This window comes from Roseateles sp. NT4 (genome assembly GCF_051857475.1).
Lineage (GTDB): Bacteria > Pseudomonadota > Gammaproteobacteria > Burkholderiales > Burkholderiaceae_C > Pelomonas.
In genome coordinates, this window is the sequence record NZ_JBPZGZ010000001.1 from 1952223 (window position 1) to 2006608 (window position 54386).

The 54386-nt window shown below is 68.2% G+C and carries 54 protein-coding genes (1 of these 54 only partly in view); 23 read left to right on the plus strand and 31 right to left on the minus strand.

The features are described from left to right. Positions 1-98 precede the first annotated feature (98 nt). Positions 99-2462: a UvrD-helicase domain-containing protein gene (locus tag ACS5PN_RS09200; RefSeq protein WP_439463615.1), complete on the minus strand. Its 2364-nt coding sequence runs from the start codon at positions 2460-2462 to the stop codon at positions 99-101. A gap of 106 nt (positions 2463-2568) precedes the next feature. Here ACS5PN_RS09200 and ACS5PN_RS09205 point away from each other — a divergent pair, with 106 nt between their 5' ends. Then, positions 2569-3306 (plus strand): DUF481 domain-containing protein, encoded by a 738-nt coding sequence (locus ACS5PN_RS09205; RefSeq protein WP_439463616.1) that lies wholly within the window; start codon positions 2569-2571, stop codon positions 3304-3306. Positions 3307-3474: 168 nt separating this feature from the next. Further along, on the plus strand, positions 3475-4068 hold the full coding sequence (bamE, locus tag ACS5PN_RS09210) for an outer membrane protein assembly factor BamE domain-containing protein (protein ID WP_439463617.1): 594 nt from the start codon (positions 3475-3477) through the stop codon (positions 4066-4068). A gap of 63 nt (positions 4069-4131) precedes the next feature. On the opposite strand, the gene ACS5PN_RS09215 is transcribed toward bamE, so the two are convergent. Continuing rightward, positions 4132-4407, minus strand: coding sequence for a hypothetical protein (locus tag ACS5PN_RS09215; RefSeq protein ID WP_439463618.1), 276 nt, complete (start codon positions 4405-4407; stop codon positions 4132-4134). Positions 4408-4421: 14 nt separating this feature from the next. Then, positions 4422-6173: a DUF885 domain-containing protein gene (locus ACS5PN_RS09220; protein ID WP_439463619.1), complete on the minus strand. Its 1752-nt coding sequence runs from the start codon at positions 6171-6173 to the stop codon at positions 4422-4424. Positions 6174-6252: 79 nt separating this feature from the next. On the opposite strand from ACS5PN_RS09220, the gene ACS5PN_RS09225 reads away from it, so the two are divergent. From ACS5PN_RS09225 to ACS5PN_RS09235, 3 genes are read left to right on the plus strand one after another with little or no spacing between them, the layout of a single operon-like run. Next, the gene (locus ACS5PN_RS09225; RefSeq protein WP_439463620.1) at positions 6253-7191 is read left to right on the plus strand and encodes a bifunctional helix-turn-helix transcriptional regulator/GNAT family N-acetyltransferase; all 939 of its coding nucleotides are present in this window, start codon (positions 6253-6255) and stop codon (positions 7189-7191) included. Between the two features lie 41 nt (positions 7192-7232). Next, entirely contained in the window at positions 7233-7628 is a 396-nt protein-coding gene (locus ACS5PN_RS09230; RefSeq protein WP_439463621.1) for a YchJ family protein, read from the plus strand. Further along, positions 7625-8317, plus strand: a complete 693-nt coding sequence (locus tag ACS5PN_RS09235; protein ID WP_439463622.1) for a pseudouridine synthase — start codon at positions 7625-7627, stop codon at positions 8315-8317. The genes ACS5PN_RS09230 and ACS5PN_RS09235 overlap by 4 nt, the downstream gene beginning before the upstream one ends. Here the strand turns inward: ACS5PN_RS09235 and ACS5PN_RS09240 are convergent. Further along, the gene (locus ACS5PN_RS09240) at positions 8314-10251 is read right to left on the minus strand and encodes a hypothetical protein (RefSeq protein ID WP_439463623.1); all 1938 of its coding nucleotides are present in this window, start codon (positions 10249-10251) and stop codon (positions 8314-8316) included. The two genes, ACS5PN_RS09235 and ACS5PN_RS09240, sit on opposite strands and share 4 nt — an antisense overlap. 135 nt (positions 10252-10386) lie before the next feature. Between ACS5PN_RS09240 and ACS5PN_RS09245 the strand changes: the two genes are divergently transcribed. Together ACS5PN_RS09245 and ACS5PN_RS09250 are read left to right on the plus strand one after the other, a co-directional pair. Continuing rightward, on the plus strand, positions 10387-11388 hold the full coding sequence (locus tag ACS5PN_RS09245; protein WP_439463624.1) for a zinc-dependent alcohol dehydrogenase family protein: 1002 nt from the start codon (positions 10387-10389) through the stop codon (positions 11386-11388). Further along, the gene (locus ACS5PN_RS09250) at positions 11381-12172 is read left to right on the plus strand and encodes an SDR family NAD(P)-dependent oxidoreductase (protein WP_439463625.1); all 792 of its coding nucleotides are present in this window, start codon (positions 11381-11383) and stop codon (positions 12170-12172) included. The genes ACS5PN_RS09245 and ACS5PN_RS09250 overlap by 8 nt, the downstream gene beginning before the upstream one ends. Here the strand turns inward: ACS5PN_RS09250 and ACS5PN_RS09255 are convergent. Together ACS5PN_RS09255 and ACS5PN_RS09260 are read right to left on the minus strand one after the other, a co-directional pair. Continuing rightward, positions 12169-12918, minus strand: coding sequence for a substrate-binding periplasmic protein (locus tag ACS5PN_RS09255; protein ID WP_439463626.1), 750 nt, complete (start codon positions 12916-12918; stop codon positions 12169-12171). The two genes, ACS5PN_RS09250 and ACS5PN_RS09255, sit on opposite strands and share 4 nt — an antisense overlap. A 47-nt stretch (positions 12919-12965) precedes the next feature. After that, a complete protein-coding gene (locus ACS5PN_RS09260; protein ID WP_439463627.1) occupies positions 12966-14894 on the minus strand; it encodes a CocE/NonD family hydrolase in 1929 nt (642 codons plus the stop codon). Between the two features lie 98 nt (positions 14895-14992). On the opposite strand from ACS5PN_RS09260, the gene ACS5PN_RS09265 reads away from it, so the two are divergent. Further along, on the plus strand, positions 14993-15862 hold the full coding sequence (locus tag ACS5PN_RS09265) for an ADP-polyphosphate phosphotransferase (protein ID WP_439463628.1): 870 nt from the start codon (positions 14993-14995) through the stop codon (positions 15860-15862). Here ACS5PN_RS09265 and ACS5PN_RS09270 read toward each other — a convergent pair. Together ACS5PN_RS09270 and ACS5PN_RS09275 are read right to left on the minus strand one after the other, a co-directional pair. Next, positions 15849-16922: a WD40/YVTN/BNR-like repeat-containing protein gene (locus ACS5PN_RS09270; RefSeq protein WP_439463629.1), complete on the minus strand. Its 1074-nt coding sequence runs from the start codon at positions 16920-16922 to the stop codon at positions 15849-15851. The genes ACS5PN_RS09265 and ACS5PN_RS09270 overlap by 14 nt on opposite strands. Positions 16923-17084: 162 nt before the next feature. Next, on the minus strand, positions 17085-17354 hold the full coding sequence (locus ACS5PN_RS09275; protein WP_439463630.1) for a MoaD/ThiS family protein: 270 nt from the start codon (positions 17352-17354) through the stop codon (positions 17085-17087). A 168-nt stretch (positions 17355-17522) separates the two neighbouring features. Between ACS5PN_RS09275 and rarD the strand changes: the two genes are divergently transcribed. Continuing rightward, positions 17523-18389, plus strand: a complete 867-nt coding sequence (gene rarD, locus ACS5PN_RS09280; protein ID WP_439463631.1) for an EamA family transporter RarD — start codon at positions 17523-17525, stop codon at positions 18387-18389. Here rarD and ACS5PN_RS09285 read toward each other — a convergent pair. From ACS5PN_RS09285 to lysA, 8 genes are all read right to left on the minus strand, one after another. Beyond that, the gene (locus ACS5PN_RS09285) at positions 18375-19484 is read right to left on the minus strand and encodes a hypothetical protein (RefSeq protein ID WP_439463632.1); all 1110 of its coding nucleotides are present in this window, start codon (positions 19482-19484) and stop codon (positions 18375-18377) included. The two genes, rarD and ACS5PN_RS09285, sit on opposite strands and share 15 nt — an antisense overlap. 60 nt (positions 19485-19544) lie before the next feature. Beyond that, on the minus strand, positions 19545-21098 hold the full coding sequence (ahpF, locus tag ACS5PN_RS09290) for an alkyl hydroperoxide reductase subunit F (RefSeq protein ID WP_439463633.1): 1554 nt from the start codon (positions 21096-21098) through the stop codon (positions 19545-19547). Positions 21099-21297: 199 nt separating this feature from the next. Further along, positions 21298-21861 carry an alkyl hydroperoxide reductase subunit C gene (gene ahpC, locus ACS5PN_RS09295; RefSeq protein WP_439463634.1) on the minus strand — a complete coding sequence of 188 codons (564 nt, stop codon included), beginning with the start codon at positions 21859-21861 and terminating at the stop codon, positions 21298-21300. Between the two features lie 129 nt (positions 21862-21990). Next, complete coding sequence (locus ACS5PN_RS09300) at positions 21991-23121, minus strand: HD-GYP domain-containing protein (RefSeq protein WP_439463635.1); 1131 nt, start codon at positions 23119-23121, stop codon at positions 21991-21993. A 34-nt stretch (positions 23122-23155) separates the two neighbouring features. Continuing rightward, complete coding sequence (locus ACS5PN_RS09305; protein WP_439463636.1) at positions 23156-24253, minus strand: DegT/DnrJ/EryC1/StrS family aminotransferase; 1098 nt, start codon at positions 24251-24253, stop codon at positions 23156-23158. Further along, on the minus strand, positions 24253-24834 hold the full coding sequence (locus ACS5PN_RS09310; RefSeq protein WP_439463637.1) for an acyltransferase: 582 nt from the start codon (positions 24832-24834) through the stop codon (positions 24253-24255). The genes ACS5PN_RS09305 and ACS5PN_RS09310 overlap by 1 nt, the downstream gene beginning before the upstream one ends. Position 24835: 1 nt before the next feature. Further along, a complete protein-coding gene (locus tag ACS5PN_RS09315; protein ID WP_439463638.1) occupies positions 24836-25900 on the minus strand; it encodes a Gfo/Idh/MocA family protein in 1065 nt (354 codons plus the stop codon). Positions 25901-25936: 36 nt separating this feature from the next. Next, the gene (lysA, locus tag ACS5PN_RS09320; protein WP_439463639.1) at positions 25937-27178 is read right to left on the minus strand and encodes a diaminopimelate decarboxylase; all 1242 of its coding nucleotides are present in this window, start codon (positions 27176-27178) and stop codon (positions 25937-25939) included. A 70-nt stretch (positions 27179-27248) separates the two neighbouring features. Between lysA and ACS5PN_RS09325 the strand changes: the two genes are divergently transcribed. Next, a complete protein-coding gene (locus tag ACS5PN_RS09325) occupies positions 27249-28124 on the plus strand; it encodes a LysR family transcriptional regulator (RefSeq protein ID WP_439463640.1) in 876 nt (291 codons plus the stop codon). A gap of 77 nt (positions 28125-28201) precedes the next feature. Then, a complete protein-coding gene (locus ACS5PN_RS09330; RefSeq protein ID WP_439463641.1) occupies positions 28202-28657 on the plus strand; it encodes a DUF3592 domain-containing protein in 456 nt (151 codons plus the stop codon). Positions 28658-28715: 58 nt separating this feature from the next. On the opposite strand, the gene dxs is transcribed toward ACS5PN_RS09330, so the two are convergent. The 3 genes from dxs to xseB are packed head-to-tail and all read right to left on the minus strand — an operon-like array spanning position 28716 to position 31779. After that, on the minus strand, positions 28716-30623 hold the full coding sequence (dxs, locus tag ACS5PN_RS09335; protein ID WP_439463642.1) for a 1-deoxy-D-xylulose-5-phosphate synthase: 1908 nt from the start codon (positions 30621-30623) through the stop codon (positions 28716-28718). A gap of 11 nt (positions 30624-30634) precedes the next feature. After that, positions 30635-31522 (minus strand): polyprenyl synthetase family protein, encoded by an 888-nt coding sequence (locus tag ACS5PN_RS09340; RefSeq protein ID WP_439463643.1) that lies wholly within the window; start codon positions 31520-31522, stop codon positions 30635-30637. Then, positions 31519-31779: an exodeoxyribonuclease VII small subunit gene (gene xseB / locus ACS5PN_RS09345; protein ID WP_439463644.1), complete on the minus strand. Its 261-nt coding sequence runs from the start codon at positions 31777-31779 to the stop codon at positions 31519-31521. The genes ACS5PN_RS09340 and xseB overlap by 4 nt, the downstream gene beginning before the upstream one ends. Before the next feature lie 229 nt (positions 31780-32008). Between xseB and ACS5PN_RS09350 the strand changes: the two genes are divergently transcribed. From ACS5PN_RS09350 to ACS5PN_RS09365, 4 genes are all read left to right on the plus strand, one after another. Then, a complete protein-coding gene (locus ACS5PN_RS09350; RefSeq protein WP_439463645.1) occupies positions 32009-33121 on the plus strand; it encodes an aromatic ring-hydroxylating oxygenase subunit alpha in 1113 nt (370 codons plus the stop codon). After that, positions 33121-34023, plus strand: a complete 903-nt coding sequence (locus ACS5PN_RS09355; protein WP_439463646.1) for a DMT family transporter — start codon at positions 33121-33123, stop codon at positions 34021-34023. Before ACS5PN_RS09350 ends, ACS5PN_RS09355 begins: the two co-directional genes overlap by 1 nt. Before the next feature lie 163 nt (positions 34024-34186). After that, on the plus strand, positions 34187-35002 hold the full coding sequence (locus ACS5PN_RS09360; RefSeq protein WP_439463647.1) for a sulfurtransferase: 816 nt from the start codon (positions 34187-34189) through the stop codon (positions 35000-35002). 81 nt (positions 35003-35083) lie between these two features. Further along, the gene (locus ACS5PN_RS09365; protein ID WP_439463648.1) at positions 35084-35518 is read left to right on the plus strand and encodes a universal stress protein; all 435 of its coding nucleotides are present in this window, start codon (positions 35084-35086) and stop codon (positions 35516-35518) included. A 6-nt stretch (positions 35519-35524) separates the two neighbouring features. Here ACS5PN_RS09365 and ACS5PN_RS09370 read toward each other — a convergent pair whose 3' ends face one another. Together ACS5PN_RS09370 and ACS5PN_RS09375 are read right to left on the minus strand one after the other, a co-directional pair. After that, entirely contained in the window at positions 35525-36205 is a 681-nt protein-coding gene (locus ACS5PN_RS09370; RefSeq protein ID WP_439463649.1) for a hypothetical protein, read from the minus strand. Between the two features lie 104 nt (positions 36206-36309). Then, a complete protein-coding gene (locus ACS5PN_RS09375; protein WP_439463650.1) occupies positions 36310-36462 on the minus strand; it encodes a hypothetical protein in 153 nt (50 codons plus the stop codon). 251 nt (positions 36463-36713) lie between these two features. Here ACS5PN_RS09375 and ACS5PN_RS09380 point away from each other — a divergent pair, with 251 nt between their 5' ends. The 8 genes from ACS5PN_RS09380 (at position 36714) to ACS5PN_RS09415 (ending at position 44042) form a co-directional block, all read left to right on the plus strand. Further along, complete coding sequence (locus ACS5PN_RS09380; protein ID WP_439463651.1) at positions 36714-37505, plus strand: MipA/OmpV family protein; 792 nt, start codon at positions 36714-36716, stop codon at positions 37503-37505. Then, the gene (locus ACS5PN_RS09385; RefSeq protein ID WP_439463652.1) at positions 37505-38191 is read left to right on the plus strand and encodes a response regulator transcription factor; all 687 of its coding nucleotides are present in this window, start codon (positions 37505-37507) and stop codon (positions 38189-38191) included. Before ACS5PN_RS09380 ends, ACS5PN_RS09385 begins: the two co-directional genes overlap by 1 nt. Next, positions 38160-39524 (plus strand): sensor histidine kinase, encoded by a 1365-nt coding sequence (locus ACS5PN_RS09390; protein ID WP_439463653.1) that lies wholly within the window; start codon positions 38160-38162, stop codon positions 39522-39524. The genes ACS5PN_RS09385 and ACS5PN_RS09390 overlap by 32 nt, the downstream gene beginning before the upstream one ends. Positions 39525-39566: 42 nt before the next feature. After that, positions 39567-40223, plus strand: coding sequence for a response regulator (locus ACS5PN_RS09395; protein ID WP_439463654.1), 657 nt, complete (start codon positions 39567-39569; stop codon positions 40221-40223). Next, positions 40220-41560, plus strand: coding sequence for a HAMP domain-containing sensor histidine kinase (locus ACS5PN_RS09400; protein ID WP_439463655.1), 1341 nt, complete (start codon positions 40220-40222; stop codon positions 41558-41560). Before ACS5PN_RS09395 ends, ACS5PN_RS09400 begins: the two co-directional genes overlap by 4 nt. Before the next feature lie 62 nt (positions 41561-41622). After that, positions 41623-41838, plus strand: coding sequence for a hypothetical protein (locus ACS5PN_RS09405; RefSeq protein WP_439463656.1), 216 nt, complete (start codon positions 41623-41625; stop codon positions 41836-41838). A gap of 280 nt (positions 41839-42118) precedes the next feature. Beyond that, complete coding sequence (gene rsgA, locus ACS5PN_RS09410) at positions 42119-43183, plus strand: ribosome small subunit-dependent GTPase A (protein ID WP_439463657.1); 1065 nt, start codon at positions 42119-42121, stop codon at positions 43181-43183. A gap of 127 nt (positions 43184-43310) precedes the next feature. After that, positions 43311-44042, plus strand: coding sequence for a hypothetical protein (locus ACS5PN_RS09415; protein WP_439463658.1), 732 nt, complete (start codon positions 43311-43313; stop codon positions 44040-44042). A 134-nt stretch (positions 44043-44176) separates the two neighbouring features. Here ACS5PN_RS09415 and ACS5PN_RS09420 read toward each other — a convergent pair whose 3' ends face one another. The 10 genes from ACS5PN_RS09420 to ACS5PN_RS09465 form a co-directional block, all read right to left on the minus strand. Next, positions 44177-44692, minus strand: a complete 516-nt coding sequence (locus tag ACS5PN_RS09420; RefSeq protein WP_439463659.1) for a response regulator — start codon at positions 44690-44692, stop codon at positions 44177-44179. After that, the gene (locus ACS5PN_RS09425; RefSeq protein ID WP_439463660.1) at positions 44689-45984 is read right to left on the minus strand and encodes an HD domain-containing phosphohydrolase; all 1296 of its coding nucleotides are present in this window, start codon (positions 45982-45984) and stop codon (positions 44689-44691) included. Before ACS5PN_RS09425 ends, ACS5PN_RS09420 begins: the two co-directional genes overlap by 4 nt. Further along, complete coding sequence (locus ACS5PN_RS09430; RefSeq protein ID WP_439463661.1) at positions 45981-46877, minus strand: ATP-binding protein; 897 nt, start codon at positions 46875-46877, stop codon at positions 45981-45983. Before ACS5PN_RS09430 ends, ACS5PN_RS09425 begins: the two co-directional genes overlap by 4 nt. A gap of 9 nt (positions 46878-46886) precedes the next feature. After that, the gene (locus ACS5PN_RS09435) at positions 46887-47738 is read right to left on the minus strand and encodes an HDOD domain-containing protein (RefSeq protein WP_439463662.1); all 852 of its coding nucleotides are present in this window, start codon (positions 47736-47738) and stop codon (positions 46887-46889) included. Beyond that, complete coding sequence (locus ACS5PN_RS09440) at positions 47735-47875, minus strand: hypothetical protein (RefSeq protein WP_439463663.1); 141 nt, start codon at positions 47873-47875, stop codon at positions 47735-47737. The genes ACS5PN_RS09435 and ACS5PN_RS09440 overlap by 4 nt, the downstream gene beginning before the upstream one ends. Further along, positions 47872-50772 (minus strand): EAL domain-containing protein, encoded by a 2901-nt coding sequence (locus ACS5PN_RS09445; RefSeq protein ID WP_439463664.1) that lies wholly within the window; start codon positions 50770-50772, stop codon positions 47872-47874. Before ACS5PN_RS09445 ends, ACS5PN_RS09440 begins: the two co-directional genes overlap by 4 nt. 89 nt (positions 50773-50861) lie before the next feature. Beyond that, positions 50862-52331, minus strand: a complete 1470-nt coding sequence (locus ACS5PN_RS09450) for a PLP-dependent aminotransferase family protein (protein WP_439463665.1) — start codon at positions 52329-52331, stop codon at positions 50862-50864. Between the two features lie 808 nt (positions 52332-53139). Further along, positions 53140-53631, minus strand: a complete 492-nt coding sequence (locus tag ACS5PN_RS09455) for a hypothetical protein (protein WP_439463666.1) — start codon at positions 53629-53631, stop codon at positions 53140-53142. A gap of 9 nt (positions 53632-53640) precedes the next feature. Then, complete coding sequence (locus ACS5PN_RS09460; RefSeq protein WP_439463667.1) at positions 53641-54135, minus strand: DUF6756 family protein; 495 nt, start codon at positions 54133-54135, stop codon at positions 53641-53643. A 107-nt stretch (positions 54136-54242) separates the two neighbouring features. Continuing rightward, positions 54243-54386: the end of a hypothetical protein gene (locus ACS5PN_RS09465; protein ID WP_439463668.1), read on the minus strand. 270 nt of this gene lie beyond the right edge of the window; only the last 144 of its 414 coding nucleotides appear in the window; the start codon falls outside the window, past its right edge; its stop codon occupies positions 54243-54245.

The window sequence follows — 54386 nt, forward strand, 5'->3', positions numbered from 1 at the left end:
GGCCCGCCTATGGCGATGTGCTTGCGGCTCAATGCCGCAAGCATTGCCGTCCCCTCGGGGGACCGACCAGACTCGCTCGCGAGACTGGGCGAGGGGCTTCAATCGATCGGCGTCAGCTTCGCCACCGACAAGGCGAGCCACTTGGTGCCATGCCGGCCGAAGTTCACCTGGGCACGCGCATCCGCACCCGTGCCTTCCAGCGTCAGCAGCACGCCTTCGCCGAACTTGTTGTGGAAGACGCCCTTGCCGACGCGCAGGCCGCCATGCTCTTCCGAGACCTTCTGCTTCATGCTGGCCGGCACCGGCGGCTCCACCCAGGCTGCCTTCTGAACATTGCCCGCACCCACCATGCCCTTCAGCCCCGAGCCGCGCTGCCAGGCCTGCTGGTACTCGCGCGCAAAGCCCGATCCGAAGCCCTGGTTGCGCGGCGTCAGCCACTTCAGCGCCTCCTCGGGCAGCTCGTCGAAGAAGCGGCTCTTGATGTGATAACGGGTCTGTCCATGCAGCATGCGGGTCTGGCAGAAGCTGAGTGACAGCTTCTTGCGCGCCCGCGTGATGGCCACGTACATGAGGCGACGTTCCTCCTCCAGCCCGTCATGGTCGGACATGGAGTTCTCGTGCGGGAACAGCCCTTCTTCCAGGCCGGTGATGAAGACGGCGTCGAATTCCAGGCCCTTGGCCGAATGCACCGTCATCAGCTGCACGGCATCCTGGCCGGCCTGGGCCTGGTTGTCGCCGGCCTCCAGCGAGGCATGCGTCAGGAAGGCCACGAGCGGCGACATGATTTCGCCGGTCTCTGCATCCGGCACCGCGCCTGGCGTGCCGGCCTCAGCAACCTCGTCGACGGGCAGCCCCACGGCGTTCTTGCCGAAGCCCTCCTGCATGACGAAGGCCTCGGCCGCATTGATCAGTTCGTCCAGGTTCTCCAGCCGCTCGGCGCCGTCCTTGTCGGTGCGGTAGAAGTCCAGCAGGCCCGAGGTTTCCAGCACCTGCTCGATGATCTCGCGCAGCGTCATGCCCTGGGTCAGGTTGCGCGTCGAGTCGATCAGGTTGGTGAAGGCGACCAGGTTGGCGCCGCCCTTGCCGGTGATGGCGCCCACGCTTTGATAGAGGCTGCGGCCCGAGGCCTTGGCGGCGTCCTGCAGGTTCTCCAGCGTCTTGGCACCGATGCCACGGGTCGGGAAGTTGACGACGCGCAGGAAGCTGGTGTCGTCGTTGGCGTTCTCCAGCAGGCGCAGATAGGCCAGCGCATGCTTGACTTCGGCGCGCTCGAAGAAGCGCAGGCCGCCGTAGACGCGGTAAGGGATGCCCGAGTTGAACAGCGCCGATTCGATGACGCGCGACTGCGCATTGCTGCGGTAGAGGATGGCAATTTCCTGCCGGTCCAGGCCGCCGCGGTGCAGGCTCTGGATCTCCTCGATGACCCATTGCGCCTCGGCAAAGTCGCTCGGCGCCTCCTGCACGCGGATGGGCTCGCCCTGGCCGGCGTCGGTGCGCAGCGTCTTGCCCAGGCGCTGGGTGTTGCGGCTGATCAGCTCGTTGGCCGCGTCCAGGATGTGGCCGAAGCTGCGGTAGTTCTGCTCCAGCTTGATGACCTTCTTGACGCGGTACTCGCGCTCGAAGTCGGCCATGTTGCCGACGCGCGCGCCGCGGAAGGCGTAGATGCTCTGGTCGTCGTCGCCCACGGCCAGCACGCTCTGGCCGTCATCCCGCCCCGGCGGGGCGAACATCTTCAGCCAGGCGTACTGCAGCTTGTTGGTGTCCTGGAACTCGTCCACCAGGATGTGGCGGAAGCGCCGCTGGTAGTGGTCACGCACAGCCTGGTTGTCGCGCAGCAGCTCATAGCTGCGCAGCATCAGCTCGGCGAAGTCCACCACGCCTTCGCGCTGGCACTGGTCCTCGTAGTTGGCGTAGATCTCGACCATCTTCTTGGTCTGCTCGTCGCGCTGCTCCACGTCACCAGGGCGCAGGCCGTCTTCCTTGCAGCCGGCGATGAACCAGCCGACCTGTTTGGGCACGAAACGCTCTTCATCCAGCTTCATGGCCTTGATGACACGCTTGACGGCCGAGGTCGTGTCGCTGGCGTCCAGGATCTGGAAGGCTTGCGGCAGATGCGCCAGCTTCCAGTGCGCACGCAGGAAGCGGTTGCACAGGCCGTGAAAGGTGCCAATCCACATGCCGCGCACATTGAAGGGCAGCATGGTGGACAGGCGCGCCAGCATTTCCTTGGCGGCCTTGTTCGTGAAGGTCACGGCCATCACGCCGCCGGGGCTGACCTGGCCGGTGTTCAGCAGCCAGGCGATGCGCGTCGTCAGCACGCGGGTCTTGCCCGAGCCGGCGCCGGCGAGGATGAGGGCGGGTTCCGGAGCGGCGGTGACGGCGGCCAGTTGCTCGGGGTTGAGGTTGCGCAGCAGCGGGCTGGACGCGGCGTCGACCACAGCGTCGACAGGAAAGGAAGTCATTCCGGCATTTTAGAGAACGCCCTCTTACAGACCCGGCCGGCGGCGGCCGGCCCGTCCGGCTTCGTTGGCGATACTTCTGGTTTTCCCGCAAGACCCCAGCTTCCGAATGCCTCGTCTCTCTCTCGCCCTGGGCGCCGTCGCCCTCAGCCTCGCCTCGCAAACCACCCAGGCGCAGGACACGCCGGACGGCAAGTGGCATGGCGGCCTCAGCGTCTCCGGCGCCTTCGCCAGCGGCAACAACAGCAGCCGCGCCCTGGCCGCCAATGCGGACGCCAGCGTCGCCACGGCCGAAGACAAGCTCAGCCTCTACGGCATCGCCAACTACGGCCGCAACAAGGTCGAAGGCGTCGACACCACGACAGCCGACCTGCTGCGCCTGGGCGGCCGCTACGACTTCAACCTCGGCCCGCAATGGTTCTCCTTCGCCGGTGCGGAAGGCGAGACCAACAAGGCCGGCGGCGTGCGCGACCGCTACAACCTCAACGGTGGTCTCGGCTACCACCTCATCAAGGACGATGCCACCAACTGGGACATCTTCAGCGGTGTCGGCTACACCACCACCCGCCTGACCGACGGCAGCACGGCCAAGGGCGCGCAAGTGCTGTTCGGCGAGGAGTCCAGCCACAAGGTCAGCGAGACGACGACGCTGAAGCAGCGCCTGGTCTACTACCCCGGCGGTGGCGACCTGGGCAACCGCGCCACCTTCGATGCCGGTCTGGCCACGCAGATCCTGGGTGGCTGGACGCTGAACGTCGGCCTGTCCAGCCGCTACGCCAGCCGCGTGCCCATCGGCACCAAGAAGACCGATAACCTCTTGACCGTCGGCTTCGGCTACAAGTTCTGACGCGGGATCGGCCGCCTCGGCTGCCACGAAACCCACCGATACCCACGGCAATATTGCCGTGCGCCGCCAGGGTGATCCCTAGCGTTTGGAGCGAGGTCCCTCTCCACAATCCGCGCCGCTTGCGCCGGCAGTGGCGTGGGCGTTCGCTTCATTCCCAGACCACATCACATGTCCAACATTCTTCGCCTCATGCTCCTGGCCGCATCGTCGGCCCTTCTCGTCGGGTGCGCCGGCACCAACTTCAAGCGTCCCGATTCCGGCGCGTTGGAGGTCGGCAAGTCGACAGCAGCCCAGATCACGCAGGTCATGGGTGCGCCCCAGCAGACGGGTGAATTGCTGCGCAACGGCGAGAAGCTGAAGCAGTCACGCTACGCGTACGCCGAAGGTGCCGGCTCGGGCAAGTACCCGGGCGTGACGCCGGCTCGCGCGCAGGTGTTCCTGACCTTCAACGACGTGCTGGTGGCGGAAGAATTCGTCAGCTCGTTTCCCAACGATGCCACCGACTTTGACGACACCAAGGTCAGCGCCATCACCAAGGGCAAGTCCACCCGCGCCGAGGTGACCGCACTGCTGGGCAACCCCAACGGCAAGGGTGTTCATCCCTTCATCAAGAACAAGACGGAAACCGCGTTCATCTACAGCTACTCCCACGTCAAGGGCAGCGTCTTCAACATGAAGTTCTATGCGAAGACGCTGATCGTGTCCTTCGACGCGGCGGGGGTCGTCACGGACGTGGAATACACCTCCACCGGCGAGAAGTAACGTCAGCCTCACCACCCCGCAAGCAGCCGGCCGCCGTGAGGCGCCGGCTGTTTTCGTTGGGGCCTAGCCGCGGCCGCCGCGCCGCATCTTGCCGGCCCGGCCGGCCTTGGACCATTCATAGGCCTCGCCGTCCGGCGTTTTGCCTCCCTCCACGGCCGAGACGCCGGGCTTCCCCACACTCTCGTCCAGCTCGGTCGAGATGCTGACGTGGCCATGCCCCGCCCTGCGCCGGTCTTCGGCCCAGGCCAGGGCCTGGGTCAGCTCCTTGCTGCTGAAGAACTGGCAGACCGGTGCCGCTTCCTCACCCGCACCTTCCAGCCAATACACGACGATGCCCAATGCGCTCTCCGGTTTCAGTGTTGGGCCGCGAGCCTAGCGGCAATCCAGCGCCCCACTTCGCGCTCCAGCAGGTCCAGGGGCATGGGGCCGCCGCGCAGCACGGCATCGTGGAAGTCGCGCAGGTCGAAGCGGGCTCCCAGCTCGCGCTCGGCCTTCTCGCGCAGCGCGCGGATGCGCAACTCGCCCAGCTTGTAGCCCAGGGCCTGGGCCGGCCAGCCGATGTAGCGGTCGACCTCGGTCTCAATGAAGCCGGCGCCGAGAGCCGTGTGCTCACGCAGATAGACCACGGCCTGCTCGCGGGTCCAGCCCTTGGCATGCAGGCCGGTATCAACGACGAGGCGGCAGGCCCGCCAGATCTCGAAGGACAGGCGGCCAAAGTGTTCGTGGGCGTCGCGGTACAGGCCCATCTCCACGCCCAGGTGCTCGGCGTACAGGGCCCAGCCTTCGACATAGGCATTCAGGTCGTCCAGGCGCCGGAAGGCCGGCAGGTCGTCGCGCTCCTGGGCCAGCGCGATCTGAAGGTGGTGGCCGGGCACGCCTTCGTGCAGGGTCCACGCCGTCAAGCTGTACAGCGGGCTCTGCTCCACCGCGTCGAAGTTGACCAGCACCGTGCCCGCCACGCCCTGGGGCAGGCTGCCCGGGTTGTAGCCCGAGGACGATTCCTTCATCTCCGGCGCCACCACGCGCACGCCATAGGTCAGCTGCGGCAGGCGGCGGAAATAGGCCGGCAGCAGCGCATCGGCGCGCTTGGCGACGTCGCGGGTGCGGGTCACATAGTCGTCCAGGCTTGCGGCGCGAAAGCGCGGGTCGGCGCGCAGCTGCTCCGAGAACGCCGCCAGGCTGTCGCCGAAGCCGGTGGTGGCCATCACCTGCCGCATCTCGGCCTCGATGCGGGCCACCTCCTTCAGCCCCAGCACATGGATGTCCTCGGGTGACAGGCGCGTGGACGCCTGGCGGCGGATCAGGTAGGAGTAATAGGCCTTGCCATCGGGCACGGAAGAGATGCCCAGGGCCGGGCTGGCCGCCGGCACCACCACGCGCTCGAACAGCTCGGCCATCTCTCGCTCGGCCGGCTTCACGGCCTGCTGCAGCAGGGCCAGGCCCTCGGCCAGCAGCCGTGCCCGCGACGGCAAGGGTGAATCGGCCAGCGGCTTCAGCAGCGCATGGGCCTCGGCCGGCTGATCGGCCCTGGCTCTCAGCGTTGCTGCCGCGCGCTCGGCGATGAGGCGCGGCCGCACGAAGCCGCTGGCCGCGCCACGCCGGAGGTTGCCCGCCTGGGCGCGGTAATAGGCCGGAAAGGCCGCAATCTTGGCCAGCCAGGCGCGCGCCTGCGCCTCGTCGCGCAGCACCACGCCATCGGCCGCGTAGTTGGGCACGGTGTAGAAGCCGTCGCCACCGATATAGGGCAGGCGCGCCTCGTCGAAGGCCAGGCCCTGCAGGTCGAGATCGACACGCTCGGCTAGCAGGTCGCGGCTCAAGGCATCCTCGGGTGACAGCCGGGCCTGGGCGAGTGCGGCGAGACGGGCCTGCAACTTCTGCAGGCGCTGCCGGCGTTCCGCCAGAGCGGGCGCGCTGTCGTCCGGCCAGCGCGCGAGCGCCGTGGCATCGCCCAGCAGCGCGCCACGCAGGGGGTCGGTGGCGCGCAGATGCACGTCGTAATCCGACAGCACCTGCCGCCAGGAGCTGGTGGCCGATGCAGGCGCGGCCATGGCCAGCGGCAGGCCCGCAAGCAGGGGCAGAAGGGCGAGGCGGACCGCTCGAAGCATGCAGGCTCCCATGTTGGCACCGGCATCATGGCACGGCCAATTGCTTGCCAAAAGCAACCATATTGCTGATGATGCGCCCATGACCGCCTCGACCCAAGCCCTGGACATCCGCGCCTTCAACCGCTTCTACACGCGCCGCATCGGCGTGCTGGCGCCCAAGCTGCCCGACAGCGACTTCACCCTGCCCGAGGCCCGCGTGCTGTGGGAACTGGCCCACCACGCGCCGGTCAGCGCGTCGACGCTGAGCAAGGGCCTGCAGCTCGACGCCGGCTATATGAGCCGGCTGCTGCGCGGCCTGAAGAACCGCGGCCTGCTGGCCGAACAGGCCCACCCCAAGGACGGCCGCCAGACCCTGCTCAAGCTCAGTGCCGCCGGCAAGCGCGCCTTCGCGCCGCTGGACCGCGAAGGCACGGCCAAGGCCGAGGCCATGCTGGCGCCGCTGTCCGCGCCGCAGCGTCAACTGCTGCTGGGCTCGATGGCGCGCATCCAGGCCATGCTGGAGCCTGACGCTGCGGCACCCGTGGAACTGCGCCCGCCCCAACCCGGCGATCTGGGCTGGATCGTCGAGCGCCACGGCGCCTTCTATGCCGCTGAGTTCGGTCTGGAAGTCAGCTTCGAAGCCCTGGTCGCTCGCATCTGCGCCGACTTCGTCGACCGCTTCCAGCCCGAGCGCGAGGCTTGCTGGATCGCCGCGCGCGGCGCCGAGCGTCTGGGCAGCGTGATGCTGGTCCAGGCCCGCGATGACAAGACCGACAAGCCACGCCCGGGCGTCGCCAAGCTGCGCCTGCTGCTGCTGGAGCCCCATGCCCGCGGCCTGGGCCTGGGCAAGCGCCTGGTGCGCCAGTGCAGCGACTTCGCGCGCGCGGCCGGCTACCAGCGCATCGTGCTGTGGACGCAAAGCGAGCTGCTCTCCGCCCGCGCCATCTATGCGGCCGAGGGCTACCAGCTCATCCGCAGCGAGGCCGGCCACGGCTTTGGCATTGATGTGGTCAACGAGATCTGGGAGCTGGTCCTCTAGGCCGCATCGCTCGGCAGGACCGAGCCGCTAGAGTGCCGGGCATGGACATGCCCTGCCCTTGCGGCCGCTCCGCCTCCTATGCCAGCTGCTGCGGCGCTCTGCACCAGGCCTTCGCTGAAAGGCGCGGCCTGACCGCCGCCACGCCCGAAGCCCTGATGCGCTCGCGCTATTCGGCCTTTGTGCTGGACCTGCGCGACTACCTGCTCGCCAGCTGGCATGCCAGCACCCGGCCTGCGGAGTTGGAAGCCCCCGAGCCCGGCCTGAAGTGGCTGGGTCTGGACGTGAAGCGCAGTGCCCTGCAGGACGCCGAACATGGCACCGTGGAGTTCGTCGCCCGCAGCAAGCTGGGTGGCCGGGCGCACCGCCTCCATGAGATCAGCCGCTTCGTGCGCGAGAACGGCGAGTGGTTCTACGTGGATGGCGATCTCAAAAATTGACTCTGACCCTGCTTTATCGGGACGAGCACCTCGTTGCCATCGACAAGCCTTCCGGCCTGCTCGTGCATCGCACGCAGCTCGCCGCCGGCGAGGACGAGGCGGCGCTGCAGCTGCTGCGCGACCAGCTCGGCCGGACGGTGTGGCCCGTGCACCGGCTGGACCGCGGCACCTCGGGGGTGCTGCTGTTTGCGCTGTCGTCAGAGGTGGCATCGCTGCTCGGCGCGATGTTCGAGCAGGGACAGATGGACAAGCGCTATCTGGCCCTGGTGCGCGGCTGGCCGCAGGCCGACGAGGGGATGATCGACCACCCATTGGCACGCGACCCGGAGTTGCCGTCGGCCGGACAGACGATGTTGGAGGCGCAGACGCGCTGGCGGGTGCTGCAGCGCCTCGAATGGCCCGTCGTCACCGACTCGCGCTTCGCCACCACCCGCGTCGCCTTGCTGGAAGCCGAGCCCATGCAGGGCCGCCGTCACCAGATCCGCCGCCACCTCAAGCACATCGCCCACCCCATCCTGGGCGATGCGACCCATGGCAAGGGGCCGCTGAACCGCGCCGTCGCGGCCCACCTCGGCCTGCAGCGGCTGTGGCTGCACGCGGCGCGGCTGAGCTTCACCCACCCGCTGAGCGGCGCGGCGCTGAACGTCGCGGCTGCGCCGACCGGTTGGGAAAGTGCACTGGCAGCCTAGCGGTGCCAGACCACGATGGGCACCATATAGCTGCCGTTGCTGGTCAACACCAGGGTGTGCTTCTCGAAGACGATGGGCGGCGCCATCAGGCTGACGTTGTCGACGCGATAGGTCGCGATCGTCGCCTGATCGCTGGCCGGCGCGCCGGCGCCCGCCTTGATCTGGCGGAGCAGCAGATGATTGCGCTGCCGCGTCTCGTCTGGATAGACGACGCCGAAGCTGGTCTCGGCATAGAGCCAGTTGCCATTGCGTCCGCCCAGGTGGCTCATGTCCAGGGGCGATGACAGATCCTGGAAGCTGGGCAGCAGCGCATTGCGCAGCGCCGTCGCGCTGGCCTCCGTGCCCAGCAACGCACCGCCCGTGTCCAGACGCACGCCGTGCGGGCGGTAGTCGGCACCGGCGGCGGCGGGACCTGACCACAGCGCCCATTGGCCGGCGCCATCGCCGAACAGGTTCCACGCCCCCAACACCCAGTCCACCCCCTGCTCGACCGCCTGTTTCGCCCCGACCGTACCGTTGGCGGCAACGCGCAAGGTGCGCGGCGTGCTGCCATCGATCCAGGTCAGCAGCAGGCCATCTGCCTGCGCCAGGGCACTCGGGTCACCGGCCCGCGCCAGGGTGCCCAGCGTGATCTCGATGGGATCGCCCACCCAGTCGTTGCCGTTGTGCCGCCTCAGGGTGACGATGTCCCGGCCCGGGCTGTTGGGGGTGTCATAGCGGGTGCCGCGCCAGTAGACCCAGAAGACGGCGCTGCCCTGGGCCATCGCGAATCGCGGCGTGTCGTTGAAGCTGCCCGCGGGCACACGGTCCAGGGGCTCGAAGCTGGCGTAGGCGACGGTCTCGGGTTTGCCGTCCGCATCCAGCCGATACAGGTCGTAGCGGGTGCGGTCGTTGCCGATCGGCGTGCCGCCCATCACCCACAGCGCATTGCCGGTCTGGCCCAGCAGGCTGCCCTTGCCGAAGGCGTTGAACGCCTTGAAGCGCCCATGCGAATCCACGCGGCGCAGCCCGCCCGCTTCGCCCAGCAGCAGGTCGCCACTGCCGGGCAGCGTCAACACCGAGGTGTAGGGCACCGTGGGCGCGGCCCAGTTCAGCGTGATCGGGGTCGCCGCATAGCCATAGCCCTTGTCGCCGCCGTCATAGCCGAGCAGGGTCTGGTCGCTGTCCAGCGCCCGCCCGCCGCCTGAGCCGGCCGCGGCCTCGCGCACCAGACCCAGGGAAGGGGCGTACCAGGAGCTGAGCTTCTGGGTCACGGTCTGGGCCGCCGCGCCGCCGCTGGGCACCACGCGGACCACGGTGGTCGTGTCGATGCGCACGGCCGTCACCGGCTCGCTGCGGAAAGGCAGGTTCACGGTTTCGTTGCCCACGACGGTACGCCAGACGGCCACGTCGGCCGGGTCGATCTTGCCGTCGCGGTCGACGTCCAGGCCGGTCTGCTCGATGCGCTGGTCGATCATGACGATCTGCTCGTTGGCCCGGACCGGCGAGCGCAGCTCGATACCCGAGATCACCACGGGCGACGCGGTCGCCGTGACCCTCAGGGTGCCGGAGAAGCGCACCGTGCCCTGGCTGTCGACGTAGATGTCGAGGCCGGAGTCCGGGTCCTGCGGGTCCGATTCGCGGAAGGTGATGTCGCCGACGGACTTCTGCACGAGCTCCACCTGGTCGGGCCCGCTGCCGTTGAAGCTCTGGTAGCGGTAGGTCCAGTGCGAGCCGTCGCGCATGGGCCTCAGCGACGCGGCCTGCTCCTGCAGCACCGCGCCGGGCACGCCCGCGGTGGGCACGAGGCCGGTCGCCGAGGGCGGCGGCGGCATGGGGCCCGGGTTGGGGTTGCCTCCTCCTCCGCCGCCACCGCCACCGCCTCCACAGGCCGTCAACAGCGTCAACGCCATGGCCGCGATCGGTCCCGCGGCCCTTCTCACACGAAAGGACATGCCCGCTCTCCCTGAGCTTGTTGATGGCGCGCAGGATAAAGGCGGCAGGGCAGTGGCTCGGCAAGTGGCGGGCGTGAATCGTCACGGCGCCCGGATCGGATCAGAATGCAACGCCACCACCAAGAGGAGATCCGCATGACGATCCAAGGCATCAAGTCGCTCTACGAACAACGCGGCCCGGTGCCGCAGGACGTCATCGGCGCGGTGCCGTTCGACGTGCCCACGCCCGCAGCGGGCCAGGCCGTCGTGGCCGTGCTGGCCGCGCCCATCAACCCGTCCGACGTGCTGATGCTGACCGGTGGCTACGGCATCCTGCCGCCGCTGCCGGCCGTGGGTGGCAGCGAGGGCGTGGGCCGCATCGTGGCGGTCGGCGAAGGCGTGAGTCATCTGAAGGAGGGACAGACCGTGCTGCTGCCCGCCGGCAGCGGCACCTGGGCCAGCCATCTGATCGCCGACGCCAAGCGCCTCGTGCCGCTGCCGCCGGGCGCCGATGCGCAGCAGCTGTCCATGCTGACCGTCAACCCGGCGACGGCCTCGCTGATGCTGTCGGAGTTCGTCAACCTGCAGCCGGGCGACTGGGTCATCCAGAACGTTGCCAACTCGGGCGTCGGCGGCTATCTGACCCAGCTCGCCAAGCTGCGCGGACTGCGCACCGTCAACATCGTGCGGCGCGAGGGCGCTGCGGCGGTCGTCAAGGCCGATGGCGGCGATGTCGTGCTGGTGGATGGCGATGACCTCGCCAAGCGCGTCAAGGACGCCGTGTCCGGCGCGCCGGTCCGCTTGGGGATAGACGCCGTCGGCGGCAAGGCCACCAACCGGCTGGCCATGTGCGTCGCCGAGGGCGGCACCGTCGTCAACTACGGGCTGATGAGCGGCGAGCCCTGCGTGGTGTCGCCGCAGTCCTTCGTCTTCAACGACCTGACGCTGCGCGGCTTCTGGCTGGCCAAGTGGTTCAAGGTGGCATCGCGCGAAGCCCAGATGGCGCTGTACGGCGAGCTGACCCAGCTCATCGCGACCGGCCAGCTGAAGGCCCGCATCCATGCGACCTACCCGGTCGAGCAGATCAAGGACGCCATCGCCGCGGCCGCGACCGGCGAGCGCGACGGCAAGATCCTCGTCATCCCCCAGCATGGCTGAGACCGCCCTCATCACCGGCGCGTCGTCGGGCATCGGTGAGGCCCTGGCCCGGCGCTTCGCCGGTGCGGGCTTCAACCTCGTCCTCGTCGCCCGCAGCGCGGACAAGCTGAAGGCGCTGGCCGTCGAGCTGGCGCAGGCCTACGGCATCCAGGCCAAGGTCCATCCCGCAGACCTGACCCAGCCCGGCGCGGCCGAGAAGCTGGCCGCCGCGATGAAGCGCAGCAGGCGGCACATCGATGTCCTCGTCAACAACGCCGGCGTGCTGGAGCACGGCGAGTTCACGGCCATGCAAGCCAGCCGCCACCGCGAACTGATCGACCTCAACGTGACGTCGCTGAGCGAGATGCTGGCCCAGTTCCTGCCGCCCATGCAGGCGCGCGGCGCTGGCCGGGTGCTGAATGTCGCGTCCATCGCGGCCTTCCAGCCCATCCCCATGCTGGCCACCTATGCGGCGACCAAGGCCTATGTGCTGTCGCTGACCGAGTCGCTGTCCGAGGAATTGAAAGGCAGCGGCGTCACCATCACGGCCCTGTGCCCGGGCATCACGGCCACGTCCATGCTGGACAAGGCCCAGGCCGGCAGCAGCGAACTGGAAACCCTGCCGGGCTTCGTCATCGGTACGGCCGAGGCGGTGGCGGACGAGGGTTATGAGGCCTGCATGGCCGGCGAGGTCATCCGTGTGCCCGGCAAGCTCAACCTGGCCGCGACGCTGGCCGGGCGCAGCACGCCGCGCTGGCTGGTGCGACGCGTGACCGGTGCCGTGTCGCGGCGCCTCAAGCGCTAACGTTTGGCCGGCGCGGCGCCCAGCCAGCGCGCACGGATGCGCTGCAGCTCGCCACTGGCCTCCAGGCGCTGGATGGCGCGGTTGAAGGCGCGCAGATCGGCCTCGGTCAGCGACTTGCGGCTGAGCTTGTAGGTCACCGGGTCGCGCAGCAGCGTGATGGGCAGCTCGATGAGGGGCACGTCGGCGGCACGCGCGGCAAAGGCGATGGCAACGCTGTCGCCCAGCAGCACATCGCCGCGGCCCAGCTGCATCAGCTGCACACCCTTGGCGTATTCCTCGAACCAGGTCAGCAGGCCGCGCGCCTTGAAGTCGTTGATGATGGGCACGCTGGCCGGGCCGCGGTGGGTGACCAGGCGCAGCCGGGCACGCAGCAGCTCGTCCAGCGAGCGCGCCTCCATGCGTGCATCGTCGGCGCGCATGAAAACGCCCAGCATCTCGTCGCGGTAGGGCCGCGTGTACCAGGCGCCGGGCTCGGGCACCGGCGTTGCGGCGATCAGCAGGTCCAGCTCGCCGGCCAGCAGCAGCGGCAGGCGGCGGTTGCGGGGCACCTCGCGCACATAGCTGACGCGGCAGCCGGCCTCCTTGGCCACCGCGGCCAGCAGCTCAGTCTCCAGGCCCGTGTGGCGGCCGTCGGCCATGAAGGAATAGGGCCGCCAGTCCTCGAAGGGCACGCGCAGCGGCCGCGTGCAGGCGGCCTGGGCCAGCAGCGGCGCGAACAGCATCAGCGCAAGCAGTCGGCTAAACATCCGGGCCTGACCCTGGGCGGCGATCGGCGCAGGATAGTCCTGCGCGGCTAGCGTGGCGACAGCAGCTTCACCTCCAGGCCCGAGGCCTGGCCCTGCCAGCGGTAGAGCCTCTGCGTCGCGGCCTGGAAGTCCTGCGGCCGGGCGCTGCGGATGGGCACAAAGGTCTGCGGGTTGCGGTCGACCAGGGGAAACCAGCTGCTCTGGACCTGCACCATGATGCGGTGGCCGCGGCGGAAGCTGTGGTTGATGTCCTGCAGCTCGACGCGCAGCTCTTCAACCTGGCCCGGCACCATGGCTTGGGGGGTTTCGAAACTGTTGCGGAAGCGGCCGCGCAGCGGGTCGCCGCGCACCAGTTGCTGATAACCCCCGATGGGCGACTCCGGCGGCTCGACATCCTCGCTGCGCGACTTGCGCTTCCTGCCGCCCTCTTCTTCCAGCTCGGGCGGGTAGACGTCGATGAGCTTGACCACCCAGTCGGCATCCGTGCCCGAGGTCGATGCGAACAGCCGAGCGACGATGGGGCCGACGATCGTCACGTCCTCCTCCAGCACCTCGCTGCGGTAGGTCAGCACATCGGGCCGCGTGGCAGCGAAGCGCTGGTCGCTGACCATGTATTCCTGCGGCACGTCCAGCGTCGCGTAGCCGACAAAGGGCACGGGCTTGTTGGGGTCGCTGATCCAGCTGTCGAACTCCGGCTGGCCGACCTGCGGCGGCGTGAAGCTGAGCTTGCCGCCCGCCGCGAAGTAGAGGGTGCGCGGCTGGGCCTGCTGGGGCGGCCAGGCGTCATAGCGGCGCCAGACATTGGTGCCGGTCTCGAAGACGGTGGCCTTGGCAATCGGCGCCTTGGGTGTCACCTCGCGCAGATGCTGCTCGAAGAAGGGGAAGAGCACGTCCTTCTGGAACTGCTCGGCCGTCGGCTGCTGGAACTGCACGCGGCCGAGCTGACGCCCCGGCGCACCCACCCAGCCGCCATGCACCCAGGGGCCGATGACGAGGCGGTTGTCGGTGCTCGGGCTCTGCTTGGCAATGGCGCGGAAGGTGTTGAAGGGGCCGGCCAGGTCCTCGGCATCGAACCAGCCGCCGACCGTCAGCACGGCGGCACGGATGTTCTTCAGATGAGGCGTGATGGCACGCGACTTCCAGAACTCGTCGTAGCGGTCATGCTCCAGCTGGGTGTCGAAATAGGGATTCGGCCCGCCGTCCCTGGCCAGGCGCCGGGCCAGGTTGTCGAGGTTGCCCTGCTGCAGATAGAACTCATAGCCGTCCTGCGTGCCCCAGTCGAACTGCGGCCATTGCTTGGGGGGCAGCACCGGGGTCTGCTGAGGCTTGAAGCCGGTATAGAAGCCGAAGTTGGCGGCCAGCATGAAGGCACCGCCGTGATAGCTGTCGTCGCCCTTGAAAAGATCGGCAACGGGCGCCTGCGGGGACGCGGCCTTGATGGCCGGATGCGAGTCGATGATGGAGGCCGCGCTGTAGAAGCCCGGATAGGAGATGCCCCAGAGGCCGACGCGGCCGTTGTGGCCGGGAAGGCGCTCCAGCAGCCACTGCACGCTGTCGTGGGTGTCCGAGCTCTCGTCGACATCCGCCGCCGTCTTCTTGGCCGGCTTGTGCGGCGTCATCTCGATGAACTCGCCGTCGGACTGGTGGCGGCCGCGCACGTCCTGGCAGACGAAGATATAGCCGGCCTTCAGGAAGTCCTCGCTGGGTGCCAGGCGCTTCACGCCATCGCGGTCCACGCCATAGGGCCCGCAGCCATAGGGGGTGCGCACCATCAGCAAGGGATAGCGCCGGCTCTGGTCCTTGGGGATGTAGACGGCGGTGAAGAGCTTTTTGCCGTCGCGCACCGGCACACGGTACTCGTACTTGGTGTAGTGCTCGCGCGGCTCGTAGGCAGGCGGCTTGTTGTCTTCATCGGCGGCCTGGGCAGCGGAGGCAGCCAGGGTCAGCAGCAGGAGGGTGGCGCGTGACAGGGGCATGAGGCAAACGGCTGGATTGCAGACGGAGGCGAAGTCTGACACCGCGCCGGCCCCCTTCGCGGTTAGGCTGGGCCGTCACCAGGTAAAGAAACGCCGCCATGAAGATGCAAACCCAGGCCTGCCGCGTCGCCCCGGGCCAGAAGGTCAAGCTCAAGCACTGGGCCACGGCCGTGGATCCGCTTTACAGCGACAAGAGCGACTACGAGAAGAAGCTGCAGGCCCAGGTCGAACGCCTCAGCGAGCTGCAGAACCTGCTCTATGCCCACAACCGCTATGCCCTGCTCTTGATCTTTCAGGCCATGGACGCGGCCGGCAAGGATGGCGTCATCAAGCATGTCATGTCGGGCGTGAACCCGCAGGGCTGCCAGGTCTTCAGCTTCAAGCACCCCAGCGCCCAGGAGCTGGAGCACGACTTCCTGTGGCGCACCACGCAATGCCTGCCCGAGCGCGGCCGCATCGGCATCTTCAACCGCTCCTACTACGAGGAGGTGCTGATCGTGCGCGTGCACCCGGAGATCCTGAAGGCCCAGACCCTGCCCAAGGACACGGCCCGCGCACCGGCCATCTGGCCGCAACGCTACGAGTCCATCAACAACCTCGAGCAGCATCTGTACCGCAACGGCACGCGCGTGCTGAAGTTCTTCCTGCACCTCAGCAAGGAGGAGCAGCGCAAACGCTTCCTGGCACGGCTGGAGGACTCGGCCAAGAACTGGAAGTTCACCGCCGACGACATGAGCGAGCGCGAGCTCTGGCCCAAATACCAGCAGGCCTATGCCGAGATGCTGGGCGCCACCAGCAGCGAGGAAGCGCCCTGGCATGTGGTGCCGGCCGACGACAAGCGCAATGCCCGCCTCATCGTGTCGCAGGTCGTCGTTGACGCGCTGGCGGCACTGAAGATGAGCTATCCCGAGCCGACGCTGGACGCGGCGGAACTGGACGCCATCAAGAAAAGGCTCAGCCGAACTTGATGGCGTAGACAGGGGGTAGATGCGCAGAGACGGCCTGCCAGCTGTCGCCGGCATCGCCGCTCGCCCAGACGCCTCCCGTCGTCGAGCCCATCATCAGCTGCTCGCCGTCGCCGTCCACCGCCAGGCCGTGGCGGAAGATCAGGTCGTAGCAGTGCTGCTGAGGCAGGCCCGTGCGCAGCACATCGAAGCTCTTGCCGCCGTCCCGGGTGCGCGTCACGCACAGGGCGCCGTCGACCGGGATGCGCCTCTCGTCCTTGACGGCCGGCACGAACCAGGCGGTGTTGCCATCCTTGGGATGGGCCGCCACCGCAAAGCCGAAGCTGGAAGGCTGGGCTTGCAGTTCCTCCCAGGTTGAGCCGTTGTCGCTGCTGCGGAAGATGCCGCAGTGATGCTGGCACCAGAGCACGTCGGGCTCGTCGCGGCAGCGGGCGATCAGGTGCGGATCCTGGGAGTTCTCGTCGCCGGCCAGCTCGGGCGGCATGAAGTCGGCCCGCATGCCCTTGGCGCGCAGGCCCCAGCTGTCGCCGCCGTCCGTCGTGCGCCAGGCGCCGCCGCAGGAGACACCCACCAGCAACTCGTCGGCGTTGGCCGGATGCGGGCAGATGGAATGCAGGGCCGGATTGGGGTTGCCGCCGCCCATCCATTGCAGGCGGCGCGGGTCCATCCACAGCGACTCGCTGAGCTGCCAGCTCTCGCCGCGGTCGCGGCTGACGAAGAGGCCGCCGGGGATGCTGCCGCACCAGATGGCATCGCTCGATCGCTCCAGAGAAAACACCTGCTCCAGCTTCCAGGCCGGGCCTTCCACGCCCTCGGGCTGGGCCGGGAAGCTCGGCGCCGTCACCTCCCGCCAGGTCTTGCCGGCGTCGTCGCTGGCCTGCAGCTTGGCGCCGAAATGGCCCAGGTTGAGGCCGGCCAGCATGAAGCCGGACTCGTCGGGCGGCAGCAGCATGGTGACCGGGTCGGCCACGAAACTGAGGTTGTCGATCTGCCAGGCACCGCCACGGCGGCGCAGTTCGAAAAGGCCTTTGCGGGTCGCGGCCCAGGCGCGGTCTTGCGTCATCTCAGTCTCCTTTACGAATCGGTAGTGCACTGCCTGCGGGCCGAGCGACGGGCCGCTCCCTAGCCGACCCGCTCTGGCAATGTGCTTGCCGGTCGAACCGGCAAGCATCGCCGTCCCCTCGGGGGACCGGCCCAGGTAATCCTTGGACGAGGGGCCGCATCTCTAACCTCCAGATAGTGCTTGCAGGACATGGATGCGGCTGTCGGCCCTCAAAGGGTCGCTCAGGCCGCGCAGGTCGCGCGCCCGCCGGCCGTCGATGAAGACGACCACGTTGACGCGCAGATGGCCCTGCTCGTCGAGGATGTAGCCCCTGAGCCGCGGCTGCTCGGCAAACGCGGCGTCCAGGGCTTCGCGCAACGTGGCCGCCTCGCACTGGCAGGACGGCGCGTCCACGAAACGGCGCAGCTGGGGGGTGAATTCGACAAGGGCCATGTCAGTGGTGCCCGGCCGCCCGTAACCACTGACGCGCCCCCTCGGGGGGCAGCCAGCGCAGCGGGCGTGGGGGCAGTTTCATCTCTTGATGACGAACGAGATGGGACCGATTCGACGTCGGAGCCCCTACCAAAACCTCCGGAATAACCCGCAACGAGAATGCGGTCGATGAATTCCGGTGTCCTCTTCGCCCTTGGCGCCTATCTGAGCTGGGGGCTGTTCCCGCTCTACTTCCGCCAGATCGCCACCGTGCCCGCGCTGCAGATCGTGGCCCACCGCACGCTGTGGTCGTTGGCCTTCGTGGCCATCGTGCTGCTGGTGACGGGGCACCTGAAATGGCTGCGCGACGTCAGCGCGGCGACCTGGCGGCGCTTTGCCGTGTCGGCGGTGCTGATCGCCACCAACTGGCTGACCTATGTCTGGGCCGTCGGCCATGGCCATGTGCTGGACGCCAGCCTGGGCTATTTCATCAACCCGCTGGTCAACGTCGCGCTGGGATTCGCCGTGCTGCACGAGCGCCCGCGGCCGGTGCAATGGGTGGCCGTGGGTCTGGCGGCCTTCGGCGTCATCTGGCTGACCGTGGCGGCCGGCCGCCTGCCCTGGGTGGCCCTGGTGCTGGCGGTCAGCTTCGGCCTCTATGGCCTGATGCGCAAGACGGCCGCCCTGGGCGCCATCGAGGGGCTGACACTGGAGACCCTCATCCTGGCGCCACTGGCCGCCGGCGGCCTGATCTGGTGGTCCCAGGACGGCAGCATGGCCGGCCAGACGGCGGTGGACTGGGCCTGGCTGATCGGCACCGGCCCGGTCACGGCCGGCAGCTTGCTGCTGTTTGCCGCCGGCGCGCGGCGCATTCCGCTGGCGACATTGGGCCTCGTCCAGTACGTCTCGCCTTCGCTGCAGTTCCTGCTCGGCGTCTTCCTCTTCCACGAAGCGATGGATGCGAGCCGGCTGGTGGCCTTCTGCTTCATCTGGGGTGCGCTGGCCGTCTACAGCGCCGAAGGCCTGTGGCGCACGCGACGCCTACAGCCGGCCTGACGAGGCGCGGGCATCAACACCCGGGGCCGCCGATGCGGCCGCGGGCGGGCGCGACGCCTTGTCGTCGCCCGCATAGAAGCTGCGCGTCTTTTCATGCAGCGGCGTCCGGTCAAGCTGCCACAAGCCCAGGGGGCCATGCACCAGCATGAATGAATGCTCGGAGCCACGCTCGAACTGCGCCCAGTAGCGTTTCAGCTCCGGAAAACGCAGCTCCGGCGGACCCGGTTGCAAGGGCTGCAGCAATGCAGCCCCGACCAGGCGGTAGGCCACGGGCTGGGCCGCCGGGGCCAGCAACTGATCGAGACGCTTGGCGACCGGAACCGATGCGACGGCCATCGCAACAGCCAGCAGGAAGGTCAATCCGGCCGACTCCGCCACCGGAACGCGCCGCCGACGCAGGCCCCAATACACGGGCAGGGCCAGCAGGACGCCGAGCAGCGGCAATATCGCCAACTCGCCAAACAGAGGCACGACCGCAAAGGCCGTCTCGGACAACAGCTCATGATCGTTGGCCATCGCGTCGACCCCGGCGAACACCAGCAGGGCCAGCAGCACGCCCGTGGTGATGGCCGCCGCGCGGTTCTTGTCGATGGCGAAGTCACCGCTGGCCTGGGCGGGCAAGGGATGTCCGGGCAGCAATGACCGGAACAGGTCGGCCGTGGCGTCGCGGGAAGCCCGGGCATTCATGCCCACATCGGCGCTCACCATCAGCTCGCCACCCTGGCCCTTGAGGCGCAGCCAGTGGGAACGGGCCATCAGCGCGCTGCCGCCGGCCCACTCGATCTGCAGGCCCTGCTTGGGCATGCGCTGGTCCAGTCGCTGGCCATCGCGCAGCTCAGACACGATGCGCACGGTGTCGCCGTCGTCGAGCAGCAGGCCGCAGCCCTCGAAAGGCAGCCACTTCAGCCGGCGGGAGAAGGCCTCGGGACGCGACAACTGGACGCGAAACCAGCGGCACGCCGCCCCTGGTACCAGTTCGTCAAGCAGGGCGTCCTGGCTCTCCTTGCCCCGCTTGATCTGGCGGACCATCCAGGCCAGATAGACCACCAACGCGAGCTGGAATGCTAGCGGCCACAACAATCCCCATCCCTTCATCGACTGCTCCCTGAGCGCCACTTCGCGGGCGCTGCGGGGCGCAGTCTAGGTGGCTCTGCATCAGGAACGCATCAGGAAATCAAAGGCACCCAGGGCAGCCTTCGCACCGTCGCCGGCAGCGATGATGATCTGCTTGAAAGGCACGGTCGTCACGTCGCCCGCGGCGAACACGCCGGGAATCGAGGTGGCGCCCTTGGCGTCCACGATGATCTCGCCGTGCTTGCTGAGCTCCAGCGTGCCGCGCAGCCATTCGGTGTTGGGCACCAGGCCGATCTGCACAAAGCAGCCATCCACCTCGACGCGCCTGGCTTCGCCCGACACGCGGTCGGTGTAGTTCAGGCCATCCAGCTTGCCATTGGTGCCGGTGAACTCGGTCGTCTGCGCGTTCACGAGGATGGTCACGTTGGGCAGGCTCTGCAGCTTCCTGACCAGCACCGCGTCGGCGCGCAGCTCGGCGCCGAACTCGATCAGCGTCACATGCTTGACGATGCCGGCCAGGTCGATGGCCGCCTCGACGCCCGAGTTGCCGCCGCCGATGACGGCGACCGGTTTGCCCTTGAACAGCGGGCCGTCGCAGTGCGGGCAATAGGCCACGCCCTTGTTCTTGTACTCGGCTTCGCCGGGCACATTGACGTTGCGCCAGCGCGCTCCGGTGGACAGGATGACGGTCTTGCCTTTGAGCTTGGCGCCATTGGCCAGCTCGACCTCGACAAAACCGCCCGGGGTTGCTGCCGGCGTCAGCTTCTCGGCGCGCTGCAGGTTGTGGATGTCGACCTGGTAGTCCTTGACATGGCCTTCCAGCGCCGCGGCGAACTTGGGGCCGTCGGTGACGGACACGGAGATGTAGTTCTCGATGCCCAGGGTGTCATTGACCTGGCCGCCAAAGCGCTCGGCCGCAACGCCCGTGCGGATGCCCTTGCGGGCCGCGTAGACGGCCGCAGCCGCGCCGGCAGGACCGCCGCCGATGATGAGCATGTCGTAGGGTTCTTCGGCGTCCAGCTTCTTGGCGTCGCGGGCGGCGCTGCCGGTGTCGAGCTTGGCGACGATCTCTTCGAGCGACATGCGGCCCGAGGCGAAGGGCTGACCGTTCAGCCACACCGCCGGCACGGCCATGATCTCGCGCGCTTCCACTTCCGACTGGAACAGGCCGCCGTCGATGACGGTGGTGCGGATGCGCGGGTTGACGATGGACATCAGCGACAGGGCCTGCACGACGTCGGGGCAGTTGTGGCAGGTCAGGCTCATGTAGATCTCGAAGTCGAGATCCAGGTCCAGGGCCTTCACGGCATCGATCTGGGCCTGCTCGACCTTGGGCGGGTGGCCACCGGTCCACAGCAGGGCCAGCACCAGGGATGTGAACTCATGGCCCAGCGGGATGGCGGCGAAACGCAGCGACTGCTCGGTGCCGGTGCGGCGCAGCAGGAAGGACGGCGTGCGGGTGTCGACACCGTCGGCGCGGAACGAGATCTTGTCGTTCATGCCGGCGATCTCTTCCAGCAGCTCGCGCATCTCGTCGCTCGAGGCGGAGTTGTCCAGCGAGGCGACGATCTCGAAGGGGAGCTTGACGTGGTCCAGGTAACCCTGGAGCTGGGTCTTCAGTGCGGCGTCCAACATGGCGGGGTAGTCCTTTCAGTGAGGCGTGGCGACATCGGCCACTGCTGAAAGAGTCCCCGGTGTGGAGGCTCTTTCAGCAGAACCTGTGAGGCTCTGCGAGAGGAAGGAGCCCTCCCGGGCTCCTCAAGCTAGTCATCTGGATCAGTTGGGGTAGGAGCTTGCCGCTGCGCGACAAGGTCCAACCCGCAAGGTCAACAGATTAGATCTTGCCGACCAGGTCCAGCGACGGGGCGATCGTGGCGGCGCCTTCGTTCCACTTGGCCGGGCAGACCTGGCCGGGGTTCTTGGCGGTGTACTGGGCAGCCTTCAGCTTGCGCAGGGTTTCCTTGACGTCACGGGCGATCTCGTTGGAGTGCACTTCGGCCGTCTTGATGACGCCTTCGGGGTTGATGACGAAGGTGCCGCGCAGGGCCAGGCCTTCTTCCGGGATGTGCACGCCGAAGGCGTTGGTCAGCGTGTGGGTCGGGTCGCCAACCAGGGGGAACTTGGCCTTGCCGACGGCCGGCGAGGTTTCGTGCCAGACCTTGTGCGAGAAGTGGGTGTCGGTCGTGACGATGTAGACCTCGGTGCCCAGCTTCTGGAACTCGGCGTAGTTGTCGGCCGCGTCTTCGACTTCAGTCGGGCAGTTGAAGGTGAAGGCCGCCGGCATGAAGATCAGCACGGACCACTTGCCCTTCAGGGACTCGTCAGAGACGGTGATGAACTTGCCGTTGTGGAAGGCTTCGGTCTTGAAGGGCTGGACTTGGGTGTTGATCAGGGACATTGAGAAGGCTCCAGTGGGGGCGGGTTGATGGGATAGGGAGAACTATATCGACAAACGGTTTTCAGTAGAAAACATTTATCAAATCAGTGTCATTGATACAGCCTATGAAGCGCGCCCGCGAGCGGGCGCTCAAGCCTCGTAGCGGCGGTCGTAGAGCTGATTGGGGCTGAGCTTGACGCGCAGGGTCTGCGCCGTCGCCAGGCCCGTGATCGCATGCTCCGGCATCGCCGTGTCGCGCCTGACAGGTGAGCCTAGGGCATCCCCATGACGATTCATCACGGCACTGACGATGGGAGTGTTGCCCGATGTACCGCGGCGCACGGCCACCGCCGTCTCGCCGCTGGCCAGCTTGACCAGGGTACCCGGCGGGAACATGCCGACTTCCTTGACCAGCAGGGCCGCAAAAGGATGGCCGTTGCTGCCCGTGTAGAGGGACTTCGCAGCCTGGGGCGCCGGCAGGCCCGGTCGCCCTCCCCGGCTGGCCAGCTTGGCCAGGAAGATGTCGACCAGCCGCAGCAGTTGGGCCGTCTCGTTGGGCTCGGCCAGGCCCTGGGGATAGCCGCCGCCGCCCGGCTGCTCATGGTGCTGGGCCACGGCGGCCAGCCACTCGCCATCGTCCAGGCCGGCATTGCGCAGCCAGGCCACGGCCTCGTCGGGGTGGCGGTCGATGGCGGCGCGCTGCGGCGGCGCGAGCTTGCCGCCGCGCGATGCCAGCCGCCCCTGCAGGTCGATGATGGACAGATTCATCGTCAGCGCTGCGCCGACCAGGCTCTTCTGCCGCTCGGGCGTCCACGCAAGGCGACGTGACAGCAGCCCCGCGACGGCCGCCGTGTGCAGCAGATGGGCCAGGCCATACACCTCGTGACGACTGTGATCGTGCTGAATCACGACGAACAGCTGCTGATCCGGGAAGCGTTCGGCCCAGCCGATGATCTGGGCGGCGCATTCCTTGACGCGCGGCAGGAAGAGCGGCTCCTGCGGCGCGCGCAGCAGCACCGACAGCCGCGTCTGCAGCGCCTCCCAGCGGGCGAAGAAGTCCTCGCCGCTGGTGCCGTCGTCGTTGCCGCGCTTGGAGGGGTCGCGCAACTCGTCCAGGTCCACGAAGACGCCGCGGTTCAGCAGCGCCTCGCGCATCTGCTCGTTGGGCACGGGCTGGCCCTTGGCCAGCAGCAGCTTGCCTTCGGCATCACGAACCCCAAACGGCAGGGGAGCACCGGCCTTGATATGGCCGCCAACCTGTTGGATCGGAACGAGCTTCATGTCCGGATGATGACCGGACTTTGGGCTAACTGGCTCAGCCGATGGCAGCCGCCAAACTGGCCACGACGTGATCTTGTTGCGCGTCCGTCAGGTCGGCGCTCATCGGCAGGCTCATCACGCGGGCCGCGGCGGCAATGCTGTTGGGGCAGTCGTCGGCTCGGGCGAAGCGCGCATAGGCCGGCTGGTGATGCAAAGGGCGCGGGTAATGCACGGCGGTCGGCACGCCGGCGGCCTTCAGCTTGGCCTGCAAGACATCGCGGTCGTCGACGAAGACGGTGTACTGGGCCCACACGCAGTCGCGGTCGGGGCGCACGGCCAGCAACTGCAGACCGGGAACGGCGGCCTTGAGCTTGCGCTCATAGGCATCGCCCAGCTCGAGGCGGCGGGCGATCTCCCACTCGAAGCGGTCCAGCTTGCCCAACACCACGGCACATTGCAGGGTGTCCATGCGGCCGCCCACGCCGAGCCTCGTGTGCAGATAGCGCTGGCTCTGGCCGTGGGTGCGGATCTCGCGGCAGGCCTGGGCGAGCTGGTCGTCGCTGGTGAAGATGGCGCCGCCGTCGCCGTAGCAACCCAGCGGCTTGCTGGGGAAGAAGCTGGTGCAGCCCAAGGTGGACACGTTGCAGCTCTTGCGGCCCTGATACGAGGCACCGAAGCTCTGGGCCGCGTCCTCGATGACGGCCAGGCCATGCTGGGCGGCAATGGCGTTGATGGCATCCATGTCCGCCACCTGGCCATACAGGCTGACCGGCATGATGGCCTTGGTGCGCGGCGTGATGGCGGCCTCGATGAGGCTCGCATCGATATTGGCCGTGTCGGCCTCGATGTCGACAAAGACCGGCACGCCGCCGGCAAGCACGATCATCTCGGCCGTGGCGGCGAAGGTGAAGGGGCTGGTGATGACCTCGTCGCCGGGCTGCATGTCCAGGGCCATCAGGCAGATCAGCAGGGCCTCGGTACCGCTGGCCACGCTGATGCAGTGCTTGGCGCCGGTGTAGGCGACCAGGGCAGCCTCCATCTCCTTGACCTCGGGGCCGAGGATGTACTGGCCATGGTCCAGCACCTTCTGGATGCGGGCGTTGATGTTGTCGCGCAGAGCCGCGTACTGGCTCTTGAGGTCGATGAAGTCCATCAGATCAATTCGAGTTGGTGGCCGCTGAGGCGGTAGCGGTCGCCGGTGTGGGGGCAGGTGGCTTCGATGGGCTGTTCACTCGCCACGGGCAGGTCGAGCTTCTCGCCGTAGCGGCTCATCCAGCCGATCTGCTTCGCGGGCACGCCCACCATCAGCGCGAAGTCGGGCACGTCACGGTTGATGACGGCGCCCGCGCCGATGAAGGCATGGCGGCCGATGGTGGTGCCGCAAACAACGGTTGAGTTGGCGCCCAGCGTTGCGCCCTGCTTCACCAGCGTGCGGCGGTATTCGTCCTTGCGAGCCACGGCCGAGCGCGGGTTGTAGACATTGGTGAACACCATGCTGGGGCCGCAGAAGACATCGTCCTCCAGCGTCACCGCGTCGTAGACCGACACGTTGTTCTGGATCTTGACGTTGTTGCCGATGGCCACGTCGTTGCCGACATAGACGTTCTGGCCGAAGGAGCAGCGCGCGCCGATGCGCGCGCCGGCGCTGATGTGCACAAAATGCCAGACGCGGCAGTCGGCGCCCAGCTGGGCGCCTTCGTCGACGATGGCGCTGGGATGGATGGTCGTCGGCATCTCAATAGGACAAAGGCAGGTTGATGCGCTTGCCGTCGCGGGCGCTCATATACATCGCGATCAGCAGCTCCAGCGACTTCAGGCCCTCGCGGCCATCAGTCTCGGCATGGGCCTCGCCGCGCAGCGTGTTGATGACGTTGTCGTAGTACAGCGGATGGCCGAAGCCATAGACCGAGGTGGTCTGGTAGCTGGCATCGGCGATCTGGCCGTCCATCTCGTGCGGCGCGTCGAACTGCCAGTGCTGGATCTCGTTGACGGCCACGCCGCCGATGCGCACCGAGCCCTTCTCGCCCAGCAGCGTGATCGAGCCCTCGAGGTTCTTCGGGTAGGTCAGCATGCTGACATTGACCGTGCCCAGGGCGCCGTTGCGCCACTTCAGCGCCGCCACGCCGGTGTCTTCCACCTCGATGTTGCGCGCCAGAGTGCCGGTATAGGCCATGACGCTCTCCACCGGGCCGACGATCCAGTCCAGCAGGTCGATGTAATGGCTGGCCTGGTTCATGAAGGCGCCGCCGTCGAACTCCCAGGTGCCGCGCCATTCGGCGCTGTCGTAATAGGCCTGGGGGCGCGTCCAGAACACATTGACGGCGACGTTGTAGAGGCGGGCGAAGCGGCCCTCGGCGACGGCGCGCTTGAGCAGCTGCAGCGTGGAGTTGCGGCGGTTCTGCTTGACGACGAAGAGGCGCACGCCGGCGTCGTCGCAGGCCTTGACCATGTCCAGGCCGTCCTGCCAGCGCGTGGCCATGGGTTTCTCGGTCATCACATGCAGGCCGGCACGGGCGGCCTCCATGGTCTGGCGCGGATGCAGGCCGCTGGGCGTCGTCAGCACGACGCAGTCGATGCCGAGATCGGCCGCCAGCAGCTCGGACAAGCCGGCGAAGGGCCGCGCACCGGACTTCTGCGCCGCAGCCGCCAGGGCCACGGCGTCGCTGTCGCAGACGGCCACCAGCTCGGCCCGGTCCGCATGGCGGGCGATGGCCTCGATGTGGTTCTGGGCGATGCGGCCGCAGCCGATCAGCGCGAAGCGGACCTTGCGACCCTGGACGGGCGGGCGGGAGGTGGGCATGGGCAATCTGGAGAACTCAATCCCCGGATTGTCCGATCAAAGCCCGGCTTCCAAGGCCAGCAGTTCTTCCACCGTCTGGCGGCGGCGGATCAGGCGGTTGGCTTCGCCATCGACCAGCACCTCGGCCGCCAGCGGCCGGCTGTTGTAGTTGCTGGACATGGAGGCGCCATAGGCCCCCGCGTCATGAATGACGAGCAGGTCGCCGACGCGGGCGGGCGGCAGGTCGCGCGTCAGCACCTCGCCGCCGGGGCCTTGCGTGAACACATCGCCCGATTCGCACAGCGGCCCGGCAACGACGGTGGGCTGCTCGGCACCGCCGGCACCGATCAGGCTCATGGCGTGGAAGGCGCCATACATGGCCGGGCGCATCAGCTCGTTGAAGCCTGCGTCCACCAGCACGAAGCGGTTCGCGCCGGCGTTCTTGACCGCCCTCACCTCGGCCAGCAGCACGGCGCTCTCGGCGACGAGATAACGGCCCGGTTCCAGCTCCAGCTTCAGCGCGTGGCCTACCAGGCCTTCCGCCTCGCGGCGGGCGGCATCCCAGAGGCCGAAGTAATGCGCCACGTCGATGCGGGCGTCGCCATCGCGGTAGGGAATGGACAGGCCGCCGCCCGCCGAGATGGCATGCAGGTCATGGCCGGCCGCGACGGTCTCGCGCACCAGGCCCACCATGGCCTGCCCCACCTGGGCCAGATGCTCGTAGTCCACGCCCGAGCCGATATGCATGTGCAGGCCCACGAGCTTCAGACCGTGCCGGCGAATGGCGGCAAGGGCCGCGCCCAGGTCGGCATGCCAGATGCCGTGCTTGCTGTGCTCGCCACCGGTGTTGGTCTTGTGGCTGTGGCCGTGGCCGAAGCCGGGGTTGATGCGCAGCCAGACCGGGTGGCCGGACGAGGCCTGGCCCAGCTGCTCCAGCATGTCGATGGAGCCGGCATTGACGGGGATGCGGTGCTCGACGACCGTGGCCAGCGTCGCATGGTCCAGCAGGTCGGCCGTGAAGACGATCTCGTCGCCACCCGCGGTGTAGCCGGCCGCCAGGGCGCGCAGGATCTCGCCGCGCGACACCGAGTCGACCTTGACGCCGGCCTCGCGCAGCAGCTTCAGCACATGGATGTTGGAGCAGGCCTTCTGCGCGAAACGCACGACGTCGAAGCGCTTGAGCGAGGCGACGCGATCGCGGATGGTGGCGGCGTCATAGACCCACAGCGGCGTGCCGTGCTCGGCGGCCAGGGCCTGCAGGCGGGCGGGATTCAGGGCGGTGGGCAGGGGCTTGGTCATGGCTTGCAGCATGCGCTTGGCCACCCATTCAATCAAATTGCAATTTGTGCAGCGACAATTCAATCCTGATATGGATATCCAGCACCGCCACATCGAGGTCTTTCGCGCCGTCATGACGGCCGGCAGCGTCACGGGCGCCGCCGCCCTGCTGCACACCTCCCAGCCCACCCTGAGCCGCGACCTCGCGCGCCTGGAGCAGTTGCTGGGCTACGTCCTGTTCGAACGCGAGCGCGGCCGGCTCAAGGCCACGGCCCGCGCGCGGGCCCTGTTCGACGAGGTGGAACGCAGCTTCCAGGGGCTGGGGCGCGTCATTGAAAGAGCGCAGGCCCTGGGCCGTTCCGAGGATGCCGAGCTGAGCTTGCTGAGCCTGCCCGCCCTGAGCCACGCCCTGCTGCCCGGCGCGCTGGAGCGACTGTTGAGCGCCCACCCGTCCGCCCGCGTCTCCATCACCCCGGCCGAGCCGCCGCTGCTGGATGCCTGGATCAGCGAGCAGCGCTTTGACCTCGGCCTGGCCGAGCAGGCCACGCCGCTGGCCGGCGTGCGCGTGGAACCGGTGCTGGAGGCCGATGAAGTGGCGGTGCTGCCGGCCGGCCATGCGCTGGCGTCGCGCAAGCGGCTGGCCTTGCAGGACTTTCAGGGTCAGGACTTCATCAGCCTGGCCGAGGACGACCCCTACCGGCGCGAGATCGACGCGCGCTTCGAGGCCGCGGGCATCCAGCGTCGGCTGCGCGTGCAGACGCACAGCGCGGTGGCCGTCTGTGAACTGGTGCGGGCCCGGCTGGGTGTGGCCATCGTCAACCCGCTGACGGCCGCTGCTTGCGCGAGCGAGGGCCTGGTCGTACGTCCCTTGACGGTGTCGATTCCCTACCGCGTCTCGGCGCTCATCCCGCTGCACCGGCCGGCGCAGCCCCTGGTCGACGCGCTGCTGGCCGCGCTGCGCGCCTGAACGACAATCGAACGCAAAACACAGCCCTGTGCCGCTTGGCAGGCCAGGGACAGATTTGCACCAGGGAGATCAAGCGCATGTTCGGATTTCTTCGCAGCCCCGCCGTCGCGGTTTGCCTCGTCGGCTTCGGCGCCCTTTTCATGTTTCTCGGCCACAAGAACGCCGCCAAGGCTGCCGCCTTGAACGCGCATGGGAAGACGGCCGAGGCCGAGATCACCAAGCTGGAATGGCAGGAAAAGAAGAGAAGCCACGAGGACAGCAGCTACACCGCGCACATCCGCTTCACCACCGAATCCGGCCAGGAAATTCGCGATGAAGTCGGGGTTCCCCACGAGCTGGGCCGGGCATTGCGAGACAAATCAGCCCCGGCGGTGATGACGGTTCGCTACCTTCCCGAAGATCCGCACACGCTTGCCGACGTCAACAAGGAAGACTACTCCGATGCCGAGAAAGGCGTCGGGCGCTGGATGCTGTTCGGCGGTATCGCCATTCTGGTCCTGCGCTTCTTCTTCTCTTCAAAGCGCTCACGCTGACGCGTCGGCTCAGGCGATCCCCCAAGTAGCCCTCTGATCGGGGTTGCTTCGAGAAGCGTCAGCGTGCCGCCGTCGCCCTGACCACCGTCGGTTTCTCGCCAAAGCGCTTGACGATGCTGGCCTCGATGCCGGCCGCGTCCAGGCCGCACAGGCTCATCAGTTTGGCCGGGTCGCCATGCTCGACGAATTCGTCGGGCAGGCCGATCTGAAGCACCGGCACGCTGATGCCGGCGGCATTCAGCGCCTCGGTGACGGCGCTGCCGGCGCCTCCCATGAGGCAGCCGTCTTCGACCGTGACGATGGCGTCATGGGTGCGCGCCAGCTCGACCACCAGTTCGGTGTCCAGCGGCTTGACGAAACGCATGTTCGCCACCGTCGCGTCCAGGCGTTCTGCCACTTCCAGGGCCGGATACAGCAGCGTGCCGAAGGCCAGGATGGCGATGCGTTGACCGCTGTTGTGGCTCTCACGGCGCACCTCGCCCTTGCCCCAGGCCTGGGCCGTCATCTGCTTGACGGGCACGACGCCGACGCCGGCGCCGCGCGGATAACGCACCGTCACCGGGCCGTTGTGCATGAAGCCGGTGTACAGGGCCTGGCGGCATTCGTCCTCGTCGGCCGGCGTCAGCACGGCCATGTTGGGAATGCAGCGCGTGTAGGCGATGTCGTAGTTGCCGGCGTGGGTCGCGCCGTCGGCGCCGACGAGGCCGGCACGGTCCAGCGCGAACAGCACGGGCAGGTTCTGGATGGCCACGTCATGGACCATCTGGTCGTAGGCGCGCTGCAGGAAGGTCGAGTAGATGGCGACGACGGGCTTGATGCCCTCGCAGGCCAGGCCGGCGGCGAAGGTGACCGAGTGCTGCTCGGCGATGCCGACGTCGTGATAGCGCTGCGGGAAGCGCTTGTGGAACTCGACCATGCCCGAGCCTTCGCGCATGGCCGGCGTGATGCCCACCAGGCGCGGGTCGGCCTCGGCCATGTCGCACAGCCAGTCGCCGAACACCTGGGTGAAGGTCGTCTTGGGCGGCGTGGCCGGCTTGACGAAGCCCACAGCCGGATCGAACTTGCCGGAGGCGGCGTGGTACTTGACCGGGTCGGCCTCGGCCAGCTTGTAGCCGGCGCCCTTCTTGGTGACGATGTGCAGGAACTGCGGACCTTTCTTGTCGCGCAGGTTCTCCAGCGTCGGGATCAGCGAGTCCAGGTCGTGGCCGTCGATGGGGCCGACATAGTTGAAACCGAACTCCTCGAAGATGGTGCCCGGCACGACCATGCCCTTGGTGTGCTCCTCGAACTTGCGCGCGAACTCGTAGAGCGGCGTGTTCTTCAGCACGCTCTTGGCGCTCTCGCGGGCGGCGGCATAGAAGCTGCCGCTCATCAGTCGCGCCAGGTATTTGTTCAGCGCGCCGACCGGCGGGCTGATGGACATGTCGTTGTCATTCAGGATGACGAGCAGGTCGCCCATCAGGCCGCCATGGGCCACGCCGGCGTTGTTCAGCGCCTCGAAAGCCATGCCGGCCGTCATCGAGCCGTCGCCGATGATGGCCACGGCCTTGTGGTCCTCGCCCTTCAACTTGAAGGCCATGGCCATGCCGTGGGCGGCGGAGATGCTGGTGGACGAGTGGCCGGTGCCGAAGGTGTCGTACTCGCTCTCGTCGCGGCGCGGGAAGCCGCTGATGCCGCCCAGTTGACGCAGGCCCGGCATGCGGTCGCGCCGGCCGGTCAACACCTTGTGCGGATAGGTCTGGTGGCCCACGTCCCACACCAGCCGGTCGTCCGGGGTGTTGAAGACATAGTGCAGGGCCACCGTCAGCTCGACCGTGCCGAGATTGGAACCCAGGTGGCCGCCGGTCTTGGAGACACTTTCCAGCACATAGGCGCGCAATTCGTCGGCCAGGCGATGAAGTTCGGTGCGCGGCAGGCGGCGCAGGTCCGCCGGGCTGGCTATGTTTTTCAGCAGCGTGTATTCCATGGCGGTCCTCTTTAGTTGTCCCGCTCTACAACGGAGTCGGCCAGCAGGCTGAGGTGGCTCACATCGGCCAGGCCGCTGGCAGCCAGCGCCGCCTTGGCTTCCGCGCGCAACTGCTGCGCCAGCGCGCGTGCGGCCTCCAGGCCCAGCACGCTGACATAGGTGGGCTTGTTGGCGTCCTGATCCTTGCCGGCCGTCTTGCCCAGCACTTCGGAATCCTGCGTCACGTCCAGGATGTCGTCGACCACCTGGAAGGCCAGGCCCAGGGCCGAGCCGTAGTCCGACAGCGACTGGGTGGCCTGCGCCGAGGCCGGTCCGCAGGCTGCGCCCATCATGACGCTGGCCTGCAGCAGCACGCCGGTCTTGCGGCGGTGCATGTCGCGCAGCGTGCGCTCATCCAGGGCCTTGCCGATGCTGGCCAGATCGATGGCCTGTCCGCCGGCCATGCCGTCGTGGCCGGCCGAGCGGGCCAGCAGCGCGCACAGGCGCGCCTGCAGGGCCGGCGCGATGCCGGTGTCCGGCGTCAACACGTCGAAGGCCAGGGCCTGCATGGCATCGCCCGCCAGCATGGCCTGGGCCTCGCCGAAGGCCACGTGGGTCGTCGGCTTGCCGCGGCGCATCACGTCGTCATCCATGCAGGGCATGTCGTCGTGCACCAGCGAGTAGGCATGGATGAGCTCGACCGCGCAGGCCGCACGCATGGCGGCAAAGCTGTCGCCCCCCACCGCGGCGCAGCTTGCCTGCACCAGCAAGGGGCGAAGACGCTTGCCTCCACCCAGCACTGCATAACGCATCGCCTCGCCGAGGCCGGCCGGCGCAGTGGCGGGAACGAGATCGTCCAGCGCCGCTTCGAAAGCGTTCAAAGACGCCTGCACCCAGCGGTCAAAGTCCTGTGCATTCAAGATTCAGGGCCCTCCCAGGCCTTCAGTTCGGCGCCGTCCAGCAACTTCACCTGCTGCTCGACGGCTTGCAGCCTGCCGCGGCACAAGGCCAGCAGCTCGGCGCCGCGCTTGTAGCTGTGCAACAGCTGATCCAGCGGCAACTGCTGCCCCTCCATGGCCGCCACCATGCGCTCCAGCTCGTCGAGCGCCTGCTCGTAGCTGAGATCGGCATCGGCGTCGGTCGCGACGGCCTTGGTGCGGGGAGAGGACTTTGTCATTTCAAAACGCGAAACGGCAATTGTAGTCAGCGGACCCGGGCATTCCCGTAAGCGCCCGTCACCGCCCGCCGCCACCGCGCGACGGCATGGGTAGAATCCCGGACCTCTCGCCCGAGCGCGCACGCGCGCGGCACCTTCTCCACCACCTAGCAACCTGGCCGACTCGGCAACCCCGAGATGCGCCGGAGGGACGCAGCACCTCTACTCGCCTGAAAGACCCGCCTGGATCATGTCCGACCTGAGCCTCCCCGTCTCGGCGCTACAACGCAGCCAGACTCAGCTCCCGGTGAGCGCCTATTTCGATTCCGAACTGTTCCAGCGCGAGCAGGCCAGCATCTTCCAGCGAGGGCCCCGCTACGTCGGCCATGCGCTGGCCGTCCCTGAAATCGGCGACCACTACGCCCTGCCCCAGGAAGGCGAAGGCCGCGCCCTGGTGCGCTCGGCCTCGGGGCTGGAGCTGATCTCCAATGTCTGCCGCCACCGCCAGGCGCTGATGCTCCGGGGCCGTGGCAACACCCAGGCCAATATCGTCTGTCCCCTGCATCGCTGGACATATTCACATCAGGGCGAGCTGATTGGTGCACCGCACTTCGACCACGACCCCTGCCTGAACCTGAACCGCTACAAGCTGCAGGAATGGAACGGCCTGCTGTTCGAGGACAACGGCCATGACGTGGCCGCCGAACTGGCCCAGCTCGGCCCCCGCGCCCAGCTCGACTTCTCCGGCTATGTGCTCGACAAGGTCCAGGTCCACGAGTGCAACTACAACTGGAAGACCTTCATCGAGGTCTACCTCGAGGACTACCACGTCGGCCCCTTCCACCCCGGCCTCGGCGCCTTCGTCAGCTGCGACGACCTGGCCTGGGAGTTCGGCAAGCACCATTCGGTGCAGACGGTGGGCGTGCACAAGGGGCTGGAGCGCCCGGGCTCGCCGGTCTACCAGCGCTGGCATGACGAGCTGCTGAAGTACCGCGAGGGCCGTCCGCCCGAGGCCGGCGCCATCTGGCTGACCTACTACCCGCACATCATGGTCGAGTGGTACCCGCATGTGCTGGTCGTGTCGACGCTGCACCCGGTGTCGCCGCAGAAGACCGTCAACCTCGTCGAGTTCTACTACCCCGAGGAGATCGCCGCCTTCGAGCGCGACTTCGTCGAGGCCCACCAGGCCGCCTACATGGAAACCTGCGTGGAAGACGACGAGATCGCCGAGCGCATGGATGCCGGCCGCAAGGCCCTGATGATGCGCGGCGACAACGAGACCGGCCCCTACCAGAGCCCGATGGAAGACGGCATGCAGCACTTCCACGAGTGGTACCGGAACGAGATCGGCGCGCCGCTGTAATGCCCGCTCCGCTGCTCATGGTGGCGGCGACGCTGCTGTTCGCCACCATGGGGGTCTGCGTCAAGCTGGCCAGCGAGTTCTACGCGGCCAGCGAGATCGTCATGTACCGCGGCCTGGTGGGCTCGGTCATGATGGCCGTGCTGTCGCATCGCGCCGGCATCAGCCTCAAGACCCGCCTGCCCGGCATGCATCTGTGGCGCAGCATCTCCGGCGTCACCTCGCTGTGCCTGTGGTTCTATGCCATCGGCAAGCTGCCCCTGGCCACGGCCATGACGCTGAACTACATGTCGTCGGTGTGGATGGCCCTCTTCCTGCTCGGCGGCGCCGTGCTGATGGGCGCCCAGCGCCTGGACTGGCGGTTGATGGCTTCGGTACTGCTGGGCTTCGTCGGTGTCGCCCTGATCCTGCGGCCCACGCTGGACCAGCAGCAGCTCTGGCACGGCCTGTCCGGCCTGCTGTCCGGCATGATCGCCGCGATGGCCTATCTGCAGGTCACGGCCCTGGGCCGCGTCGGCGAGCCCGAGCTGCGCGTCGTCTTCTATTTCTCGGTCGGCGGCTGCGTGGCCGGCGCCGTCATCACCGCCATCGCCGAGGGCGGCCTGCACAGCCACACCTGGTGGGGCGCCAGTCTGCTGCTGGCCGTCGGCGTGCTGGCCACCACCGCCCAGGTCTGCCTGACGCGGGCCTATTCCATCGGGCGGCCGCTGGTGAACGCCTGCCTGCAATACCTGGGCATCGTGTTCTCCTTCATCTACGGCATGCTGCTGTTCAAGGACCCGCTGACCTGGTACGCCTTCTTCGGCATGCTGCTCATCATCGGCGCTGGCATTGCGGCCACGCTGCTGCGCAGCAAGGTCGCACCCCCAGCAAAAGACAGCCAGTTCAACCCCGCTGAGTCATGAAGCCCCTCGTCCAGCCGCACACCGCTGAACGCGGTGCGTCTGACCGGTCCCCCGAGGGGACGGCGATGCTTGCGGCATCGAGCCGCAAGCACATCGCCAGACGGGCCGGCTCGGGAGCGGCCCAGCGCTCGGCCCGGAATCGATCGCCGAATGGATCATTGACATGAAGACCTACACGACCCTCATCTCCCCCGCCGAACTGCGCGCGCTGTCCAACCCGCTGATCATCGAGTGCAGCTTCGACCTCGCCGACACCGAGGCCGGTGAGCGTGCCTACGCGGCCGGCCACATCCCGGGCGCCTTCTATCTGCACCTGGACCGCGACCTCTGCGGTGACAAGACTGCCGCCGACGGCTCTTTCCGCGGCCGCCACCCGCTGCCCGAGCGCGAGACCTTCGCCGCCACCCTGCGCCGCCTGGGCCTGCCCCCCGGCCGCCAGGTCGTCGCCTACGACCGCCAGGGTGGCCCCTACGGCGCCCATCTGTGGTGGATGCTGCGCTGGCTGGGTCATGCCGAGATCGCCGTGCTGGACGGTGCCTGGGAAGGCGAGATGTCGACCGATGTGCCGACGGCCACGCCCAGCGATTGGCAACCTGGCGAGCCGCTGGTCAGCCAGATCGATGCCGCCACGCTGCTGAAGAAGCTCGGCAGCGTCCGCCTCATCGACGCCCGTGCCGCCGAGCGCTTCCGCGGCGAGGTCGAGCCCCTGGACAAGGCCGCCGGCCACATCCCCGGCGCCAGCAATCGCTTCTTCAAGGACAACCTCGGTGCCGACGGCCGCTTCAAGCCGGTTGAGCAACTGCGCGCCGAACTGCAGCCCCTGGCCGCCGACGTCGTCGTGCACCAGTGCGGCTCCGGCGTGACGGCCTGTCACAACCTGCTCGCCATGGCCCACGCCGGCCTCGGCGACGGCCTGCTCTATCCCGGCTCCTGGAGCGAATGGTCGTCCGACCCGCGCCGCCCCATCGCCAAGGGCTGACGCACAAAGGCTTGATCTCCGACAAGCATTCCGTCCCCCGTTGGGCCACACTGTGGTTCTCCGCAACGACTGGAGGACCGAATGTTCAAGCGCATCCTCGTCCCCACTGACGGCTCCGACATCACCGCCCACGCGGTGGACACCGCCATCCAGCTCGCCAAGGTGCACGGCGCCCAGCTGCTGACGCTCAGCGTCATGGAGCCCTTTCCCTACAGCGCGGTCTCCGAGATCCAGCCGGTACCGCCCCAGGAGTTCATCGACGCCCAGCTGCGCGTCGCCACGCAGCGCGTCGAGGCCGTCAGCGCGTCGGCTGCGGCCGCCGGACTCTCCTGCAAGGCGCACACGGCCGAGGCCCTGCATGCCTGGGAAGCCATCGTCGACCACGCCAAGGCCGAGAACGTCGACCTCATCGTCATGGCCTCGCACGGCCGCAAGGGCTTTGCGGCCCTGCTGCTGGGCAGCGAGGCGCAGAAGGTGCTGACCCACATCGAGACGCCGGTGCTCATCGTCAAATAAAGCGAGCTAGGCCTTCTCGTGCGGAGGCCAGCAATGCGTTCCCCCGCCAGTTTCCGCGACGGCCTGGCGCCAAACGTGTTCCGGAAACAGGTCTCGCGCCGCCAGTTCGCCAATGAACTGAACCCCGCCTCGGGCTTCAGTTGGAACGATCACGCGGGTCTCGGTGCTGCGCAGAGAAATCAGAATGAGATCCGAGTTGGCAAGCCCTTCATCCTTGAAGCAGACCCGCTCGACGTCCGGCCAGAAGAATCTCTGATTCCATCGCTCCTCAAGGCCATCCAGCACCTTTGTCGCTGCACCACTTTCGTCAAATTCAACGGCCAATTGCTCGCTGATGGGCTTGGCCGGCGCAGCGAATCCGAACCGCGTTGCCCATAAATACATGGCGGCGGGAACGCCGAAGACACCGCAAAAGAGCAATGCGTTCAGCACCGACACATCGCTGCGGCGGCCCATGAAGAAGGGTGCGTCCATCAGCGCCGATCCCAAATTGGCCAAGCCGGCGCAAGCAATGCAGAGCGCGATGAAGGCGCCAACTATCTGAGCCGCCCTGCCCTTGAGCACGCACACGAGTGCGATGGCAAAGCAGAAAGCCCCGAACAGATAGGCTCCCCATGAGTGATCTGAGCCCTTCGGCGGAGTCACCATCACAAGGCCGAACACGCTGGCGAACAGCGCGAGGATCACGCGAGCAAGCCACGACATTCGGAGCTATTCAAGTCAGCCACATCGAATGGAAGCTTAGCAGTGCATCGCGAGGATGCCTGTTCACCTGTAGAGAACCCAACGCGCTACGGGCACCGCACGGGCGTCGATGGACAGACACCCATCACCGCCGGTGTCAACTCCGGCGGCGGCGCGTGCGCGGCGCTGACAAGCAAGACGGCTGCGCCGGCAATGGCGATGAAGAAGGTCCACAGAAGGCGTTGGGTGGAGGCTTGCATGTCGTGTCCTCGGTGACGTGAGCGTTGGAGCCCGGCGATGCCGAGGCGGCGGCCGCGGCACGCAGCAGGCCTGCTGCGGCCCAGGCCAGGCGGGAAGGAGGTGTGAATCGCATCGGATCGACTGTTCGGCCAACCGACTTTCCGGGGACTTACCGCGCCAGGCCCCGCACCGCAGTCGGGCCGGTAAGTCGTCGGTAAGACGGCCGCACCGACGATGAGCGCCCTTTCACCCTGCCCCTCCGGGAACGCCCATGCGACCGCTGTACCTTTCTCTCCCCCAACGCCTGGCCTTGTCGTGTGCTGCGATGGCACCGCTGATGGCCGCGGCCGCTCCCGGCGCCCAGGAGGGCCAGGCCTCGCCCTGGGCCCTGGGTATCGCGGCGATCTCCAAGCAGCAGCCCTATGCGGGCATGGACCGCGAGACCCGCGTGCTGCCCCTGCTGAGCTACGAGAACAGCTGGTTCAAGTTCAGCGGCCTGGGCGCCGAGATCAAGCTGCCGCGCCTGGGGCTGAACGACAAGCAATCCATCGACTTCCGGCTGCTGGGCCGCTTCGACATGGGCGGCTACGAGGCCGACGACGCGCCCATCCTGAAGGGCATGGACGAGCGCAAGAGCGGCTTCTGGATGGGCGCCAAGGCGACTTGGCGCAACGACGTCGCCCACCTGAGCGCCGACTGGTCGGCGGACGCCTCGGGCCACAGCAAGGGCCAGCGCTTCGGGCTCAGCCTGGAGAAGACCTTGCGCTTCGGACCGCAGCTGATGCTGACGCCGCGCCTGGGCGCAACGTGGCTGGACAAGAAATACGTCGACTACTATTTCGGCGTCCGCAGCCACGAGGCCAACGCTGGCCGCGCAGCCCACACCGGCAAGGCCGGCGTCAACACCGAGCTGGGCCTGCACAGCGCCTATCTATTCGACCGCCACCACTCCATGTTCCTCGACGTCGGCGTCACCCGCCTGGCCAAGGAAATCAAGAACAGCCCGCTGGTCGACCGCTCGACCGAGAACCGCGTGCTGCTGGGCTATCTCTACCGCTTCTGATGAATCGCATCCTGCTGGTCGAGGATCACGAACGGCTGGCGCAGCTCATCAGCCAGGGGCTGGCCAACGCCGGCATCGCCGTCGACGTCGTCGACCGGGTCAGTGCGGCCTGGGCGGCCCTGCAGCAGATCCCCTACCGCGCGCTGGTGCTGGACCGCGGCCTGCCCGGCGGTGACGGCCTGGAACTGCTGAAGCGGCTGCGCGACGCCGACCTCGGCACGCCCTGTCTGGTGCTGACCGCGCGCGACGCCCTGCACGACCGCGTCGAGGGGCTGGAGGCCGGCGCCGACGACTACCTGGCCAAGCCCTTCGCCATGGACGAGATGGTGGCGCGCGTGCGCGCGCTGCTGCGCCGGCCGGCACAGAGCCGCACGCTCGCGCCCCGGCTGGGCGACCTGCAACTGCACCCCGACGCCGGCACCCTTGGCTGCGGCGACGAGAGCGTCACGCTGGCGGCGGCCGAGATGCAGATCATGCTGCTGCTGGTGGAGAAGGCCGGCGAGACCGTCAGGCGCGGCGCCCTCGAAGCGGCCGGTTGGGGGCTGGACGAGGCGGTCACGCCCAACGCGCTGGACGTGGCCCTGCACCGCCTGCGCCGCAAGCTGGGAGCCGTGGGCTCACGCCAGCGCATCGTCAACGTGAGGAATCTGGGATATGCGCTTCGTGAATCGGGCGTGGACGAATAGCCTCAGCTTCAAGGTCATCCTGGCCTATGTGGCCGGTGTCGTCCTGAGCGTGCTGCTCATCGTGCTGGTCATCAAGGGCCTGCTGGCCTTCAGAAGTCCCATCCTGCTGGAGGAAGACGTCAACCAGAACGCCGAAGGCCTGGCGAAGCACATGAGGTTCGACGCGTCAGGGGTACCCGTCGGCTTTGACGAGAAGCATTCCTGGGTCTTCGAGACCATGAAGGAAGAGGTTGCGTATCGCGTCCTCGACAGCTCGGGACGGGTCGTCCTGCAGTCGCAGGCGGGCGATGCCTTCTGGCCGCCGGCCAGCGGCGAGGTGGCGGCGCCAAAGCCTGGACGCATCGATTTCACGCGGACCAACATCCCCTTCCAGGGTGCCACCGCGGTCATCGAACACGGCGGTCGGCAGTGGTTTTTTCAGATGGCCAACAGCGCGCGGCTGGCCGAGTTGATCAGGCTCGAGTTCGCGCTGCCCTTCATGGGCATAGGCATCGGCCTGTTCAGCGCGGTGCTGCTGTTCGTGTTCGGCGTCTGCGCCTTCATCACCATGCGCCATGTGCAAAAGCCCTTGCAGGCGCTGTCGGCCGCAGCAGCCGCGATCTCGCCGCGCTCCCTGCATGCCAGGCTGCAAAGCGAGCGCGCGCCCACCGAGATCGCGCCGCTGGTGGAGAGCTTCAACCGCGTGCTGGAGCGTGTGGAGCACGGCTACCGCGTGCAGCAGGAGTTTCTCGCCACGGCGGCCCACGAGCTGAAGACGCCGCTGGCCCTCATCCGCGCACAGATCGAGCTGATGCCTTCCGGCGAGGAACGCGGCGCGCTGCTGCGCGACGTGTCGCACATGACCCGCCAGGTGCAGCAGCTCCTGCTGCTGGCCGAGGCCAGCGAAGCGAACAACTACGGCCTGGCGCCGGTCGATGTGGTGGATGTGGCCCGCGAGGCCGCGGACTATCTCGCCCGCATGTCCCGCGCCGCACAGGTGGGCATCGAGCTGGCAGGCCCGTCGGACGCGGTGACCTGGCAGGCCGACCGCGGCGCCCTCTTCACGCTGCTCAAGAACCTGCTCGAGAACGCCGTGCAGCACGCACCCGCTGGCACGGCCGTGGTCATCGACGTGGAAGCCACCACGCTGTCGGTGCGCGACTTCGGCCCCGGCGTCGCGCCAGACCAGCTGGCCAAGCTGTTCGTCCGCTTCTGGCGCGGCGCCCATCGCCGCGACCATGGCGCCGGACTGGGCCTGGCCATCTGCCAGGAAATCGCCCAGGCCCACGGCTGGACGTTGACGGCGCAGCCAGGCGAGCCGGGCCTGCGGCTGGTGGTGTCGGCCGCCGGCTGATCTTTGGCCGCACTTGAGCTTGGCCCGCCACAATCGCCCGCCATGCATCTGCTGCTCATCGAAGACGACCTGGACCTCGGCCGCAGCCTGCAGGCCGCCTTCCGCCAGCAGGGCTTCAGCTGTGAATGGCTGCGCCGCGCGCAGGACGCGCCCGTGCAGCTGGCCGACATTGCCGCCGACTGCGTGCTGCTGGACCTCGGCCTGCCCGACGGCAGCGGCTTCGAACTGCTGGCCCGCTGGCGCCGCGCCGACGCCGCCACCCCCGTCATCGTCATCACCGCCCGTACCGCGCTGGAAGACCGCTTGGCCGGCCTCGACGGTGGCGCCGACGACTTCGTGCTCAAGCCTTTCGCCATCCCCGAGCTGGTCTCGCGCATCCACGCCGTGGTGCGCCGCAGCGCCCGCCAGGCCCACGAGAGCTGGCAGTTCGGCGACCTCGTCATCGAGCCGCGCAGCCATGCCGTGCGACTGGCCGGCGAGGCACTGGCGCTGACGGGCCGCGAGTTCCAGCTCCTCATCGAACTGGCCCGCGAGCCCGGCGCCGTCGTTGCCAAGGGCCGCATCGCCCAGCGCCTCGAACCCCTGGGCGAGGCGGTCGACGCCGCGACGCTGGAGATGCATGTCAGCAATCTGCGCAGGAAGATCGGCGCCGAGCGCATCCGCACCGTGCGTGGCATCGGCTACCAGCTCGTCGCGTGAAAGCCCTGCTGCAACCGCTGTGGCGGCCCACGCTGCTGCGCCGCGTGCTCGGCGCCCTGCTGCTGGCCTTTGCCCTTGTCGCCATGGCCCTGCTGGCCCTGGACTTTGTCGAGTTCAAGCGCGGCATGGACGAGCGCCCCGGCGTCCAGACCCTGGCCGACGCCATTGCCGCCTCGCTGGCCGAGGTTGCCGATGCGCGCGACGCGACCCTCGTCGTCCAGGCCCGCGCCCGTGAGCTGAACCGGCTGCGTCGCGACGGCGGCGTGCTGAAGGGCGACGTCGAATTCAGCCTGACGGCCGGCGATGGCCGGGCCGTGTTCGCCACACCCGGCGCCGCTGCCATGACCGAGGCAACGCATTGGATAGGCCGCGCACGGGCCGGCCCCTGGCGCCTCCAGCTCGCCGAGCCGCGCGTCGGCGACGCCACCGTGCTGGGTTGGCTGGGCAGCGAGCTGGCGGGGTCGCTGCTGCTGGCCTTCCCCCTCGTACTGCTGCCGATCTGGATTGCCGTGCGGCGTGGCATGAAGCCGCTGAACCGGCTCGCCGATACCGTCGCCCGGCGCGACGCGCAGGACCTGTCGCCGCTGGGCTTCACGCCGCAGCATGAGGAACTCAAGCCGCTGGCCGCCGCCTTCGACGACCTGCTCGCCCGATTGCGCGCCCAGCTGCAGCGCGAACGCGCCTTCGTGCAGGACGCGGCCCACGAACTGCGCACGCCCATGGCCGTGGTTGCGACCCAGGCCCATCTGCTGGCCCATGCCGCCGACGCCGACGAACGCCGGCAGGCCGCGGCGGCCCTCGACGCCGCCCTGCAGCGCGCCGCCCACCTGAGCCGCCAGCTGCTGACCTTGGCCACGCTGGACGAAGGCCGCAGCGCGCCGGCAGAGCCCATCGACGTCGCGGGCCTCGTTGAGCAGGCGCTGGCCCGAGCCGCGCCTCGCGCCCTCGATCTGGGCCTCGATCTGTCCCTCGAAGCGCCTCCCGCCCTGTCCGCCCACCTGGACCGCATGGCCTTCGAGTCGGTGCTGAACAACCTCGTCGACAACGCGCTGCGCTATGTGCCGCGCGGCGGGCGCATCGCCGTCACGCTGCAAGGCGGCACGAGCGCCTGGAGGCTGCGCGTCGCCGATGACGGCCCCGGCATCCCGCGCGAGCAGCGCGAAGCCGCCTTCGAGCGCTTCTGGCGCGGCGCCGCGGGCGGCGACGTCAGCGGCACCGGCCTGGGCCTGGCCATCACCCGCCGCGCCGCGCTGCGGCTGGGCGGCCGCATCCATATCGAAGACGGCCTGGACGGGCGCGGCTGCGCCTTCGTTTTCGAGCGCGGCACTTCACGCTGAGCTCATATTGGCCTCACCGGCGGTCTGCAGACTGCGAACCGGGCAGTTTGCGGAGGCATGACATGGCTGATGAACCTGATGACAGCTACTGGATCGAGATCGTCGATGGCGAGGGCGTGTTTCCGTCCAAGCGGCTGGGTCCCTATGCCAACGCGCGCCTGGCGGACCGGGCCGGCCGCGGTGCGCTGCGCGTGCTGAATGCGAGACGCTACGGCGTCGTCGTGTTGTCCCAACACGAACAGCAAGCCCGTCGGCAAAACGCCGAGATCGCCGGTTGACGTGCGCCACGCGCCGCTGGCAGACTTGCGCCCTTCCTCAACCCAGCCACGCGGGAGATGACCATGGAACGAGCAGATCGTGTCGCCTTCTTCAAGTCGGCTGCGCTGGACGTCCAGCACCACTGAAACTGCGCCAGACCCTGCGTTCATCGCAGGTTCCTTGCGAGTCCATTGATCGCCGCGTCAACCGCGGCCGGCTCCCCCTCCCCTTCTGACCCTTGCGCCACTGCGCAGGGGACGGGTCCGCGCACGCGCGGACGAGCCAACTCTTTGGACTCCCATGATCGACATCGAATTCGAGGCGCTGCGCGCTCTCGGCCTCACGCCCGCCATCGCCAGCCAGGCGGCACAACTCAACACCTCTGAACCGGGCCTGCGTCTGGCCCGCGTCATCGAAGTCCAGCGTGACCGCTTCACGCTGGACGACGGCCGCATCGAACACACGGCACGCGAACGGCCCCGGCTGGTGCAGCAGCTGCAGGCCCAGGGCCAGCAGCTGACCATCGGCGACTGGATCAGCCTGCACATCGACACCCACGGCCAGGCCTGGATCGTCGACCGGCTGGACCCCGTCACCCAGATCGCGCGGCGCGCCAACGACGGGCGGCGCCAGCCGCTCGCCAGCAATGTGGACGCGGCCCTGCTGGTGATGGGCCTGGACGCCGACTTCAACGCCCGCCGCATGGAGCGCTATATCGCCATGGTGCGCGCCTGCGATGTGGCCCCGGTCGTCGTGCTGACCAAGCTCGACATCGCGCCCGATGCCAAGGCGCGGGTCGCCGAGATGTATGCCCGCCTGCCCGCCACCGTGCCGGTGCTGCCGGTCAACGGCCTGTCGCGCCAGACCTGCACGGACATCGGCCCCTGGCTGCATGCGGGCCAGACCCTGGTGCTGCTCGGCTCGTCGGGCGCTGGCAAGTCGACCCTCATCAACACCCTGGCCCAGGCCGGGCAGCTGACGGGCGGCGTGCGCAGCAGCGACGGCCGCGGCCGCCATACGACGACGGCACGCTCGCTTCATCGCTGCCCGGTCGGTGCCTGCATCATCGACACGCCGGGCCTGCGCACCTTCCGACCCGACGCCGATGCCGAGACACTCGCAGCCACCTTCGACGACGTGCAGGCCCTGGCCCGGCAATGCCGCTTCCGCGACTGCCGCCACGACAACGAGCCCGGCTGTGCCGTGCGTGCGCATGTCGCCGCCGACCGCATCGAGAACTACCAGAAGCTGATGCGCGACGCGCAGCGCGTCGACATGACGGCGCTGGAGCGCATCGAGCAGCGCAACAAATGGAAGGCCATCGGCAAGGCCGGCAGCCAGCGGGCCCGGGAGAAGCGCACATGAGGGCCGACAACTGCCACAGCTGCTTCGCTGCTGTCTGGCAGTCTTCACCTCGCCCGTTCTGCCCGACTCCCCGATCATTCAGCTCTGCCGCCGACCGCGGGCGGCGAGGCCTGCCAAGGAGGGGTTCATGCAGAAGATCAGGCGTCTGTCTCTCATCCTCGTCGCCGCCCTGGTGGCGGGCTGTGCTCACGGGCCGGGCTCGCCCGAGCCCATGCCTCAGGTCAGCTACGCCAGCGAGGCCGAGCTGCGCCTGGGCGCGCAGGCCGTGGCCGAGGCCTTCGCGGCCGAGGTGGCCAAGGCCCGCGGCGGCATGCTCGCCGCGACGCCGGCCATCGAGGTGCGCAACACTCCCCAGCTCATCTTCTTCAATGCGGCGTCCAACACCATCGTGCTGCCCTGGTGGGACAGCCAGCCTCCGGAGATGCGCGCAATCTTTCGCCAGTTCGCCGACGGCACCGACGCCGGCGCCGAGCGGCTGTTCCGCGCCTTCTTCAACAGCTTCCTGATCGCCCACGAGGCCGGCCACTGGTTCCAGAACAACGCCAGCCGGCGCGAGCCCACGCTCTACGGCAACGAGAACAACGCCAACCGTCTGGCCGTGGCCTTCTGGCGCACCCAGCCGGGCGGCGAGCGCTATCTGGCCCAGCTCGAAAAGCTCGCTGCCGATGCAGCGGCTCATCTGCCCAACCCGACACCGGCGGGCGAGGACCCGGTCGCCTACTTCGGCGCCAACTACCGAGCCCTGGCCCGCGAGCCGCTCAAGTATGGCTACTACCAGTTCCAGTTCATGGCCGAGGCGCTGAGGGACAGGCGGCAGTTGGACTTTGCGCAGATGGTGAAACAGCCGGCGGAGCGCTGAGGAGCGGTCTGCTTTGCAGCGGTTGCCGCCATTCAACCTCGAGCCTTAGCGGACCGCCGGATGGCCCAAAGCGGTCAACCGCGAGACATGCCCGGAGCCGTATGCCACATGGCAACAACCGCTCCGCAGCGGTCTCAGGTCTCGCCCGGCCCGGTAGGCAGCGGGTCCGGCATCAGCACCTCGCCGTTCGGGCCCCAGTCGACCTGGGTGATTCCCGGCTCCAGCGCTTCCAGCCGGCGCCGTTCCAGCTCGTAGGCGCTGGGCATCGCGCTGGGGTCGAACGCCAGCGCGGCCTGCAGGTCGGCGAGCAGCTGCGCTTCGTTCCACGGCTTGGGGATGAAGCGGAACACGCCGGCGCGGTTCACCGCGGCCAGCAGCGTGCCGAAGTCGGCCGCGGCGCTGAGCATCAGGCGCACTGCACGCGGGTCCAGCTCGCGGGCCTGGGCGAGCAGGCTCACGCCGTCCAGGCCCGGCATGCGGTAGTCGCTGATCAGCACGTCGAAGCGCTCGTGCTGCAGGCGCTGCAGGGCCTGCAGCGGATCGCTGCACAGCACCACGCTGAGCTGCTGCGGCGTGAACCGCCGCTGCAGCAGGCGGCGCAGCGCCTGCAACACCGGCGCCTCGTCGTCGACGATGAGCAGGCGCTTCATCGCCCGCCCTCCTGCGGCGGCTGGATGGACAGCAGCAGTCTCAGGCCATGCTTGCGCTCGAAGCCCTGGATGCGCTCGATCAAGTCGTCGCCGAGCCGCTGGCCGGCCGACAGCAGCAGCACGCCCTCGGGCGACATGAAGTCCTTCGCGAGAACTTGCCCGGCGCGCAGCTCCGCGGTGGGCAGGCGCAGCATCGCGGGCTTGGGCCGGGCCGGTACGCCCGAGAACAGGCTGATGAAAGCATCGACGACGCCCGGATCGAACTGGCTGCCGCGGCCGGCAATCACCGCCTGGCGGGCCTCGAAGGGGCTCAGGGCCAGGCCGTCGATGTGGCCGCTGCGCAGGTCCTCGTAGGCATCGGCCACCGCCAGGATGCGGGCGCCGAGCGGGATGGACGTGCCGCGCAGGCCGTCGGGGAAGCCTTGCCCGTCCCAGCGCTCGTGGTGGGCGCGGATCAGCGGCGCCACGCCCTGCATGTCGTCGCTGGCCAGCAGGGCCTGCTCGCCGAGCACGGGGTGCAGGCGGTAGCGGCGTAGCTCGTCGCGGTCGAGCTTGTTCAGCGGCCGCGCCAGCACGGCGTCGCTGAGGCCGATGTGGCCGATGTCGTGCAGCAGCGCGGCGATCGGCAGATCGTGCGCGGTGTTGGCGTCAAGCGTCATCGCCTGCGCGATGCGCCGCGTCAGGTCGGCGACCTGGCGCGCGTGGCCGACCTGGGCGCGGTCGCGCAGCTCGATCAGCGCGGTGAAGGCCTTGATCGACGTCAGGTAGTTGCGCTTGAGCCGGTCGTTGGCAGCGGCCAGCTCCTCGGTGCGCGAGGCGACGCGGATCTCCAGGCTCGAGTTCAGCGTCTTCAACTCGTGGTTCTGCTGTTGCGTGAGCCGCTCCAGCGCCCGCTTGTCGGTTTCGAGCTGCTGGATCTCGGCGACCTGCCTCAGCGTCAGCAGCAGCTCGTCGTCGTTCCAGGGCTTGGCGATGTAGCGGTGCACGCGGCCGTGGTTGATGGCGGCGATGGTCGAGCCCAGGTCGGCCTGGCCGGTCAGCAGCAGGCGCGCGGTGTGCGGCCAGCCCTGGCTGACGCGTTCGAGCAGCTGCACGCCGTCCATACCCGGCATGCGCATGTCCGACAGCACGGCGTTGACGGGCTCGCTGGTGAGCAGGGCCAGCGCCTCCTCGGCGTTCGCTGCGGTCAGGACGCGCCAGCCGGTGCTGCGGAACAGCCGCCGCAGCGCGGCCAGGATGTTGGGCTCGTCGTCGACCGCGAGCAGGGTCCAGGGTGTCGTGTCGGCGCTCATGCCGCGCCCCCCACGGTGTTGGGGCGCCGCACGGGCAAGGTGACGCGGAAGCACGAGCCGCGGCCCGGCTCGCTGCGCACATCGATGCGGCCCTGGTGCTTCTGCACGATGCCGTAGGCCAGCGACAAGCCCAGGCCGGTGCCGCGGCCGACCGGCTTGGTCGTGAAGAAGGGGTCGAAGATGCGCGTCAGGTGTTCGGGTGCGATGCCGCAGCCGTCGTCCTCGACCTCGACCCAGACCTTGTCCCCGGCGTCGCCGCTGCGCACGACGATCAGGCCGCGCTCGGGGCCGATCGCGTGGGCCGCGTTCACGAGCAGGTTCAGGAACACCTGGTTCAGCTCCGAGGGCAGGCATTGGATGTCGGGCAGATCGCCGTACTCGCGCTTCACGTCGGCCCGGTACTTGATCTCGTTGGCGACGATGTTCAGCGTCGAGTCGATGCCCTGGTGCAGCGAGGCCCAGACCCATTCCTGGTGGGTGTCGACGCGCGAGAAGTCCTTCAGGTCCTGGACGATCTGGCGCACCCGGGAGAGGCCTTCCTTCGACTCGCCCATCAGCATCGGGATGTCCTGCTTCAGGTAGTCGAGTTCGACCCGCTCGCGCAGGGCCGCGAGCTGCTCGGCGACGGCGCTGCCGGCCAGCGCGACTTCAGCCTGCTCGTAGGCTTCGAGCATCTCGAACAGGCGCTCGAGATAGGCCTGCAGCGTGCCGAAGTTGGAGAACACATAGCCGATCGGGTTGTTGATCTCGTGCGCCACTCCAGCGGCGAGCTGGCCGATCGAGGCCAGCCGTTCGGCCTGCAGCAACTGGTCATGCGCGCTGCGCAGGCTGTCGTTCAGCGCGCGCAGCTCCTGGTTGGCGCGTTGCAGCGAGAGGAGTTCGGAGTCGGTCATGGGGGTCCTTCAGTGAAGCAGCGCCTCGCAGATGGCCTCGAACTGGGCCTCGGTGTGCGCAAACACCCGCTGGCAGGCGGCGTCGTCCAGGCCGCAAGCGGCCCAGGTCGGCAGCGCCAGGTCTGGAACCGCCTCGTCGCCATCGCCGGCCAGTCCCAGCGCGTGGGCGATAGCGTCGGCGACATGGGCGACTCCGGTCAGCGTCAGCCCGGCCGTGGCCGGCGGTGCGTGGTGCTCGCGGATGGCGTCGACGATGGCCGGCGAGAAGTTCCAATGCCCGGCGATCAGCCCGCCCACCTCGGCGTGATCGATGCCGAGCACGGCGCGCTCGGCGTCGTCGGCGGGGCAGTCCTGCTCGCGCCGCCAGCGTTCGACCTCGGCATAGGCCGGCGCGAATGCGCTGGCCAGGGCCAGCCGCCCGATGTCGTGCAGCAGCCCGACCGTGAAGGCCAGGTCGGCGTCGTCGCGCCCCAGTTCGTTGGCCAGCGCCTGAGCGCTCAGCGCACTGGCCAGCGAGTGGCGCCAGAAGGCGTTGTGGTCGAAGTCGGCGGGGCGGCGGAAGCTGCCGGCCAGGCCCGCGGCCGTGACGACCCCGCGCACGGTGCGCAGGCCCAGCACGCCGATCGCCTCGGCCACCGACCCGACCCGCCGGCCGCGGCCGTAGAACGACGAGTTGGCCAGGCGCAGCGTCTTGGCGGCCAGGGCCTGGTCCTGCGAGATCTTGGTCGCGAACCGCTCGGCGCTGAGCCCTTCCTGGCCCAGCGACTCGACCAGTTCGAGCACCAGCGACGGCAGCGGCGGCAGGTCGCGCAGCGCGGCGAGCAGCTCGTCGCGGGTGATTGCTTGCGAGGCCGTGCTCATTGCGGCGACTCCTGGCGGTAGCGCCGCACCGGATGCAGCAGCGGGTGCACCCGCCCGTCGCGCAGGCTGTGGCGGAACAGCTGCGCCAGCGCCGCCGGCTCCACCGGTTTTTTTTCGGGGATGTTTGGACTGCTCATTTCGAAGCCTCGGTTTGTGGCAACAGCACCAGCAAGCGGCCGCGTGCGTTGCCGTCCAACAGGCGGCTGATCGCCCACCAGCGGCGCCCGGCCAGCGTGACCAACATGGCGGTGCCTTCCAGCGCCTGCCGCAGGCTGGGCGCCAGCTGCTCGCCGGCCGGCTCACCCAGCCGCTCGCCGGCCAGCCCGCACAGCGCACGGGCCGGCGCATTGGCGAACACCAGCAGGCCCTCGTCGTCGACGCCGAGCATCGGCACGGGCATGGCATCCAGCAGCTCCTGCGCCGCCTCGCGGCTGCCGACCTCGCGCAGGTTCTGCTCGCGCTGGGCGCTCAGCAGCGTCTGCAGGCGCCGGTTCAGCTCGGCCAGCTCGCGGTTGGCGGCCTGCACTTCCAGACCGAGGCGGCGGTTCTGGTCGGTCATCTCCTTCATCGCGAAGGCCTCGCGCAGATGGGCGCGGAGCTGCTCGTCGTCCCAGGGCTTGGCGAGGAACTTGTAGATCGCGCCCTCGTTGATCGCGTCGGTGATCGACTGCAGCTCGGTGTAGCCCGACAGCACCAGACGGATCGTCTCCGGGTAGAGCTGGCGAGTCCGGCGCAGCAGCTCGACGCCGGTCATACCGGGCATGCGCTGGTCGGACAGGATGACGTCGATCTCGTGCCGCGCCATCAGCTCGAGCGCCTGCTCGGCGCTGCCGGCGCAGAGCACCAGCCAGCCTTCGGCGCGCAGCAGCCGGCGCAGCGCGGCGAGGATGTTCTCCTCGTCGTCAACCAGCAGCAGGGTGCGCTGCCGCGAACGCCGGCCGATCAGCGCCGCGTCGATCTGCCGGCCCTGGCGCAGCATGGCCTCGACGGCGTCTGCCGGCACCGGGGCGCTGAACCAGTAGCCCTGCATCTGGTCGCACTGGCTGGCCGCCAGCAGCGCCGCCTGGCCCTCGCTTTCGACCCCCTCGGCCAGCACCTTCATCTGCAGCTGCTGGGCCATCGTGATGATGGCGCGCGTGATCGACACCGCTTCGGCCGGGGCGCTGACGTCGGGCACCAGCGAGCGGTCGATCTTGACCACGTCCACCGGCAACCGGCGCAGATAGCTCAGGCTGGAATAGCCGGTGCCGAAGTCGTCGAGCGAAACCTCGACGCCGAGCGCGCGCAGCGCGTTCAGGTGCTGCACCGCCTGGTCGAAGTTGGCGATCAGCATGCTCTCGGTGACCTCGACGCCGAAGCGCCGCGGGTCGAGGCCGCTGGCGGCGAGCAGGGCCTCGATGCGCCGTGTCAGGTCGGGCTGCAGCAGCTGGCGCGCCGACAGATTGACCGCCATGCGCAGCGGCGGCAGCCCAGCGCGCTGCCAGCTCGCCGCCTGCTCGATGGCGCGGCGCAGCACCCAGTCGCCGATGGGAACGATCAGACCGGTCTCCTCGGCGATGGGAATGAATCGATCCGGTGCGATGGCCCCCAGCGTCGGGTGCCGCCAGCGCAGCAACGCCTCGACACCGACGATGCGGCCATGGCCCAGGTCGAGCTGCGGCTGGTAGTGCAGTTCGAGCTGGTCGTCGCGCAGCGCCCGGCGCAGCGCAGTCTCCAGCGCCAGCCGCTCGGGGTCGTCGTCATGCGGCGAACCCGCGTAGACGCTGGCCTGGTTGCGCCCCAGCAGCCGGGCCCGGTGCAGCGCGGCGTTGGCGCGACGCACCAGGGTGTCGGCATGCTCACCGTCTGCGGGTGCCGAGGCAATGCCGATGCTGCAGGTGATGTGAATCTCGTGCCCGTCGATGAGCATCGGCCGGGCGATGGCATTCAGCAGCGTCTGCGCCGTATCCAGCGCCGGAACCGAAGGGGCCGGCATCACGACCACGAACTCGTCGCCCCCGCGCCGCGCCACCAGGTCGATGCTGCGCACGGTGGCGGCGATGCGCTGGGCCGCTTCGCGCAGCACCGCGTCGCCGATAGGTGTGCCGAGGCCGTCGTTGATGCGCTTGAAACGGTCGATCTCCAGCAAGAGCACCCCGGTTTCGGCACCGGTCTGCAAGATCGCGCCCAGCCGCTCGTAAAGCAATTGGCGGTTCGGCAGCCCCGTCAGCTCATCGAACTGCAGCAGTTGCTGGATTCGGCGTTCGGCGGCGCGGCGTTCGCGCAGGTCGTCGACGCTGACATGGGCAAAGATCTCGTCGCCACTGCTCACCAGGCTGACGGAGACATCGACCGGAATCTCATGGCCGTCGGGGTGGCGTAGGCTGGTCTCGAAGCGCAAGGCACCGCGCTCGCACATCTCGCGCCAGCGCAGCGGCCACTGCGTCTCGTCGACCTGGGTGTCGACGTCGCTTACGCGCAGCCGCAGCAGCTGCTCGCGCGTCAGGCCCAGCAGCCGGCAGGCGGCGGCGTTGGCATCTCGGAAGGCCCCGTCCGGCCCGACCTGCATCAACGCATCGTGAGCCTGCTCGACGGCGTTGCGGGTCAGCAGCAGCTGGCGCTGCGCCTGGTCACGCTCGCTGACGTCGCGTGCGGACGGGATCAGCCAGAGCACGCGTCCGTCCGGGCCGAACAGCGGCAGCAAGGAGAAATCCATGGCCAGCGTGGCGCCGCTGGCGGTGGTGATGCGCACGTCGAAGCGCGAGGCTTCGCCGCGCGCCGCGCTGGCCAGCGCCTGCCGCACGCGCCGCTGCGACAACTCGCAGCCCTGCCACCAGGGCGTGGCGTCGAAGAGGCGGCCGATCACCTGCTCCGGCGTGCTGCCGATGGCCTGCAGCGCGGCCTGGTTGGCGTAGCACAGCCTGCCGTCGACATCGAGCAGGCCGGCAAAGACGGAGGGGCCCAACCTGTCCATCACCTCGTGCAGGGACAGTTCGGGACTGGATGCGGGGTGGCTGGCCGGCACCAGCGTCAGCGCGGTATGGCGGTACGGCATACGCGAGGCAGGGTGGTTGTGCACATGCCTTCACTCTGCCCGGCGGCCTGCGCCGGTGGCGTGAGCAGTTGCGGCCACCGACGACCGGATCAGACCAGAGCAGGCGTGGGCTTTCCTGCGCGCGCGGCGTCGTCGACCAGGCGCGCCAGCGTGCGCATGGCGCGTTCGAGCGTGCCGTCCCACGGCTGCCCGCATGTCAGCCGGATGTGGTGCTGGAACTCGGCGCGTGCCGAGAACATCGGCCCTGGGGCTAGGCTGATGCGCTGTGCCAGCGCGGCGCGGTGCAGCGCCATCACGTCGACGCTGCCGGGCAGTTCGACCCAGACGAAGTAGCCGCCGGCCGGCCGCGCCACGCGCGTCCCGTCGGGGAAGTGCCGGCTCGCGGCATCGAACAGGCTGTTGCGCTGCGCCTGCAGCGACTCGCGCAGGCTGCGCAGGTGGCGGTCGTAGCCGCCTTCCTGCAGGTACTCGGCCAGCGCCGCCTGCACCGGGATGGAGCCAGACAGGCTGGTCATCAGCTTCAACCGCTCGACCTCGCGCGCCAGCCGGCCGGGCGCGGCCCAGCCGACGCGGTAGCCCGGCGCCAGGCATTTCGAGAACGACGAGCAGTGCAGCACCAGGCCGCGGCGGTCGAAGGCCTTGGCCGGCAGCGGCGCCACCTGGCCCTCGTAGAGCTCGGCATAGACGTCGTCCTCGATCAGCGGCACGTCGTGGCGGGCCAGCAGCTCGACGAGGTCGCGCTTCTTCGCTTCGGGCATCAGACTACCGAGCGGGTTCTGGAAGCTCGTCATCAACCAGCAGGCCCTGGGGCGGTAGAGCTTCAGCACCTGCGCCAGGCGGCCGAGATCGATACCCTCGCGCACATGCGTGGGCACCTCGATGGCGTGCAGGCCCAGGCGCTGCAGCGCCTGCAGCGCCATGTAGAAGGTCGGCGACTCGACCACCACCGCATCACCCGGCCGTGTCACGGCGTTGAGGCACAGGTTCAGCGCCTCCATCGCGCCGTGGGTCAGCACGATCTCGTCGGTGGCCACGGTCATGCCCTGGCGCAGGTAGCGCTTGGCGATCTCGCGCTTGAGCCGCAGGTTGCCCGGCGGCAGGTCCTCGACCATGCTCCAGGGTTCGAGCCGCCGCGTGCTCGACACCAGCGCGCGGCGCAGCCGATCCAGCGGAAACAAGGTCGGGCTCGGGAAGGCCGAACCGAAGGGCACGATGTCGCGCGCACGGGCCGCGCCGAGGCAGGTGTAGACCAGGTCGTTGACCTCGACCGGCTGCGAGCCCGATTGCGGCTCCGAGGTCTTAGGCTCGGCGAGCAGCACGCCACCCGCGCGCGCGGCGACGAAATAGCCCGAGCGCGGCACGGCGCGCACGAGGCCCCGGGACTCGAGCAGGTAGTAGGCCTGGAACACCGTGCTGGGGCTCACGCCCCGGCTGGCGCAGGCCTGGCGTACGGACGGCAGGCGGTCCCCCGGCCGCAGCACGCCGGCAGCGATCTGCTGTTCGAGTTCGCGGGCGAGCAGTTCGAACCTCGTGGAGGCGGCGGTGGAGCGATCACGCATCGTGTCGGCACCGCGCCTCGGTCGACTGCCGGCTGGGTGGGGTGGCGTAGGGGCAGTCTAGGGCTTGGGCGCGGCGATGCAAGCACCGACAGCTGTCGGAGGTCAGCACCGGCTCGAAAGCAGACGGCCACTTCGCTCCATCCAAGCGACTGCAATCAGCCGATTCTGTTGAAAAACTCGGTTGAGGAAGACCTTCGAGCTGAGCTGATTTACCGGGCGCAGATCACGGATCAAACGTGCTTGGCCTTCAGCGCCACGTAAAGGGTCTCAGGCGCGACCGCCGTAGCGCTTGGCCCGGCGGGCCGTCCTGGTAGACGCGACGAACTTCTAGGCCCGAATCGCACCGTCGATCTCGTCAAATCCGAGTTTTTCAACAGAATCGGCTGGTTGCTGTCGTCCGCGGCAGGACCGCGAGCGGCCGCTCTACGTTCGGAAGCGGAACTACCGCGGATCAGGTGGCTCTACGTTGAAGCTGAGCCGCGAGCGGCGGCCTGCCGACGCGAGTCGGCTCGAGCGACTGGTTAGGCCCCTGGCCTCGCTCAGGTTGACGGGAATATGTCATCTCGCTCCGAGTATGGCTGCGCGTCGATTTCTATGAACGCGGACTTGTACGGGCCCCAGCCCATGTACTCGTAGTATTTCGTCATCGCCTCTAGAGCACTGTCAGCCTCGACAGTCCAGACAAGCCGAGCATCTGGCTCTAGCAGAGCACGACTTCTCTCTCCGGCCGGTCCAGCTAGGCAGAACGTCTGACCAGACGCATAGGTCCAGAGCTCGTGGAGCATTCGTTGGGGCCTAACGTGGAAGCTCAGCGGACGGCGAAGCCGTCCGCTGCAGCGAAAGGTTGAGCATCGCGCGGAAGCGCCGCCCCGAATGGATAGCCCAAGAGCAATGCTTCCATGAAATCGCCAAAGCCGCCATTGAATCGGTACAGCCGGTCATCGGGATCAGTGAACGCGAAGTACGCGCCATCGTCGTTGACGAGCAGGATCATGTGGTCATGGTGCGCCGTTGCAAACGCTTCGCAGTTTCCAACCAGGCTCTGCCATGGCGCGACTATCGCGGCGACTTCGGGGCGAGCTGCGCGGTAGAAGTCGATATCGCTTGCAGCTTGCTGCGTACCCGGGCCGCATTGCCCCACATGCAGACCGGAAAACTGAGCCAGGATCGCTGCCACAAACGCCTCTGCGGACTGGCATTCGTCTGACTGATCAAGATACGAACAGCGTGTCCAGCCGGCGGCTGCAAATGTGGATTCAATCGTCTGGGGAATGTCGCCCATCGTCTTGGTGATGCTCAACGTTGGCGCTCAGCGGGCGGCGGAGCCGTCCGCTGGAGCAACGGGTTGAACAGCATGCTCAAGCAACCTGTACTCCACAGCAGCGCCAACCGCGCAGATTACGTTGTGATGCGTTTCGCAGACTAGCCAACTGAGGTCCTTTGCGATCAGGTAGTACTCGAAGCCGTAGCACTCGCCGATGATCTTTGACGCTACCTCAGCGGACATCTCGAACACTGGGTACTGAGGCAATTGATCGTCTTCAGCGATGAACCAGACGGGTTCCGAGGGTCTCGGGACGATTCTTGGAAGCTTACGCCAGCCATCCCCAGCAACGAACGGCAGCGAAACACCTGGCTCTTTGAATGCCTCCCACCACCACCGCCGGTCATCGGACCCGACGAACCGCTTCAGCGCAGCCCTGTAGACACGCTCGCTGTCTTCAGCAGGAAGACGGACAACTGCAGCGGGATCAAGGTCGAGCCGCTCCGCGGCGCTCGCGATTTCGTGGGCGATCGATTGCATATCAGTGCAGTGCTGATGCCGTTCAACGTTCGCGCTCAGCGGGCGGCGAAGCCGTCCGCTGAAGCAAAGGGTTGAGCGTCCTCGGCCGAACGAGCAGTCTGCAAACCTCATAGTGAAAAGTCCTCTACAGCAACGAGTCGCCAACTCCTACCCCAGCGGGCGAATGTGAATGTCATCGCATACACATCCGAATCAGGCACCTGGAATTTCACCGCGCAGCGGCCCGTTCCGACGTTTGCAATGGTTCGCTC

Excerpts from the sequence above, each read along its gene's own strand:
- ACS5PN_RS09200 (WP_439463615.1), bottom strand. The coding sequence starts at position 2,462 with ATGACTTCCTTTCCTGTCGACGCTGTGGTCGACGCCGCGTCCAGCCCG.
- ACS5PN_RS09205 (WP_439463616.1), top strand. The coding sequence starts at position 2,569 with ATGCCTCGTCTCTCTCTCGCCCTGGGCGCCGTCGCCCTCAGCCTCGCC.
- bamE (WP_439463617.1), top strand. The coding sequence starts at position 3,475 with ATGTCCAACATTCTTCGCCTCATGCTCCTGGCCGCATCGTCGGCCCTT.
- ACS5PN_RS09220 (WP_439463619.1), bottom strand. The coding sequence starts at position 6,173 with ATGCTTCGAGCGGTCCGCCTCGCCCTTCTGCCCCTGCTTGCGGGCCTG.
- ACS5PN_RS09225 (WP_439463620.1), top strand. The coding sequence starts at position 6,253 with ATGACCGCCTCGACCCAAGCCCTGGACATCCGCGCCTTCAACCGCTTC.
- ACS5PN_RS09230 (WP_439463621.1), top strand. The coding sequence starts at position 7,233 with ATGGACATGCCCTGCCCTTGCGGCCGCTCCGCCTCCTATGCCAGCTGC.
- ACS5PN_RS09240 (WP_439463623.1), bottom strand. The coding sequence starts at position 10,251 with ATGTCCTTTCGTGTGAGAAGGGCCGCGGGACCGATCGCGGCCATGGCG.
- ACS5PN_RS09245 (WP_439463624.1), top strand. The coding sequence starts at position 10,387 with ATGACGATCCAAGGCATCAAGTCGCTCTACGAACAACGCGGCCCGGTG.
- ACS5PN_RS09250 (WP_439463625.1), top strand. The coding sequence starts at position 11,381 with ATGGCTGAGACCGCCCTCATCACCGGCGCGTCGTCGGGCATCGGTGAG.
- ACS5PN_RS09255 (WP_439463626.1), bottom strand. The coding sequence starts at position 12,918 with ATGTTTAGCCGACTGCTTGCGCTGATGCTGTTCGCGCCGCTGCTGGCC.
- ACS5PN_RS09260 (WP_439463627.1), bottom strand. The coding sequence starts at position 14,894 with ATGCCCCTGTCACGCGCCACCCTCCTGCTGCTGACCCTGGCTGCCTCC.
- ACS5PN_RS09265 (WP_439463628.1), top strand. The coding sequence starts at position 14,993 with ATGAAGATGCAAACCCAGGCCTGCCGCGTCGCCCCGGGCCAGAAGGTC.
- ACS5PN_RS09270 (WP_439463629.1), bottom strand. The coding sequence starts at position 16,922 with ATGACGCAAGACCGCGCCTGGGCCGCGACCCGCAAAGGCCTTTTCGAA.
- ACS5PN_RS09275 (WP_439463630.1), bottom strand. The coding sequence starts at position 17,354 with ATGGCCCTTGTCGAATTCACCCCCCAGCTGCGCCGTTTCGTGGACGCG.
- rarD (WP_439463631.1), top strand. The coding sequence starts at position 17,523 with ATGAATTCCGGTGTCCTCTTCGCCCTTGGCGCCTATCTGAGCTGGGGG.
- ACS5PN_RS09285 (WP_439463632.1), bottom strand. The coding sequence starts at position 19,484 with ATGAAGGGATGGGGATTGTTGTGGCCGCTAGCATTCCAGCTCGCGTTG.
- ahpF (WP_439463633.1), bottom strand. The coding sequence starts at position 21,098 with ATGTTGGACGCCGCACTGAAGACCCAGCTCCAGGGTTACCTGGACCAC.
- ahpC (WP_439463634.1), bottom strand. The coding sequence starts at position 21,861 with ATGTCCCTGATCAACACCCAAGTCCAGCCCTTCAAGACCGAAGCCTTC.
- ACS5PN_RS09300 (WP_439463635.1), bottom strand. The coding sequence starts at position 23,121 with ATGAAGCTCGTTCCGATCCAACAGGTTGGCGGCCATATCAAGGCCGGT.
- ACS5PN_RS09305 (WP_439463636.1), bottom strand. The coding sequence starts at position 24,253 with ATGGACTTCATCGACCTCAAGAGCCAGTACGCGGCTCTGCGCGACAAC.
- ACS5PN_RS09310 (WP_439463637.1), bottom strand. The coding sequence starts at position 24,834 with ATGCCGACGACCATCCATCCCAGCGCCATCGTCGACGAAGGCGCCCAG.
- ACS5PN_RS09315 (WP_439463638.1), bottom strand. The coding sequence starts at position 25,900 with ATGCCCACCTCCCGCCCGCCCGTCCAGGGTCGCAAGGTCCGCTTCGCG.
- lysA (WP_439463639.1), bottom strand. The coding sequence starts at position 27,178 with ATGACCAAGCCCCTGCCCACCGCCCTGAATCCCGCCCGCCTGCAGGCC.
- ACS5PN_RS09325 (WP_439463640.1), top strand. The coding sequence starts at position 27,249 with ATGGATATCCAGCACCGCCACATCGAGGTCTTTCGCGCCGTCATGACG.
- ACS5PN_RS09330 (WP_439463641.1), top strand. The coding sequence starts at position 28,202 with ATGTTCGGATTTCTTCGCAGCCCCGCCGTCGCGGTTTGCCTCGTCGGC.
- dxs (WP_439463642.1), bottom strand. The coding sequence starts at position 30,623 with ATGGAATACACGCTGCTGAAAAACATAGCCAGCCCGGCGGACCTGCGC.
- xseB (WP_439463644.1), bottom strand. The coding sequence starts at position 31,779 with ATGACAAAGTCCTCTCCCCGCACCAAGGCCGTCGCGACCGACGCCGAT.
- ACS5PN_RS09350 (WP_439463645.1), top strand. The coding sequence starts at position 32,009 with ATGTCCGACCTGAGCCTCCCCGTCTCGGCGCTACAACGCAGCCAGACT.
- ACS5PN_RS09355 (WP_439463646.1), top strand. The coding sequence starts at position 33,121 with ATGCCCGCTCCGCTGCTCATGGTGGCGGCGACGCTGCTGTTCGCCACC.
- ACS5PN_RS09360 (WP_439463647.1), top strand. The coding sequence starts at position 34,187 with ATGAAGACCTACACGACCCTCATCTCCCCCGCCGAACTGCGCGCGCTG.
- ACS5PN_RS09365 (WP_439463648.1), top strand. The coding sequence starts at position 35,084 with ATGTTCAAGCGCATCCTCGTCCCCACTGACGGCTCCGACATCACCGCC.
- ACS5PN_RS09375 (WP_439463650.1), bottom strand. The coding sequence starts at position 36,462 with ATGCAAGCCTCCACCCAACGCCTTCTGTGGACCTTCTTCATCGCCATT.
- ACS5PN_RS09380 (WP_439463651.1), top strand. The coding sequence starts at position 36,714 with ATGCGACCGCTGTACCTTTCTCTCCCCCAACGCCTGGCCTTGTCGTGT.
- ACS5PN_RS09385 (WP_439463652.1), top strand. The coding sequence starts at position 37,505 with ATGAATCGCATCCTGCTGGTCGAGGATCACGAACGGCTGGCGCAGCTC.
- ACS5PN_RS09390 (WP_439463653.1), top strand. The coding sequence starts at position 38,160 with ATGCGCTTCGTGAATCGGGCGTGGACGAATAGCCTCAGCTTCAAGGTC.
- ACS5PN_RS09395 (WP_439463654.1), top strand. The coding sequence starts at position 39,567 with ATGCATCTGCTGCTCATCGAAGACGACCTGGACCTCGGCCGCAGCCTG.
- ACS5PN_RS09405 (WP_439463656.1), top strand. The coding sequence starts at position 41,623 with ATGGCTGATGAACCTGATGACAGCTACTGGATCGAGATCGTCGATGGC.
- rsgA (WP_439463657.1), top strand. The coding sequence starts at position 42,119 with ATGATCGACATCGAATTCGAGGCGCTGCGCGCTCTCGGCCTCACGCCC.
- ACS5PN_RS09415 (WP_439463658.1), top strand. The coding sequence starts at position 43,311 with ATGCAGAAGATCAGGCGTCTGTCTCTCATCCTCGTCGCCGCCCTGGTG.
- ACS5PN_RS09420 (WP_439463659.1), bottom strand. The coding sequence starts at position 44,692 with ATGAAGCGCCTGCTCATCGTCGACGACGAGGCGCCGGTGTTGCAGGCG.
- ACS5PN_RS09425 (WP_439463660.1), bottom strand. The coding sequence starts at position 45,984 with ATGAGCGCCGACACGACACCCTGGACCCTGCTCGCGGTCGACGACGAG.
- ACS5PN_RS09430 (WP_439463661.1), bottom strand. The coding sequence starts at position 46,877 with ATGACCGACTCCGAACTCCTCTCGCTGCAACGCGCCAACCAGGAGCTG.
- ACS5PN_RS09435 (WP_439463662.1), bottom strand. The coding sequence starts at position 47,738 with ATGAGCACGGCCTCGCAAGCAATCACCCGCGACGAGCTGCTCGCCGCG.
- ACS5PN_RS09440 (WP_439463663.1), bottom strand. The coding sequence starts at position 47,875 with ATGAGCAGTCCAAACATCCCCGAAAAAAAACCGGTGGAGCCGGCGGCG.
- ACS5PN_RS09445 (WP_439463664.1), bottom strand. The coding sequence starts at position 50,772 with ATGCCGTACCGCCATACCGCGCTGACGCTGGTGCCGGCCAGCCACCCC.
- ACS5PN_RS09450 (WP_439463665.1), bottom strand. The coding sequence starts at position 52,331 with ATGCGTGATCGCTCCACCGCCGCCTCCACGAGGTTCGAACTGCTCGCC.
- ACS5PN_RS09460 (WP_439463667.1), bottom strand. The coding sequence starts at position 54,135 with ATGCAATCGATCGCCCACGAAATCGCGAGCGCCGCGGAGCGGCTCGAC.